Below are 57,671 nucleotides of genomic sequence, written 5' to 3' on the forward strand. Positions count from 1 at the left end.
TTGGTCACGACGTGGTTGTCGCGGACCTTGACCACCAGGGCGTCCAGGAAGACCACGGCGTAGACCGGGTCCAGCGGACGCGTCTGCCAGACCTTCACCTCGTCCATCACCTGGTCGGTGATGCGCGAGACGCTCTCGTGCGAGAGTTCGGTGCCGTACACCTGCTTGAGGTGGTGCAGGATGTCACGCACGCTCATACCGTGCGCATACAGGCTGATGATCATGTCGTCCAGGCCGCCGGCGACCCGGCCCGCCCGCTTGGGCACGATCACCGGCTCGAACGTCCCGGCCCGGTCGCGCGGCACCGACAGACGGACCGGGCCGACCCCGGTCTGCACCGTCTTGCCCCTGCCCCGCCCGTTGCGCGAGTTCCCCGAGTTGTTCCCGACCTGGTCATGCTTGCCATAGCCCAAGTGCGCGGTCAACTCGGCCTCCAGTGCCCGCTCGAGCACGGCCTTGACCAGCTGCCCCAGCATCGAATCCTCACCGGTCAGCCTCAGCTGCCCCGCCTCGTCCTTCGAGCGCTCCAGCAGCACGTCCAGAACCTCATCGCCCAGCAGCTCCCGGACCGACACATCCCGGTTCCCGCCCGGCATCGGCACCATTCCGCCGACACCGGCCCTGGCCTGGGCGACACTCTCATTCCCCTCGATCACGCTCACGGCTTCGAATCCCCCCGAATTCGATGGATGATCTTCCCTGTCGATCATCTACCCACCAAGATCATTTCCACGCTAGGAGAGATACCCCCGGAAGGCACGGCCTGCCGGGACGGCAGGAGAGCCTGTTGTAACCGCGCACTCTGCCGATGGGCGTGCGTTTGTCGGGGTACTGATCGCGGGACTAGCTTGCGTGGATGGTGTGGAAGAGGCCGACCTATCGGCTCGTGGATGGGGAGCGGGTCGAGGGGGCGTGGTGCCACGTCTGGGTCAAGGGCTATTCCGGCTACTACGTGGACGATCTGTTCGCCTACGCTGACGGTTTGCTCAGGTGCGGGGATGCCTTCGAGTTGCGCGGACTCCGGCAACGACTCGAGTCAGGAAAGATCGTTCTCCGTGATCCCGAGCGGCCGGTGCCCGAGCGACCTGCCGCGTCGCCGCGGTGGTCGGCCCGCTATCCGGAGCCGTTGACGAACGAGGGCTTCCTGGGCGAGGTCGCTGACGAGATCGAAGCGTTGAACGGCCGGCCGACGAGCTCGGATCGGTGCTGGGAGGCGATCAGGCGGTACCAGTCCGATCCCGCCGAGGACAATCGGGTGCAGATCCGCGAGGCGTACTTGGCGATCCCGGCGCACCGGCGGGTGTTCGTCCTGGGCGACATGGATCGGCAGGACATCCCGCTGCGGCAGTTGGTCACCGACATCGGCGAACCGGTGGGCGGGGACGGGCCGATCGCTACCGCGGAGATGCACTCGGAGGTTCTGGGGTACTTCAACGCCGGCGATCAAGGCCTGCGGCGTGAGCGTGAGCACCGGAATGTCCTGCATGCCGACGATCGGGTGCAGGCCGGGGCGGCCGCGATCACCCTGCATGAGCGGGTTGATCCGCCCACCGAGCCGCCGGAGCATCTGGACCTGTGGGCGCTCCGCAACGAGTTTCCGGCCCCGTTCACCTACGCCGGCCACACCTACCCCACGGTGATCCACGGGTATTGGTCGAGCGCCGTGGCCGCCCGCTCAGATCACGACCGCATCCGGGACGCAGGCACCGTCCGCGAGGCCCACGAGACCGGCGGCCGGTGCACATTGCGGCCGGACTGGGCAGCGGCTCGGACGGCATTGATGGCTGAGCTGCTGCGCGCCAAGTTCACCCAGCACCCCGAATTGGCTGACATCTTGCTGTCCACTGCCGACGCACGGATCAGCTACACCGGCGTCTCCGAGTCACCGTTCTGGACGGACCGCGGTCCCCGCGGAGGGCGCAACTGGGTCGGTCGGTTGCTCGAACTGGTCCGGGCCGAACTCCTCCAACCATGTGAATAGCCACCATCCGGGAGATCTGACCTCAACGAGCGGCTAGAGCAACCCCCCATCACGGGGTGACGCGCTCATGCCGCCGAGCCGACGCCCACCCCCCACGGCGGGCCAGATTTCGATCTGGACGGAGTCCCTGTCGCTTTCCGGGATGTCCGCTTTGTTGGCCCTGGACAGCACGTGGTGGGCACGAGATGTCGTGGAGGCGTCCCCGAGCCCAGGTCAGAGCCCCGAAGTGGATCAGCGGACGGCTACCGTGCGTGTTCGGTTCGGCCTCTGTGCCGGTCCGCCAGCGAGATCACGTTCGGCGAGACCGAGGGTTTCGCCTGCTCGTCGGCCGCGAAGTCGGGGAACGCGCCGGTCTGTGCGGGCGTCCAGACCATCACCGGGCCCGGCGCTTTTCCGGTCCCCTGCCAGCGCTGGACGCGTTCTGCGGTCCAGACGTACGGCTTGACTAATCTGCTCTTGATCCGGGGCAGTTCCACGTGCTCGATCGGACTGTGTGCGAGGCGCTTGGACTTGACCGCCGAGTTCAGCGCGGACGACAGCACCGTGTGGATCTTCCTGACTCTGGCGGCGAGATGGGTTGCTTCTGCTTGCGGGACGGCTTGCCGCCCGGAGGGAACTTCTTGCGCGGCAGCGCACGGGCGTCCAAGAACCGCTGAAGGAGTTCGCTCGGCTTCTCGGAGGTGGGAAGCGGCTTGTTGATCTGCAGAATGGCGTCGTAGAGGTCACGCGCGTGCTTGTCGCGCAACTCCACGAGCTTGAGGTGTCCGAGCCCCGGCATCAGGTAGAGGCGAACTTCGCGACCCTCTGGGGGGAATGGACCGATGTAGAGCTGTCTTCGGCGTCCGCCCGCTCCTGGGGAGCCTCGTAACGGGCCCACCACGAACCGTGGGAGCAATCACCAATCAAGCAGGGTCCTAGCGGGGCAAGGTGATCGCCAGGCCGGTCGAGATGATGAAGGTCCAGAAGATGAGTTGCAGGGGTATTGGCGGGCCGGAGGGTTCTTCGGGTTGGGCTTCGGTGGGCTGGGGGTCAAGGGGAGTGTCGAGTGGGATATTGCGGTGCCAGAACTGGTTGAGGCGGATCCATTGTTCGTGGTCGTCGATGTCGATGCCGACCCGGACGAGGAGGTCCTGTCTGTACAGGTCGAACGCGACCCGGACCTGGTCCGCGTACAGGCGTGCGGGTGTCAGGGCGCCGCAGTAGGTGAGCCACGCGGTGGCCGCGCCGCCCCAGTAGCAGGTGAGGAACAGCCATGTCGGGCCGTCGGCGCCTACCAGCCACGCGCCCGAGCAGACGGCGAACACGAATGACAGAGCCGAGATCGTCAGGTGGAACTCGACTTCCGCGCGGGCGGCGACGAGTGCGGCGGAGATCTTGGCCGGCAGGAGCGGGAACAGCCGCGGCCAGGTGAGTACGGCGTCGAGGCCGTACCGGTCCTGGGGGTAGCTTTCGGCGGTGCGCAGGATGTTGCCCAGGCGGGTCGGCATGATGTCCGCCGGGTCCGGGGGATAGTCGGAGGCGGCACGGTCGAACCCCAGCCGGCCGGCGCGTCGGTGGTGCCAGCGACGGCCGGGGGACGTCGCTGCGGCGCCGAGGCGTCCTGGCCACTGGCCCTCGTAGCAGCGGACGAGCGAGTGCGAGCGGCCCGAGAACACGGCGGCGAGCACCACGGCGACGATCAAGGCGCCGGTGCAGGCCAGCGCGCGGACGGTGCCGTCCAGCTTGTTCCACGAGCGGAGCACCGCGGCCGGGTCGGCCGACGTCCCGATGACCACCGCGGCGAGCAGGCACAGGGCGATGAGGACGGGGAGCAGGGCGTTGAGCACGAAGCGGCGGTCGAACAGGCCCCCGGTGTCCTTGACCACGCCGGTGAGCACGGTCAGCCGCCCAGGGTGAGGTCGTGCGGCTCGCGGTCCGGGTTGGCGCAGCGCGGTGGCCTGCGGGGATTCCAGTAGTCGAGCGCGTTGCGGTGGCCGCATTCCGCGCAGGTCACGCGCGCTGCGGCAAGCCGGACGCGGCCGGGCAGTTGTGAGTCGGTGGCGGATCCCCACGGGCCCATCGGGTTGTCGGGCAGGGGGTGTTCGCCGGAGGCGAGGTAATCCGCGACTCGCGTCGCCGCCAGGGCACCGATGGGTGCGCCGTCGCGCGTGAGCACCAGCCACGGGATGTCCAACTCCAGGAGCGTGATCTCAGGGGAGTTGGCCAGCTCTGCGAGGGTCAGTTCGGCGTCGACCGCGATCGCCGGGGAGAGCCCCGGCCAGTCCGCCAGGGATGCCGCGTCCACGCCGGCGAGGTGGGCGGCCGTGACGGTGCCGAGCACGTTCCCGTCATCGGCGACGACCACGCCGATTCCGGCCGAAACGGCCTTCGCTTCGGCGGGGGTCAGTTCGGCGGGCAGGACGGTGATGTCGAAGTCGGCGTGTTTGACGACCGGATCCGTGGGTCTCAATGCCAGTCTCCAATCAGCACAAATCCAGCCCAGTAGTACGGATGTGGATAGATTTTCTTAGCGTAGTCGGGTTCGCCGCCCCGCCCTTTCCGCGCGAGTGCGGCCCTGGCATGTGCGGCGCGCAAGTCCTGGTCGTCCTCGTTGCCCGGGACGTCGAGCAGGTCCGCGTAGGCCGCGGCCGCGGCGGTGAAGTCCCGGGCGCGGAACCGGGCGTCGGCCACCTGCCGGGCGTGCACGCCGTGGTCGCCGCCGACGCGGGCGCAGTAGTCGATGATGTCCTGGAGGGTGGCGTCCCGGACCGCGAGCTGGGCCGTGCGCAGTGCCTCGGCCTTGCCCTCTCCCCCGTTCCTCGCCTTGTAGAAGGAGTACATCAGCAACCCGGTGGCCACCTCGTCCACCGCCCACAGGCTGACCAGCACGGCCGAGGCGCCCGCGTAGATCAGCGTTCGGGTCAGGCCGAACAGCTCGTCGCCCGGCCGGCGGTGGGCAGCGCCGCTGTGGCATGCGCTCAGCGTGACGAGGTCCGCGGGCAGTGCCATGCCCAGGATGCGTTCGGCGGTCAGCAGCCCGTCGTCGGCATCGTCCTCCGCGAGCAGGACATGGGAACGCGCGGGCTGTTCGGCATCGAATTCTCCGTGGCAGGCGATGTGGAGCACGGACACGCCGCCCCGCACGGCCTCGACCATCGCGGTGGCCGTCGCGTCCGGCCCCACGAACCCCGTGGCGGGATCCAGCAGTGAGCGGACCAGACTGCTCTGCGCCCGCGAATGCGGCAACGGCCGTTCGGCACGGGAATCGGCCAGAACCACCGACGTGCGCGCGGTGGGCCGCCGCTTCGCCTGGCAGTAGCGCATCACGGTGGCGGCGGGGGTATAGCAGACGGGGTTGCGGCTTATCAGCGGTGCGCCGTCCACCTCGAACGCGTGGAGCGGCACACCATGCAGCAGGTCGTGCGGCACGATCCAGAGGACCTGTCCCGGCTCGCTGTTCCGCAGGAGCGGGTCGACCAGTGGGGCCAGCGCGTCCCAGCCTCGCATGGAGGTGGCGTCGGTCGTGCCGAACCCTCCGTCCAGGGCGCGTGCCAGTTCCGCGCGGGGCATCGGAACCCGCGCGATCGTGGGTTCGGCGGCACCCGAGGCGCCCAGCAGGACGACGACGGCGTCGTCGGTCACGTGGTACTCGGCCAGCAGCGCCTGACCGAGCAGCGGTTCGACGTCGGTGAACGTCAGCGGGTCGCCCCTGCGCATCTGGACGTACTCCGCACCGCGCGTCCCGGTACGGGCGAGTGTGCGCCAGATGTCCGCCAGTTCGCGGCGGGCGGCGCGCAGCTCGGCCAGCGCCCGGATCTGCTCGCCGCGGCTGTTCAGGGACGCTCGCCGGCGCCGCACCTCGGCGAGCTGCGTGCGCTCGCGGTGCACCATTTCCGCCGGGACGCCGTCGGCGCCCAGGTCCGCGGTCTCGGCGAGCTGCTGCAGCAGCAGGCGCGACCGGCCCCGCTCGGCGAGGTCGAACGCGGAAAGGGCGGGCCGCTCGGGCCAGCCCGGGCCGGACCCGGTGGACAGCAGTGCGATCTGCCGGGTGTGCAGGGCTTCGAACCAGCCGTTGACGTGCATGCGCAGCTGCTCGTCGTCGGCCTTCTCGCGGAGGCGCTCCTGCAGTTTCAACGCGCCGTTCAGCGTCTCGAACGCGGCGAGCGGATCGTGCTTCGCCTGCCGCCTGGCCAGCTCCATCAGGACCTGCAAGGCCGTCCGCTCCTGAGAGTCCTCCTCCAGGAGTGCCGCGGCCTCGCTTAGGTCCTGCGCGGCGTCGTCGAGGCGCCCCCGCCGCCAGTGCTGTTCGCCGCGGTCGATCAGCCGTTTGGCGGGGCCGTCGCCGACAGGCCGGTGCAGTGGGATCCCCGGGTTCTCCACCGGTGGCGAGACCGGCGGCGCCTGGCCCGCCAGGGGGCGCCACGGTGGTGCGGGGGCGCGGAGATCGCGGATGAACGGACGGCCGGTGGCGCCTTCTCTCCGGTGGAACTCCGAGAGGTCGGCGTCCGCGGGCAGGTCCGCGCCCGCCCATCGGCGCGCCGGTGCCAGCAGCCCGGCATCGGCGGCGATGCTTCTGCGTTCGGCCTCCGCCTCGGCGCGGCGGTCCAGGCGTTCCGCCAGGAGACGGGCGCGGTACAGCTTGGCGAGTGCGGCGAAGTCGGGCAGGCCAGCACGGGTGAACGCGGTCGCGGCCGCGCGGTAGGCGGCTTCGGCTCCCGTCCAGTCCGCCGCGGCCTCCAGCACCTGCCCCCGGCTGAACCGGCAGTCGGCTCGCGCCCGGGCGACATCGTCCTCGGACACGTACTGCTCGGCGGCGTCGATGAGTTCCTCGGCCGCCTCGAGCCAGGCCCGTCCCTCGTTGACCGCTCGGTCCGCCCACGGTTCCCGAACCTGGTCGTCCATGGTCAACCGGGCGGCGACGCGAAGGGACCGGGGATCCTGGCGGCGTGCCGCGTTCTCCCGGGTCAAGGACGCGACGGCTTGGGCGGCCATGGCGTGCGGCAGCGCCAGGCCGGTCGGCCGGTTCACCTCGTCGTACAGCCAGGCTCCGGCGACGTGGGCATCGTAGGACGTGTTGTCGCGGCGGAAGTTGTGCGCCGAGACCGCCCTGCTCCACCACAGCGGCGAGACATCGCGTCTGATCTGCCAGGTGAATACGGCCAGAACCCACAGCGAGGTCACGATCGAGGACCACACGGCCACGGACGACGGCTGGACGAGGCACACGTAGGCCAGCAGGGGGGCGCCGGCAAGACTGCCCGCCTGGTGGGCCAACGGCCAGACCGCCCTGGCCGGTACAGTCAGGACAAGGGTGGACGCCCCTACGATGAACATCAGCGAGCCGGCGGTCTGGACAAAGCCGAACAGGTCGCCCGGCAGCTTGTCGTGATCGCTTACGAACACGAGCAGCATGGCCATTTGAGCCGTGATGTCGTTGACCAGATACCGGCACCGGTCGTAGCGGCTCATCGCGCGGGTGCGGGCCCGGCCGGCCGCGCACGCCGCCGTGGCGAGGGCGCCCACGAGCACCGCGAGGAGCGGGTTCAGCGAATCGTCGACCGTGGCGATGGCCACCGCAATCCCCAGAGGGAGCCAGACCAACACCTGTGACACCGTGTTGACCAGGTGGACCCACGCTTCCACCGGACGGCCGGGACGGTCCGACAGTCGCGCCCGGAGCCGGCGCTCATAGGAGAGCCGATCCCGGATGCTCAGGCGGGCACCGCTGGTCACGTACAGCCGGACGCCGAAGGCCGAGGCGGCCAGAATCCCCCACGACTCCAGGGCCTCCGTGCCCGGGTTCCTGGCCAATGCGGTGACGGCGTACCCGAGGGCCAGTTCAGGTGTCAGCACCCCGGCCGCGGCGGCGCTGCAGATACGCAGAAGATCGTCCCGCGGGTTGCCGGTTTCGGGAACCAAACCGGTGAAACCGACGGCCACGCCTGCCACCAGCAGCAGTATGTGTCGCACAATGCTCATCATCCCGATGTATCGGCGCCACCACAATCGGACCGATAGATTGCGGTCGTATCGCGTACGATGAACTCCCGGATGTCACGCTCGGGGGCCCATGTGACCATTGAGAACGTTCCGGAGGTATCCGAACCGGCGCAGGTCTTGTTGATCATTACCGGTCTCGTATTCGCATGGCAGCGGTTTCGCGAGGTACGGGCACCGATTCGGCGTGGACAGGTTCTCTGTGGCGTCGACCTGGTTCTGGCGGCCGTTCTCGTCGTGGGGTCCGGGTGGTTCGGTGACCTGGCGGCCTCCCTCGCGCGGGAATCGGTGCTGATCCTCATCGCCGCCGGCCTCATGGCGGGAATTGCGGGGCTGGCCACGACCGGGCTCGCGACCATCGGGATGTGCGTCCTGGGCGGCGGCGGGCAGGAAGTGACCGCCTGGTTCCTCACCCCGCTGCTGATCGGCGCGGCACTGCGCAATGTCCGGCTCAAACCGGAGATGCCGCGCAGGCCGAGTCCGTACCGGCGCCCCTCCCCCTACTTGACGAAACTGCGGAACGGGGAGGACCCACTCTTTCCGGGTGTGCCGGACGTCCTTTGGGGCTTGCTCGCCAGAGTCGCCGGCGGCGTCCCCTTGGTCGTCGTTCTGCTGTCGCCGGAAGACGGCCAGAGCCGGGAGCGGATCGGCGGTGCGATCTTGGTATGGGGCATGCTCTACTGCTACGACCTGGCAAGAAAGCCGTTGCTCATGCCGCATCGGCGGTCGGCGCGGACCGTGGACACCGGAATCTTCCTGGTGCTGCTGGCCGTGGCAGCCGGACCGCTGGGCGAACTGATGGCACGGTGGTGGACGGCGCAGCACGCGTCGATCGAATGGTGGCAGTTGGGCCTGCTGCCCTTCCTGTTGTCCATCGTCTCCCAACTCGTCAACCCGCGCTTCGACGGCCGGCGAGGCTTCCGGTCGCTTCTCCCCTTGTTGCGGGTCTTCTGCTTCACGCCCCAACTCCTGCTCGTATGCACAGTCCTTCCTTTTCTCGTCGGCGGCGTTTTCCATCCGGACGTGCGGCTGGTCGAGGCATCCGCGCCGGTTCTGCTGGTCGGCCTGATCCATGGGATCATCGCCGTGCAGAACTCGGCCATTTCCCTACAGCACGTCGCGGACGTGATGGTGCTGGTGCGCGCTTCGGCCGTGGACCGAAAGCGACTGATCACCGGCTGGATCTGCGACAACTTCCTACGGCGCAGGCGGTGGCGGAGGGCACCGCTCTTCGATTACTCCCTGGTGCGTTTGGCCGGGGTGCTCGCCGAACTCAGCGCCGAATCCTCGGCCGCGACCGCGGGGCTGCGCCTCTACCTGCCTTGGGGCGGCACGGCGCGACTCGACCACACCGCCGCCGATCAGTTGCTCGGCCTCGCGGAACAACTGCTCGACCAGGTGGACGCCTGCTTTCCGCCTGCCGACCACGGGCCGGGCACCCGTCTCCACCATGCGCAGCAGACAGCCCGTGCCGACCTCGCCCTCCACCGCGGTTTCGGGGCCTATCACCTGAACGACCCCGAGGCGGACGTCGCCGCGATGAAGCAGGCCGCCGACCATTACACCGCCATCAACGCCCCGTCCCACGCCGCCACCGTGCTCATCCACACCGCCGACCGGCTGTCCATTCTCGAACAGCACGAGGCAGCGGCCGCCCTGCTCGCCGAAATCCCGGAAGACCTCCTCCCGGTTATTCGCCGCCTCCTTCTCCTCGTCCGGGCCTCCGCGGCCCACCGCGCCCACCGCACCGCCGCCGCCCGCACCCTTCTCAGCACTGCGAGAGCCATCCCGCAGCACACCGGATTCGAGTTCCGCAAGGCGTTTCTCGCCGAAAAGGTCAGCTATCCATCATTCGCCGATGGCGCCCTGGAAACCATGGTCAAGACCGAACTCCACCTCGACCGCGAGTTCGGCGATGCTCACCCAACTCGCCGCTGACCTCACCGCAAGGTTGTCAGCGAACGCCCTCTTCTGCCGAGAAGCGGATGTGTTGAGGTTGGGTGCCGTGGCCAATGTCCACGAATGAGCCTCCGTCGTGGCGTCATCAGTCGATTGATCGGTAGAGTCGCCGGGTGACGACGGGCGCCGGTTCCGAGGCCGACCGTCCGCCGGAGCAGTGGCGGTGGACGTGGGATCATCCGGTCGGTCCCCGCTGGCTGCTCCTTGGCGACGTCGGCTTCGAGAACTCGTATGAGGACGACATTCCGCTGGCGCTGTGCGCGGAAATCGAAGGACCGTTCGTTGACCTGCCGCCCCGACCGCGGGAGCCGTTCACCCTCGTCGGCTGCATCCCGGACGGCGCGCTGGCCGATCTGCTCGACCGGCTGCCGGCCGAGGCACTCGGCACCGAACGAGCCTGGCTCGGTGACATCTCGATAACCGAACATCCACCACCGCCGGGCACTCCGCCGTCCTGGTGGGGCGAGGACCTTGCCGATATCGTCGTCCTCGCACAACGACCAAACCTGACGATGCCCGGAACAATGGATATCGATCTGGACGGGTTCGTCCACATCTACGATCGCACGGACGCTGTGGCACGTCCCGGCGACGTCACCGAATTCGTCCTCCTGGGCCGGGACGAGACACGCTACGGCACATGCGGGGACATCACCGGCGTGTTCCGCGAGCAGGCCGCACCGCCCGTGCCGCAGATCCGGCTCCTCGGCTGCCGACCAGAAGCCCCCTTGCTGACCGCGCTAGACGCGCTCGGACAGTCGACCAAGGCGGGCCTACGTCGACGCCGGATCCGCGCCGAGGTGTACCTGGTCGCCGCCGATGGTTCCGTCGGCCAGGCGATCGGCGCCCTGGTGTCCGGAACGGTCGAGGCAGGCGAGCCGTCCCGGTACGGTGCCGGACTCCTCGACGTGAGCGTCGACAGCGACCCGCAGGAGCCGCTGCCGACCGGGGTTCTCCGCATCCTGGAGCACTGGTATGCCGGACGGCCCGCCGAGAAGAATCTGTGGGCCGGCTATGACCGGGAGTTGCGCCACCACTGGTCCGGGGTGGCGCTCGGTCACCGGTCGAGGACGCCTGACCGGTCGGCCGGCACCACTTACGACCTCGACGGCCGGTTCGTCACCGACATCGAAGGGTTCTACTGCGCAATCGGCGAAGCGATCAACGGCCCAGGCGGATATTTTGGCTGGAACCTCGACGCCCTTGACGACTGTCTCTGCGGGGGGTTCGGGGCGCAAGCACCATTTCGGCTGGTATGGCACGACTCGGCCGTTGCCCGCAGGCACCTCGTCGAAGGCTACGACCGGCCTCGGCTGGGCCCGGCGATCACCCTGGGCTACCTGCTGGGCATGCTCGCGGAACACCATGTCGAGATCGACTTGCGCTGAGTCGCGAGCCGACCGCGCAGTGGGCCGCCCGCCGCGCCGGCCGTCCTCCTGCCGCGCTCTACCGTGATGCCCTGGCATTGAAGCAACCATGGGCCGGGCTCGTGCACTCGTCGCCGGGTTCGGTGAATGCGGAACGCGTCAGGATGTGGACGTGCTTCTGCCCTTCCTGGAGCACCCGAGTCCCCGCGTGCGGGCCCAAGCGGGACGAGCCGTCCGCCGCCTGGACGGCCCCCTCACCCAGATCGCCGGCATGCTCGCCGATTCACCCCCACATATCCGGCTGGGGGCCTACGACCAACTATGCGACAAAGACACCTGGACCCGCGTCCACGTCAATCTCCACCTTTTGGCCGCCCGTGACCCGAAGCTCAGCAACCGAGCATGGGGGCGGATGGGCGGGAGCGGCCCTCCGGCGGGCGGGCGTGCCTCGACGTTGCGCCGCTGTCTGATGGCGGCGTACTGCGTGATGAGTAGATCGAGGCGCTGGGAGATCCGCTCTGGGTGGAGTGGAGATCCGTCTGGGTTCGCGGAAGGTCGGTCGTGGGGGCCGATGGCGAGTGGAGCCGAGGGAGGCCGTCAGGCTCAGAGGGTCGCCGCGTGGTCTGGGACGTGGGTCTGTGCGTCTCGCGGGGGGCGCTCGTAGCCCTTGGAAGGCGGGCGTTCGGGGAGCTGGAGCGGCGGATGCTCCACTTCGTGGTAGGGGATGCTCGACAGCAGATGGGAAATCATGTTGATGCGGGCCCGGCGCTTGTCGTCGCTTTCGACATCGAACCAGGGCGCCTCGGGGATATTGGTGCGGACGAACATCTCGTCCTTGGCGCGCGAGTACTCCTCCCAGCGCGATATCGACTCCAAGTCCATGGCGGACAGTTTCCATCGCCGCATGGGATCGTCGAGCCGTTTGCGGAAGCGGCGTTCCTGCTCGGCGTCGCTGACGGAGAACCAGTATTTGCGCAGCAGGACGCCGTCCTCGACGAGCATGCGCTCGAAGGTCGGGCACTGGTGCAGGAAGCGCCGGTACTCCTGGTCGGTGCAGAAGCCCATGACCCGTTCGACGCCCGCGCGGTTGTACCAGGAGCGGTCGAACAGGACGATCTCGCCGGCCGCGGGCAGGTGTTCGACGTACCGCTGGAAGTACCACTGGGTTCGCTGCCGCTCGGTCGGCTTCGGGAGCGCGACGATGCGAGCGACGCGGGGATTGAGGTACTCGGTGACGCGTTTGATGGTGCCGCCCTTGCCGGAGGCATCACGTCCTTCGAACACCACGGCCATGCGCACCCCCTCGGCGCGTACCCAGTCCTGCATGACCATCAACTGCTCTTGGAGCCGGAGAAGTTCACGCTCGTAGATCCGCCGGGGCAATCGCCGGGATGAGCCCATACCCGCCTCCATATGTCGAACATGCGCGCCTCCGCCTCAGTCTGGCGGATGCGCCACAGCGTCCTGTGCGGGGCCTGGGCCGGGGTCTTCGCGCTCGGCGTCGAGGGGCCGGTGTCCGAGGCCGGGTGTGCGGTCACAGAAAGGTGATCTCGGCCTTTAGGTCCAGGTACTCGCCGTACTGCCCGGCGGCCTGGTCCAGGGCCTCGATTTCTGCAGGTGCAAGGGTCCGGTAAGGCCACAGATCGAAGCGCACACGGTCGCGGCCGATGGTGCGCCGCATGGAGGCGAGCAGCTGCCCCTCGACCAGGGCCATGCCGATCGCGGACTCTCGGGTGCGCGGCACGAGTCCGGCGGCGTCCAGCACCCAGCGGGAGTCCTGGTAGCCGCGGTAGGACTCGTCGAGGACCTGCAGAAGGTGTGCCGCGGGGTCCTGCCGCCGGTCGGGGGCTTCTCCGGGGGCGTGCCAGAAGGTGCGACCGTCGTGCTCGAACGAGTCGAGCCGGTCGCGCACGTGCCGCAGGCCGGCGCGGACGTCGGTGAGGGTGAGCGTCGCCCAGTAGGCGAGGTCCCGTTCAGTGGCCGGGCCATGCCCGGTGAAGTAGCGCAGCGCGAGTTCGGCCAGGGCCTCGTCCCGGGAGAGCCGCCGCGGTGCGGGCACGCGCTCGGCCATCAGCGCGTAGGTGTGTTCGCCGTCGACAACTCGGCCGCTGCAGATCAGGCGGTCCAGTTCGGCGTGGGCCAGCAGGATCATCAGCATGTGCCCGCTGCCCTGGACTCCGCGCTCGCGCGACTCCTCTGCCAGCTGGGTGCGGGTGAGGTGTCCCCGGCTCGCCAGTGCGTCCATGACGGCGGCGGTGGCCCGTTCGATGGCGCGTTCGTCGAGGCCGTGGGTGTCGCGCAGTTGCTGGCCAGTGATCCGCCGTACACGGGGGCCGGTCAGATCGAGCAGCCAGCCGATGTCCTCGGCCCGCACGAAGTGCCACGTCGGGCGCAGGACGTGGGTGCGCACGACGGCGCCGTCGTCGCAGAGGGACGCCAAGTCGGCTTGGTTGGGTTTCTGCGTGCGCGAGGCCACCGCCCAAGCCGACTGACTCGGGTTCTCCGCCTGGACGGCCAGCAGTGTGCCGACCGCCTCGTCCGCCGACCCGGCGTGGGGCCGGACCAAGCGCTGACTGCGCAACCTCCATCGAGCGATGTCGACGTCCCGCACCACGCCCCCACTCTCCGATCCGAGCCGTCACCAGGCTAACCAAGTACCTCGACGACGACATACTCGATTTGGCCCGGAAGTACGGCGCCGTGCCGGGGCGCGGCGAGGTACCTCGGGTACTGTCGCCGGAACGCGTACATGGACGGCCTGGTCGTGGGCCTGTCGGCGCTGGAGGCCGAGCCGCGCAGCTACCACCCGACGATCGCCGGGCAGCACGCCCTGGCCCAGTTGTTCATCACCCAGATCGAGAAGGGCCCGGGCCGCACGCTGTCCTGGCGGCCTGCGCGGCGAAGGCGTCCTCGACGTCGTCCGGCGTGATCTCGGGGCCGGGGAGATCGGCCGGGCCGTCGCCGGCCAGGGCGCCGAGGAAGATCGCGATCTGCCGGTCGGCCGGCAGCCGCCAGTCCGGGCCGTACGGCGGGGACTGCGTGATGAGGGTCGTGAAGACGATGACGTCGGTGGCGTTGACGCCCGCCCGGATGGTGCCGTCGGAACGGCCCCGGGCGAGGAACGCGTCCAGCATGCGGTTGATCGTCCGGCGGGCCCGCACGGCTTCCGCGGTCATCAGCGGCGGCGCCCCGCGCAGCGGCAGGACCAGATGGTCGCGGACCTCCAGGCAGCGCGTGAGGTACTCGCCGATCGCCCGGCGTCCCGGGCACTCCAGCTCCTCGATCTCCTCCAGGACGCGGATGAGCAGGTCGTAGGCGCGGTGCTCCAGCGCGTGCATGAGGGCCTGCCGGTCGGGGTACTTGCGGTACAGGGTGCCGACGCCCACGCCCGCCTCGGCTGCGATGGCGGCCAGCGGGACGTTGCGCCCCTCCCTGAGCATGGCGGAGACGGCCGCCGCGAGAAGCCTCTCCCGGTTGGCCTCGGCGTCCCGCCGGGGACGGCGCGGGCGGGACGCCGGCGAGCCGCCCGTACGTTCGTTCGTGCCGGTCACGTGTGCCTTCCGGATGCCGGTGGGAGGTCCGGCTCCAACCGTAGACCGGACACGCGGGAATGCGAGCCGACCTCCCCGGGTTAAACGGACGAAATGTTCCGCTAAATGCGAGGAGGTCGCGTGATGAGCATCCCGTACCTGGCTCAGGCCGACCAGCAGCAGAAGCTCGAATGGCTGGACGGCAGCACCTTCTCCGTGCTGCTGGACTCCGCGGCGACCGGCGGGCAGCTCACCGTCGGCCGGTTCGACGTCCGCGAGGGCGAGGCGCCGCCGTTCCACATGCACACCCGCGAGGACGAGATCTTCATGCTGATCGAGGGCACCGCCCTGCTGTGGGTCGGCGACGAGGAGATGGAGCTGTCCGAGGGCGGCATCGTCTACCTGCCCCGGAACATCCCGCACGGGTACCGCATCACCTCCGCCACCGCCGACCTGCTCATGATCGCTACACCGGGCGGTATCGAGGGCATGTTCCGGCAGGCCGGCCGCGACCGTGCCACCCCCAGACCGTCCGATTTCGAGATCTCCAAGGAGGCGCTCGCCGCCGCGGCCGACGCCTACGGCCAGGTCATCGTCGGCCCACCGCGCTGAACCGGGCCTGGGCGGCCCGCCGGGCCACCCGGCGTTGCGGCTCTTACTGCGGGGTGTCGCCTTGGTGCTGGTTCAGTGAGCCGGAGATCTCTGAGTCGGAGACGAGTTGTTCGCCTGGGCCGGGCATGTTTTGCAGCGCGTCGCCGCCTACCTTCGTCCCCTCGACGCGCTGAGTGCCGCGGGCCTCCGATGGCTGACGGTCGGACCAGGTCACCCATGCCTGCAGAGCCCCGCCGAGGACGAGGAGGACGGCGGTCGCCGCCCACAGGGCCGCGGTCCAGTCCTGGATGAGCAGACCCGTCGCGACGTTCACCGCGCCGGCGATCACGAACGTGCCGCCCGCTGCGACCGCACGCTTGACTCCCTTGCCCATGGTGCTCCCTCGAGCTCAATCGAAATGTGATCTGATACCGAAGAGCTGGTCGGCGTACAGCGCGGGGTCCAGCCATTCTATATGCGCGACGCAAGGTGCATGGTCTATTCGCTTGAACGTGATGGTAAGTCTGTTCAGGTCATCTGGGAGGTGCCACCCCAGGGTGCTGAATGACGTACCGTTGCCCGTATTCAGGACGTGGGTACGCGGCGTTCTGGACGCGTTCACGGTTATCGACATGGTGATCGAGGCAGCTTCGCAGTCCTTGACCTTGATCGTCCCGTCGAGTCTGCGGTAGGGCCATCCCAAGCGATGCGGCGGGACCGAGAAGGTGCTCGTCGCCGCGCTGCCCGGCGGCATGGTCCAGCCCCAGGCCGGCACCGTGACGACATCCGAGTCGACTCCGCCATAGACCTGCAAATCCACGTTGTAACGCGTCGGCGCCTTTCCGGTCTCATACTCCAATGGGCCGCCCTTGAAGGTGATGCCCAATACCAGGGCCGTGATGAAGATGGCGGTCAGATGTGCCACCAACCTGATCACGGGCACGTAGAGTTGCGCCTTGACGATCTGCAGGCGTGATGTTTCGGGCTTGACGACCTCGTGTGGATGGTCTTGCAGCAGCAGAGAGTTGCCCGCTCTCAGCCGCTCCTGAAGCCGAGCGTGACGGAACTCGTAGAAGACTCCGGGCTTTCGCAGTACGCCACGGCTGTGGGCGTCCTCGATGAAGTTCAGGAGGCGAAACGGCAGCAAACCCCGCATGGCGAGCCAGAGGCGGGCCGCCATGTATCGGCCCCAGGCCGTGCTGATGAGCGTCGCCACCGCGGCGAAACTCCCGTAGGCCAAGGCGTAGGTCATCGTGGTGGCGGAGTCGGCGCCGACCACGCCTCCGATCCAGGCGCTCAGCCCGACGAACCCCGCGATCCCGGCCACCGCAGCGACGAAGACGGCGAGCATCCGGTAGCGGCGGAGGTGGGAACGGGGGTCGGCGGTCTCCCGTTCCGTGATGACGATCTCCTTGCCCTCTCGTAGGGCACGGGAGGTCAGGGCCACCGAGGCCAGGACGAAGAGGGTCCCGCCGATGGCCGCCGTGGTGTTCCACATCAGATGGAGGATCCAGCCGGTTCCCAAGCCGAAGATCAGCCCGGCCGCGAGGTCCGCCATGGGCGAATGGAAATGCCACCAGTGAACTTCGCGCGGGCCGCGCGCCAGCGTGCCGAGCCAGCGCTTCGCCTGGTACTCGCTGTAGGGCAGGCCGAGGTGACGGGCGTACGTGGCGGGGAGGTAGGCGTCCAGGAGGTGTTCCTCGACGCTCTTGACGTCGGTGTGCGCGAGGAGTTCGTCCGGGTGCGTCGTGGGCCGCTTGTAGGCGGTCCGGGCGAGGAACAGCATCAGCGGTGTGGACAGCGCGTGGGCGACTGGGCCGTCGGGGTCGTCGCGGAGGCGCTGGAACAGCGGGCGCCACCGTGTGTCATCGGTGAACGCGCTGCTCAGATAGCTGATCGCGTCCTCGACCTGGACGGAGTCGATCTCGACGACGGCCGCCCTGGCGAGTGGGGCGCCGGACGCCTCCACCGCGGCCACATACTCCTCACGGCGGCACGTCACGACGAAAGGCGCTCTGTCGTCGAAGGCCGCGCCGATGCCGTCGATCACCTCCCCCAGGGAGCCCGCACGCACCTCGTCCAGACCGTCCAGGACGGGGACGATCCGCCGTTGCCTGATCAGCCGCAGGGCCGTCTCCCGGCCTTGCGCGCGGGACTCGCCGATGTCCGGGTGGTCTTGCTGGATGCGCGCGGCCATCCATGTCATTAAGGGGATGTCCGGATGCCAAGAGGCGAGCGACAGGAACACCGGAACGGGGCCGTCCGCCTCCTGCGCCGGTTTCGGCAGCAGTTCCCGGGTCAGCAGCAGGGCTTGGACCGTTTTGCCCGCGCCCTGCTCACCGATGATCGCCAGCTGGCGGTGGGGCAGATCGCGGAAGATGCCGGCGATGCCCGCCGAATCGGCCTCCAGATCCAGCAGCGCGGATCCCCGGGCCTGAACGGGCCGCTCGGTCGAACGAATACGCACCACGAGCGGTGAGGACGTCCATAACGAGCGCTGCCCGGTCTCCTGGAGGACGCGTGCGTCCACGGACGCGGCGAGGCGGCGGGCGGCATGGTCCAGCGGTGTCCCGCCCGCGATGTAAATCTCCTGGTGCTGGTACAGCGGCCCGCGGATCTCCGAGTGCTCGACTCGCTGGCTCATGGCCGCCGCATCGAGCGGATCCTTCTCCCCTCGCCTACCAGTCCACCCTCTCCACGCCATCGCACCGTCCCGATTCGCTGTCGCGCAGACGCTCTTGCCGGTCAGCCGACGACGAATTGCGGGAGTTCCATCGGGCTGCCGCCATCAGGTGAGTACATTAGCCGCTCCACTAACACGAGACTTCGCCTCAAGAGCCCTGAGTAACGCCATCCGGTGGAGAGCGGGCCGTAGCGGCAAAGGAACTGGCCGTTGTCGATGGCCAGTTCCTCTGCCGCCGCGTCGTCTGGCGAGCGTGTGAGCGCGTGGACGTCCCGGTCCGGGCAGCCCGGTTGGTCAGGCTTTGGTGGGTTCCTTGGCGGGTGTGGGGGTGGCGGTCTGCGGCTGGGAGTCGGGGCGGCCCGGCAGCAGGAGGCAGAGCGGAATGGCCGCGGCGGTGAATGCGGCGGCCCACCAGAAGGCCTCGCCGAACCCCGAGGCCAGGGCGGCGGGGGTGTGGGCGTCGGCCGAGGCGCGCTGGAGGATCATGACGAGGACCGCGACGCCCAGGGAGGCGCCGACCTGCTGGGCGACTCGGCTGATGCCGGAGGCGGCCGCGATCTCCTGGCGCTCCAGCCCGACGAAGGCGGCGCCCATGATCGCGATCATGGCCCCGCCCAGCCCGAGGCCGCGCGCGAACAGCACGGCCATGAGCGTGATGTTGCTGGTGGACGCGGTGACGAAGCCGAAGGGGACGGTGGCGGCGAGGGTGAGGGCGAAGGCCGCGATGGCGACGGGACGCGAGCCGAAGCGGTCCATGTACCGGCCGGCCAGGGCGCGGGAGAGGAGGGCGCCCACGCCCGTCGGGATGAGCAGCAGTGCGGCGCCCAGCGCGGATTCGCCGCGGACCTGCTGCCAGTACAGCGGCAGCAGGAGCATGGTCCCGTACAGGGCCGCGCCGGTCAGGAACACCAGGGCCGTGGACGAGGCCAGGGCGCGGTGGCGGAACAGCCGGATGTCGAGCAGGGCGTCCGGTCCGCGCCGCAGCGCCCACCAGACGTAGCCGACGAGCAGGGCCAGGCCGGCGGCCAGGGGCAGCGCCACCTTGAGGCCGGCGAGGCCGTCGCCGTCGGATCCGGTGAGCTGCGTCAGTCCGTAGATGACGGCGGCGATGCCGGGGGACAGCAGCAGCATGCCCACGGCGTCCAGGCGGGTGCGGGTGCCGGGGCCGGGCCTGTCCTCGGGGAGGTTGCGCCAGGCGAGGTAGCCGCCGATGAGGCAGAAGGGCACGTTGAACAGGAAGATCCAGCGCCAGTCGCCCACGTGCAGGATGACTCCGCCGATGACCGGGCCGATGATGGGGCCGAGGGCGGTGGGCACGGTGATCAGGGACATGGCCCCGCCGATGTTGCGGCCCTTGGCCGCCTGCATGACCAGCGTGAACATCAGCACCATCAGGGTGCCGCCGCCGATGCCCTGGACCACCCGGAAGACGATCAGGCTCTCGACGTTCCACGCCGCGGCGCACAGCATCGACCCGAGGAAGAACAGGCCCAGGCCGGTGATCCACAGGCGTTTGCCGCCCAGGACCGACTGGGCCCATCCGACCGCCGGCATCGTGGCGGACAGGGCCAGCAGGTAGGCGGTGGTCACCCACTGGGTGGTGGCGAGCGAGGTGTGCAGCTTCCCGGCGAGGCCGTCGATGGCGACGCTCATGATCGTGGTGTCGAAGATGACGGCGAGCGCGCCGACGATCAGCGTGAAGGTCAGGCGGCGCAGGGCCGGGTCGATGCGGCCCTCGCTGACCGGCGGGGGTGCGGGCGGCTTGGTGTCTTCGGCGTTCACGGACGCTCCTTAAGATATACGATTCTATCTTACGGAGCCCACACTAGACCGCTAAAGTTAGATAGGCAAGTCTATCTAAAACATATGGAGGGGTTTCGATGGCCGAGCGACGCCGCGGCGCGGCACTGGAGAAGGCACTACTCGACGCGGCCTGGGCAGAGCTCACCGAGCACGGCTACGCCAGGTTCACCATGGACGCCGTGGTCAAGCGCGCGGGCACCAGCCCCCCGGTGCTCTACCGCCGCTGGCCCGACCGCGACGAACTGGTCCGGGCGACCATCGCCCACACACTGCGGGCGAACGTCATCGACGTTCCCGACACCGGAAGCCTGCGGGAGGACGTCCTAAGCCTCATGCGGGAGATCAGCGCCACCCGCCTCCAGCTCGTCACCGTCATGAGCGTGAACCTGTCCAGCTACTACGAGGAGACCGGAACCAACCCCGGCGACCTGTTCGACCCCGCCACGACGGGGCGCAAGGAAGCTCTCGACGTCCTCTTCGACCGCGCCGTCGATCGCGGTGAGATCGACCCGGAACGCCTCACCGAACGCATCAAGTCGCTCCCCTTCGACCTGCTGCGCCACGAGTTCCTCACGACGTTCGCCCCCGTGCCCGACGACGTCCTCGAAGAGATCGTCGACACGATCTTCCTCCCCCTGGTGCGCTGACCGCAGCAGCACCAGGCCGAAGGCGGTCACATGTCGAGCCCGCCCCGGCTGACGAGCTGGCTCGTGATGACGTTGCGCTGGATCTCGTTGGTGCCCTCGCCGACGATCATCAGCGGTGCGTCGCGGAAGTACCGCTCGACGTCGAACTCGGTGGAGTAGCCGTATCCGCCGTGGATGCGGACGGCGTTCATGGCGATCTCCATGGCCGTCTCGGAGGCGAACAGCTTGGCCATGCCCGCCTCCATGTCCACGCGCCGGCCCGCTTCGCTCTCGCGGGCGGCGTAGAGGGTGAGCTGGCGCGCGGCCGTCAGTGCGGTGGCCATGTCGGCGAGGTAGGTGCCGATCGCCTGGTGCCGCCAGATCGGCTTGCCGAACGACTCGCGCTCCTGGGCGTAGGCGAGCGAGTCCTCGAACGCCGCCCGGCCCACGCCGAGCGCGCGTGCCGCGACCTGGAGCCTGCCCGTTTCCAGCCCCTTCATCATCTGGGCGAACCCCTTGCCCTCGACCCCGCCGAGCACGGCATCGGCCGGCGCCCGGTAGTCGTCGAAGGCCAGTTCGCAGCTCTCCACGCCCTTGTAACCGAGCTTGGGCAGGTCGCGGGAGACCGTGAGGCCGGGCCCGTGCTCGACGAGCAGGATCGAGATGCCCTTGTGCGCGGGGACGGTGTCGGGGTCCGTCTTGCACAGCAGGGCGATCAGCTGGGAGCGCCGGGCGTTGCTGATCCAGGTCTTCGCCCCGTTGACGAGGTAGCCGTCGGCGCCTCCCCGGGCCTGGGTGCGCATGGCCTGCAGGTCGGAGCCGCCCCCGGGTTCGGTCAGTGCCATCGTGGCCCGGACCTCACCGGTGGCCATTCTCGGCAGGTACCGGTTCTTCTGCTCCTCGGTACCGAATTCCAGCAGCAGCTTGGCGACCACGGTGTGACCGCCCATCGCACCGGCCAGGCTCATCCAGCCCCGGGCGAGTTCCTCGGTGACCAGCACGTAGCAGGGGACGGAGACGGCATTGCCGCCGTATTCCTCGGGAATCGCCAGGCCGTAGATTCCGAGCCGCTTCATCTGCTCGATCAGCGCCTCGGGGTAGGCGTTGGCGTGCTCCAGGTCCCGAACGGACGGCTTGATCTCGTTGTCCACGAAGTCCCGTACGGTCTCGACGACGAATCGCTCGTCGGCAGACAGGACGTCCAGGGTGCTCACCGTGTGTTCCTCCTTGTTTCGTCAGATCACGCCGTCGGCGCGCAGGCCGTTGATCTCTGAGGCGGTGCGGCCCAGGTCGGCGAGGATCCGCTCGGTGTGCTCGCCGGCGGCCGGCACCGGGTCCATGCGCGGGGTGACCCCGGCCAGGTCCGCCGGGGGTTGGAGACTCCGCACGACACCGCCGGGGACGCCCACGTCGTGCCAGCGTCCGCGCTCGGCGAGCACGGGGTGGGCGACGAACTCGTGGACGTCGTTCACCCCGGCGTTGGCGATTCCCGCGTCGTCCAGCGATGCCATGACCTCGTCGGCGCTGTCTCGCCGGAAGCGCTCCACGATGATCGCGTTGAGTTCCTCCCGGTGGGCGACCCGTGCGGGTCCGGTCGCGAACCGCGGGTCGTGGACCAGTTCCGGACGGTCGAGGAACCGCTCGCACAGCGCGGCCCACTCCCGTTCGTTCTGGACGGAGAACAGCACCTGTGCCCCGTCCGCCGCGGTATAGGCGCCGTACGGCGCGATGGTGGCGTGCTGCGTGCCGATTCGCGGCGGGGGCGTCCCCCCGTACCGCGTGTAGTAGGCGGGTTGACTCATCCACTCGCCCAGGGCCTCGAACAGCGAGACCTCCACGGCGCGCGCCGAACCGGTCGTCGCCCGGGTGTAGAGCGCGGCGAGGATCCCGGAGTAGGCGTACATGCCCGCGGCGATGTCGGCGACCGACACACCGACGCGCGCGGTCGCCTCGGCGGTGCCGGTGAGCGAGACCAGGCCGGTCTGGCACTGCACGAGCAGGTCGTACGCCTTCCGGTCCGCCCACGGCCCGGACGTGCCGTAGCCGGAGATGGTGCACGGGATCAGCGACTCGTGCCGGGCGGTCAGGGACGCGGTGTCCAGCCCCAGCCGGGCGGCGGCCCCCGGCGCCAGGTTCTGCACGAACACATCGGCGCCGCCGAGCAGATCCTCCAGAACCTCGCGGCCGCGCGGGGACTTCACGTCCAGGGTCAGCGACTCCTTGGACCGGTTGAGCCAGACGAAGTAGCTGGACTGCCCATGCACCGCCGTGTCGTACCGGCGCGCGAAGTCCCCGCCCCCGGGCCGCTCGACCTTGATCACGCGCGCACCGAGGTCCGCGAGCTGGCGCGTGGCGAACGGCGCCGCCACGGCCTGCTCCATGCTCACCACGGTGATGTCGGAAAGCGGACGTTCGGTCATGCGGCGACCTCCAGATGCCCGGCCGGGAACGTGCGGTGCGGGGGAACGTGCGGTGCGGTGTAGCGAGGACGGGGTCCCCGCCGGGGTCCCCGCCCTTGCCATCATCGATGGTCATGCCTTGGCTAGTAAAATACTGATTCCTGATGCCTCCATGCGCAGTGCAGATGGTGCGGGAGGAACCACGGAAGGAACCAGTGGACGTCAAGCAGCTCAAGGCGCTCGTGACCGTGGCCGAAGCGGGCAGCGTGACCCGGGCCGCGGAGCTGCTGCACCTGGTGCAGCCCGCCGTCACGCGGCAGATCCGCACCCTGGAACGGGAACTGGGTGTCGCGTTGTTCGAGCGGACCCGGCAGGGCATGCGGCTCACGGACGCCGGCGCCATCCTCCTCGAACGCGCCAGGCGCGCGCTCAACGAGCTGGAGCGGGCCCGCGCGGAGATCCAGCCGGTACCCGGCGTGGTCACCGGCATCGTGAGCGTCGGGCTCCTCGACAGCGCCTGCGATCTGCTGGCCGAGCCGCTCGTGTCCGCCGTCGCCCGGGACCATCCGGGCATCGAACTGCGCGTCCTCACCGCCTACTCCGGGCATCTGCAGCAATGGCTGGACGACGGCGATCTCGACGTGACCCTGCTCTACGACCTCGCCGGAACTCCGTCGTTGAACGTCGAGCCGCTGGTGCGCGAGAAACTCTGGGCGGTCGCGCCGCCGTCGGCGGGGCTCCGGGCGGCCGAACCGGTCCCCTTCGAGCGGGTCGCCGCTCATCCGCTGGTGCTGCCCGCGGCCGGACACGGGCTGCGGGCGCTGATCGACACGGCCGCCGCACGAGCCGGGACGGCGATGAACATCGCCGTCCAGACCAACTCCATGCGGATCCAGAAGCAGCTCGTCCGGGCCGGCCACGGCTGGACCATCCTGCCCGGTGTCGGCATCGCCGAGGACGTCGCCGACAGTGCCCTGAGCGCGGCACCGCTGTGCGAACCCACGGTGTGGCGCTCCCTCGTGCTCGGCACGCCCCGGTCGGGACGGAAGGCGCCCGCCGCCGACGCCGTGGTCGCCGAACTGACCCGCCAGGTTCATTCGGCCCTGCGTTCGGGACGGTGGCCTTCGGCGCAGCCGCACGACGACGGGCCCTAGACAGCGGGCCCAGATGGCGGCCCTCAGACCGCGGCGTACGCAGCGCGCACCTGGTCCATGCCGGCGCCGCCCCCCAGGAGAAGGGTGAGCAGCACCCGTGCCTTCAGGCCGTCGAGGAATCCGGCCGGGACGAGACCGCGAGCGATGAGGTCGCGTTCAGACCCGGGGAAGCCGTACGTCGACCGGAGCATGTCGCCACCGCCGGTCCGTGAGGCGAGCACGACCGGTACGGTCGCGGCCAGCCGCTCCAGAGCGGAGACGGTACGCGCGGAGACGTGGCCGCCGCCGAAGGACTCGATGACGAGCCCGGCGTAGCCGAGGGCGCCGACCTGCTCGATGAGGCGTTCGTCGTCGCCGAGGCACATGGTCAGCAGGGCCACCGGCGGGACGGGTCCGGTGGGGGCGGGGACAGCGGGCAGCGGCGTGGTCTGCAGCACGATCCTGGGCCGGCCCTCGGCCAGCCAGCCGATCGGTCCGGCCGACGTCGAGCGGAAGGCCGCGGGGTTGGCGGTGTGGGCCTTGCCGACGAACCGCGCCGCGTGCACCTCGTCGTTGAGCACCACCAGGCAGCCGAGGCCCCGGGCCTGCGGCGACGCGGCGACCTGGACCGCGGCGCGCAGGTTCGCCGGTCCGTCCGCGCCCGCCAGGGTCGGGTTGCGCATCGCCCCGGTCACGACGACCGGGTTCGGCGCGTCGGTCAGCAGGTCGAGGATGAACGAGGTCTCCTCGATGGTGTCGGTGCCCTGGACGACCACGGCGCCCGCCGCCCCGGCCTCGAACCGTGCGTTGATCTCCGCCGCGAGGGCGATGATGTCGTCGAAGGTGAGGTCGCCGGACGCGGTCTGCCGGAAGGCCACCGCCTCCGGTTCGGCGAAGTCGCGCAGGCCGGGGACGCCGGCGAGCAGTTCCTCGGCGGTGAGTCGTGGCGTGACCCCGCCGCCGTCCGTCCCCGGTGCGTTCGTCGACGCGATCGTGCCGCCGAGGGAGAACACCGTCACCCGCGGGGTCACCACTGCGACGTGGCCGGCAGATCGCTGACGAACTGGTCGAGCGCGGCCTCCATCGTCCATTCCATCCCGCGCCGCAGCACCTGCTGCGCGGCGATGGCATCGCGCCGTTCCACGGCGGCGTGCACCTCCTCCATCGAAGCGGCCGCCCGGTCGATCCGCTCGCCGTCGGCCAGCAGGAGCCGGCTGTACCTGGCCGACCGCACGTACATCGTGTCCAGGTTGTTCAGCATCTGCGGCCGGTCGGCGAGCGAGTAGAGGTAGCGGCGGTAGTTCCAGCTGTGCCCGACGTACTCGGGCCATTCGGCCTGGCTGTGCGCGGCATGCTGGATCTTCTCCAGCGCGCCGCGCAGATGCTCGATGTCGCCGTCCGTCACCTGCTCGACCGCCCTGCGCGTGAGCCACCACTCAAGGCTCACCCTGATCGTCCAGACCTCCTCGAACTCCTCGAGGGACATCGGCGCCACCCGCATGCCGGTGTGCGGGCGGTTGACCACGAGTCCCGCCGCGGCCAGCTCGATCAGCGCCACCCGTACCGGGGTGATGCTGACCCCGAAGTGCGCGGCCAGTTGGCGCAGCGGAAGATGCGCGCCGGGAGCGAGGTCGCCCTCGGCTATCAACCTGCGCAGTTCCTGCGCGATGCGCTGTTCCACCGTGTCGGTGACCTGGGGCGGGCCCGCGGCGGCACTGGGCAGGTCCAGCCTGATCGCCCGCGACGACCGGGCGGACGGCGACGCCTTGTCCCGCGATGACGGATCGCTGGTCATTCTCTCCTCCTGAGGGGCGTACGGCTGTCGCGGATCATGGCAGATGGCCGGGCCGTAGAGGAGGCAAAGCGAACCGCTTGATGAGTTCGGCGGCGCGTTCCGGCTGCTCCAGCACCAGGTAGTGACCGCAGTTCTCCAGGACGTGCAGTTCCGCGTCCGGGATGGTCTTTACGGCCGTGTCGAAGCCGACGCCGCTCGCCGCCGGGACGGGCGGTGTCATCTGGTCCTCGTCGCCGCCCAGCAGCAGGGTGCGGGGCAGCCGGGGCAGCAGGCCCGACAGGTCCATCGCCTCCAGGCTCTCCGTGCCCGCGACGAACGACTCCGGTTCGTTGGCGCTCATCGCGGTGCGCAGCCGGTTCAGGATCTCCAGGGCGTCCGGACGGTCGTAGAAGCCGCGGGAGAACCCGGCCGCGGCCGTGAGGTCGGCCGCCTGCACCATCCCGCTGTCCGTCGCGCCGCGCTTCCAGGTGTGCCGCATGTGCCGGGCCGCGTTGTCGTAGCGGAACAGGCAGCAGGACAGGACGAGGCCCTGCAGCGCCTCGGGCCGGTCGCCGGCGAGCGTGGTGGCGACCAAGGCCCCCATCGACGTGCCGTGCACGTAGGTGGGGCCGCCGATCAGGCGCTCGATGAACTCGGCGACGTGGCCCGCCCACTCGGCCACCCCCAGCGGCCCCGTCGCGGTGCTCTGCCCGTAGCCGGGCAGGTCCAGGTCGATCACGTCGAAGGAGTCGGTGAGATGCGGTGTCAGCATCGCGAAGTTCCGGTAGCCGAATCCGCTGCCGTGGATGTTCACGATCGTCGGGCCGGTGCCCTGCCGCTGGTACCAGACCACGGACCCGTCGCTCAGTTCGAGGGTTCCCATGCTTGCCTCCCGTGCTCGTCGTGTCGATGGCCGCGGGCCGGTTCCCGGCGTCATTCGCCGCCGCCCCGGCGCAGCCGGTCCAGCGTCTCCGCGAAGGCATCGCGCAGGGGGGTCAGGCGGTAGTCGTCCCCGGCGAGCCCGCCGAAGGCGCTCACGCTGAACCGGTGCGGGAAGCCCAGGCGGCCGGGTTCGGTGCGGACGGACACGCCGGGACGCAGTTCCCGGACGAGGTCCACGGCGTCCCGCATGCTCGCCACCGTGCCGGGCAGGTTGTAGATGCCCTGGTCGGTCTCATCGCGGCCGTTGACCAGGGTGAAGGCCCGCGCGACGTCCCGGACGTACTGCCAGGAGAACACGTCGTCCCCGTACGGCACCACGGAGTCCTCGCCGCGGGCGGGCCGGTCGAACAGGTGCTCGGTGAACAGCCCCTCGCCGCGTTCCTTGCCCTGCCCGAACACCAGGCCGATCCGCAGTCCGACGGTGTTGAGGCCGTACCGCTCGCGGTAGGCGAGCGAGACGCCCTCGGCGTAGGACTTGGTGATGCCGTAGACGTTGTCGGGGCAGTGCCGGCTGGCCTCGGTGAACTCCTCGGCGCCGCCGTCGGCGCGCGTCTGGTGGCCGAACACCGCCATCGAACTCGCCCAGGTGAGGTGGGCGCCGTCGCGGACGAGGGCGACCTCCATCAGGTTCTGGGTCCCGATGGCGTTCACTTCCAGCGCGTGGTACGGATCATGCTGCGACGCCGGGACCAGCAGCGAGGCCAGGTGGATGATCCGGTCGACCCGGTGCCGGTGCGCGATGCGCATCAACTGCCGCAGGTCCCGGACGTCCCCCTGGACGGCGGTCAGCCGGGGGGACGCCGGCAGCCCGGTGGCGGGAGCGTGGTCGAGAGCGACGACGTCGGCGCCGGCCGCGAGCAGGTCGCGCACCACGTACCTGCCGACGAAACCGGACGCGCCCGTGACGAGTGTCGTCATCGGTCGGACTCTCCCTTCCGTGCGGATGCGGGTGCTGGCACAGACCCGCGGTCTGCACTCATGTCTTCTCCTGTGTCCTCGAGATCGCTTGGTTGACTGCTCGTGCGGTCGCCGCTCCCCGTCACGGCCCCCCGAGCGTCCGTGCCGAGAACCGGCCGCCGTACCTCCGCAGCAGGCCGACGAACACGCGGTCGGCGCACAGCCCCAGGGCACCGAGGACGATCAGCGCGGCGAAGACGCCGCGGACATCGGTGTTGGCGGTCCCCTGGGTGATCAGCACACCGAGCCCGGACGAGGCGCCGAGCATCTCGGCGGTGACCACCGTCATGAAGGCGTTGCCCAGCGCGATGCGCACACCGGAGAAGATGTAGGGGAGGCTGGCGGGCAGCCGCACGCCGAAGAACAGCCGGACCGGGCTCGCCCCGTACGTGCGCGCCATCCGGACCATGTTCCGCGGTACGGCCTTCACCCCGGCGGCCGTGTTCACCGCGACGACGAACACCGAGGTGTAGACGATCAGCGCGATCTTGGACGTCTCGCCGGATCCCAGCCACAGCAGTGCCGGGGCGAACCAGGCCAGCGGCGGAATGAAGCGGAACACGTTGATGAACGGCTCGAACAGCGCCTCCAGCACCCGGCTGGACCCCGACAGCAGGCCCAGCAGGACGCCGGCCGCGGAACCGATGAGCAGGCCGGTCAGCACGCGCGCGACACTGGCGGCCGACGCGGCCGGGATGTCCCCGCCGGTCAGGCCGTCGATCAGGGCGTTGCCCGTGTCCACCGGCCCGGGGAACAGCAGCGGCTTGCCGTAGGCGCGGGAGAACGCCTCCCAGCCGATGATGATCAGGCAGATGCCGGCCACGGCCACCGGCGCCCTGCGCAGCGTCGCCCGCCGCGCGGCGCCGCGCCGCCCCCGGTCCGCCGCGACCGCGTCGGCGCGGGCTCGTGTCGTCGTGCTCATGGGTTCACCTGCCCGGCGTAGAAGCGGGCGAGGCCACGGTGGGCCGCGACGCTGAAGACCTTGTCGCACAGCAGCCCGGCGGCGCCGAGCAGCAGGATCCCGGCGAACATCGTCGGGGTGTCGAAGAAGATGCGCGAGTCGTAGATCAGGAAGCCGATGCCGTCCCGGCCCGCGACCATCTCCGCCGCGACGACGCTCATGAACGAGTAGCCCAGGGACAGGCGCATGCCGGTGACGATGTACGGCACGGCGGACGGCACGATGATCGTCCGGTAGATGCGCAACCGGGAGGCGCCGAACGTGCGCGCCATGCGCACCTTGTTGACCGGCACCTCGGACAGGCCCGCCAGGGTGTTGATGATCACGGGGAAGACCGTCGCGTAGACCACGATGAACCGCAGCGACCCTTCGCCCACACCCAGCCAGATGGTGGCGGGGACGATCCAGGCCACCGGCGTCACCGACCGGAGGAAATGGACGATCGGCTCCAGGGTCATCGCGATGCTCCGGACGCCGCCGATCAGGCTGCCGACCGCGACCCCCAGCACGCTGCCCATCGCGAACCCGATGATCACCCGCCGCAGCGTGATGACCAGTTCGGTGCGCTGCTCCGGATCGGTGAGCACGTCCCCCAGCGCCGACAGGGCGGTCAGCGGGGTGGGGAAGACCAGCAGGTTGTCCTTCCACAGCGCCGCGCCATGCCAGGCGAGCACGGCCATCAGCACGGCGAGGACGTTCAGCGCGGGCCGCTGCCAGCGCCAGTGCCCGGGACTCGACGCGGCCCGGTTCAACTGGACTCCCCGGCGGGGGCCGATGGACGGGACTTCGCGGCGGTGACGGCCCCCTCGACCTTCCCGTACAGGTCCGCGAACTCGGCGGTGCCGCGTGCGCGCGGCCGCGGCAGCGGGTTGTCCATCACCGTCTGCAGCCGCGCGCCCGGCCCGGAGGTCATCACGCCGATCCGGTCGCCGAGGATGAGCGCCTCGGAGATGTCGTGGGTGATGAACAGCACGGTCCGCTGCGACTGCTCCCACAGCCCGGCCAGCGCGTCCTGCAGGTTGGTCCGGGTCTGCGCGTCCAGCGCGCCGAACGGCTCGTCCATCAGCAGGACGGGCGCGTCGACCACCAGGGCGCGCGCGATCTGGACGCGCTGCTTCATCCCGCCCGACAGTTCGTGCGGGAACTTGCCCTGCTGCCCGTCCAGTTCGACCGTCTCGAGTGCGCGCCGCACGCGCTGGGTCCGCTCGGCGGCGGGCACGCGCAGGGCCCGCAGCCCGAACTCCACGTTGTGCCGGACGTTGAGCCAGCCCAGCAGGGAGTCGTCGCCCTGGAAGATGACCGCGCGGTCGGGTCCGGGGCCGGTGATCGGCTTGCCGTCCATGCTGATCGCGCCCGTGGTCGGACGCTCGAAGCCGGCGACCTGGTTGAGGATCGTGGTCTTGCCGCAGCCGCTCGGGCCGAGCAGGACGAAGAACTCCCCGCGCCGCAGCGTCAGGCTGACGTCCCGCAGGATCGGCTGGGGACTGCCGGGATAGGCGAAGGAGACGTCGTCGATGACGACGAACGCCTCATCGGACGAACGCGTCTGCGAGTCCGTGATCGGTTGAGTCATGCGCGACTTCTCCCGTCGGATGTGTCGTATGGGGTGGTCGGGGTGCCCGCGCTCATGGGCTCAGCGCGGTGATCAGTCGTTCCCCGGTGAGGGCGACGTGCGATTCCGGGTCGGGCACGGTGGTGCTCAGGACGGCACCGTCGATCCCGCTCTGCCGCTGGAACTCGCGGAGGCGCTCGGCGACGGCGCCGGCGGTGCCGACCGCCGCGAAGCGCTCGAGCAGGTACGCCTCCTCCTCCGGGTGGTCGTCCAGCAGCCGCCCGTTGCCGCCGGCCGCCTTGGCGTGCGCGGCGAAGTCGTAGCGGGCGAAGGCCTGCTCCAGCCCCGGGCGCAGCCGGGCCGGCACGTCCCGGGCCGCCATGTCGGTGCCGATGGCGTGCCGGGCCACCGCCAGGACCGAGGCGCGCACGGCCTCCCGCGCCGCCGGGACCTGGTCCTCCCGTTCCACCAGGTGGCCGATCAGGAAGACCCGTGCGCCGGCCGGCCCGCCGCCGGCCGCCTCGACCAGGCGCCGTGTCCACGGGGCGGACAGGCCGCCGCCCAGGACCAGGCCGTCGATGCCGGGCCCCAGCATCGACGCCGCCTTCGGGCCGCTCGCCGCCAGCTCCAGCGTCACCCCGTCCGGGGCCGCGCCGCGGATCGTCTCCAGCGCGCGGCGCACCTGCGCCGCCGGAGCCGGCCGCAGCCCGACACTGTGCACCGCGGAGTCGCCGGTGCCCATGGCGACCGCCAGCCGGCTCGCGGGGTACAGCGTCGCGAGCGCGGCGATGTCCGCCGCGTGCACGGACGGATGGCGGGTGACGGGGTTGGTGACGAACGGGCCGACCTTGATCCGCGACGTCCGGGAGAGGATCAGCTGCACGACGGGGTACATGGCGCCGAACAGGTGCGACGAGTCGGCGACGCCGAACCGGCTGATGCCGGTGCTCTCGGCGATCCGGGCCAGGCGCAGTGCCCGGGACGGCGAGGCCGGCAGGTGTGAGATCCCGATGTCCACGGGTCGTACCTCCACGTGGCTGAGCGTTGTCCGCACGGGCGGGTGGGTCGGTGCCCGCCCGCCCGTGCGGCCGTTACTTGCCGGATTCCTGGACCCAGGTCGGCTCGACGAGGCTCTTGGCGTCCACGCGGGCCTTGATGTTCCCGCGCTCCAGCTGGTAGTCGGCGATCTGCTGGATCTGATCGATGCTGTTGGGGTCGAAGGCGAGGCTGAAGTCGATCTGGGCGAGGATCTCCCGGACCTCTCCCTCGTCCGACATCCCGGTCAGATCCATGGCGAACTTGACGACCTCCGCCTCGTTGCTCTTCATGTAGGCGGCCGTCTCGGTCAGCCCGCGCAGGACGCGCAGGGCGGTGTCCTTGTCCTGGTAGACCTTCGGACCCGCCGCCACGTATCCGTAGAACGGGAGCAGGCCGTCGTCGCCGCCCCACCAGCTCACCTTGGCGCCCTTGACGCTGGCCACGGCCTTCGCGACATTGGGCTCGAAGTGGATGATGGCGTTGGCCTCGCCCTGGGCGAAGGCGGGGACGAGCTGCGCGAACTTCGCGTCCAGGATCTTGATCTTGGACTTGTCCAGCTTGTGGTGGGCCACGAACTTGTCGAACCAGTAGTTCGCGGTGGAGTTGGACTGGATGCCGACGGTCTTGCCCTCGAGGTCGGACGGCTTCGCGACGCTGCCGTCGGTGACGAAGCCCCACCACTTGGCCGAGGTCGCGTTGTGCCCGATGACCTTCACCCGCGCCTTCTGCGCCGCCAGGCTGACCACCGGGAACCCCGCCACCGTGGTGAAGTCGGCCTGCCCGGTCGCCACGGCCTCGGTGCCCTCGACACCGGTCGGGTACTTCTGGAGCTTGGCGTCCAGCCCCTGCTTCTTCAGGAAGCCCTTCTCCACCGCGAAGTACAGCGGCATCCCGAAGAAGTCCGGCTGGGTCGCGACGGTGATCTTCGCCGGCTTGCCCTCCCCTTCCGAGTCGCCTCCGCCGCAACCGGCGAGGACGAGTGACGCACCGATCAGCACCGAGCCGAGAACACGTGCCCGAATCCTCATGAACCCCTCGCTTTCCGCGGCGCGACGCCGACCCGTGGCGGGGTCCGCGCGAGCTCACGCATCTGACTGCCACTGGAGCCCACGGTCGCGTGGTAGTGGCGCCGCTCACGTCCGGCAGATGTTGTCACATACAACATCTGGCGTCAACGCCAGGCCAAGCGCTGTTCAAGGCCCGCGTGAAAGCGATCCGGAGGGCGCGCGAAGTAGGAGTGACGACCATTCACCCGGAGGTGCCCATGCCGGACACAGCGGAAGGGGCGGCAGCGTGACCGCCCCACCCGACACGGCCCCGACGGACGCGGAACTGCTCGCCGCGTCCGTCCGCGACGGCGACCGCTTCACCGCCGTCTACGACCGGCACTACGCCGATATCCACCGCTACGTCGCCGGACGCCTCGGCCCGCAGGCGGCCGACGACGTCGTGGCCGAGACGTTCCTCACCGCGTTCCGCAGCCGCGCCGCCTTCGACCCGTCCCGCGGGTCCGTCCGGCCCTGGCTGTTCGGCATCGCGACCAACCTCATCGCCCGGCACCGCCGCGCCGAGACCCGCCGCTACCAGGTGCTCGCGCAGGTCGGCGCGGACCCCGACCCCGGCGGCCACGACGACCGGGTCGCGGCCTCGGTGTCCGCCGAACGGCTCCAGCCGGCGCTGGCCCGCGCGCTCGCCGCACTGTCCCGCAAGGACCGCGACGTCGTGCTGCTCAAGGCCCTCGCCCAGCTCACGCACGAGGAAATCGCCGACGTCCTCGGCATCCCCTACGGCACCGTCGGCTCCCGCCTGAACCGGGCGCGCAAGAGGCTGCGCGCCGTGCTTCCCGCCCCCACGGAAGGACTGTGACCATGGACGAATTCCAGATGATCGCCACGATGCTGGACGAGCCGCCCACGCCGGAGACCGAGACCGCCGTCCGCCACCGCGTCCTCAACGGGATGCGCGAGCCGCAGCCGCCCGCGCGTCGCGCCTGGCGCCGTCCCGTCCTGTGGAGCGGCTTCGGCCTGGCCGCCACCGCCGCCGCCGTCACGGGGGCGGTCGTCCTGTCGTCCGGGACGACCCCGCGCGCACCCGATCCCGGCCACGGGCCGGCCGTCGCACAGCCGATGTCGGCGAAGACCGTGCTGCTCACCGCCGCCGAGCACGCCGAGGCCGCACCCTCGACCGGCAAGTACTGGCACGTCCTGAGGGTGCAGTCGAACGCCTTCTACAGCGAGCGGGGAGACTACTGGATGCTCGGACGGCAGCTGATCGGGCAGTGGAGCCGCCCGGACGGCCGGTCCTGGACGGGGTACCGGGGGCTCGGCGCCGTGCCCATGTCCGCCAAGGACGCACCCGCCTTCCGCCGGGACGGTTCGCCCGACCCGAACCCGATCTCCCCCATCCTCGACAAGGACACCGGGACGAAGACCTTCCTGGTCTGCGACAGGGACATGACGTTCAAGCAGGTCCAGGCGCTGCCGGACGACCCTGGGAAGCTGCGGAGCGCGCTGAAGCGGGCGATCCCGCGCGACCACCCCACCGCGGGCCGGACCGCCGACGAGGTCGTGAAGAACTGCGCAACCGACCTGCTCAGCTCCGTCCCCGCACCCCCGAAGGTGCGCGCCGCCACCTACCGGATGCTCGCCGCCATGCCCGGGGTCACCGCCATGGGCGAGGTCACCGACGAGCGCGGACGCAAGGGGGTCGGCCTGCACGTGCGGGTCCTGCGCGAAGTGGCCGACACCCTGATCATCGACCCGGACTCCTCACTCGTGCTGAGCACGTCGCGCACCACACCCAACGTCCCCGGCAAGGTCGACAAGGTGCTGTACCTGGAGGCCGGCTGGACCGACAGCGCCCCAAAGATCCCCACCCTCCCCTAACTGACGGGATCTGCCGAAGCCCAACTCGGCCCGGTGGCGAAACCAGGGTGCCTGGACGGCCGCACAATCGCGACCGTCCAGGCACCGTGCCGGGTCGTGCCTCAGACGGCGGTGGTGTCACCGACCGGCTCGACGACGGGGTCGGGGACGAGGGCGGCGTCCGTGCGGGGCGGCAGCAGGACGGCGGTGACCAGGCTCGCGGCCAGGGCCACGGCCGCCGCGGCGAGCATGCCGGCGCGGTAGCCGTCGGTGAGCGCCACGGCCGCGACGCGTTCGCCGTCGGCCAGGGCTCCGGTGGTGCGGGCGGTGGAGAGCGCGACGACGGCGGCCAGGCCGATCGATCCGCCGACCTGCTGCGCGGTGTTGAACAGGCCGGAGGCAAGGCCGGCCTGTCCGGGGCGGGCGGCGGACGTCGCGCCGACCGTGGTGGTGACGAACGCCAGTCCAGCGCCGACTCCGATCACCAGCGTCGGGCCGAGGACGTCGGTGAGGAAGCCGCCGTCGGCGGACATGCGGGAGAACCAGGCCAGTCCGGCGGCGGTGACGGCCAGTCCCGCCGCCATCGTCATGCGCAGCCCCCACCGGGCGATGAGCGTGCCCGCCGCGCCCGCGGTGACGGCGATCGCGAGCGCCAGCGGCAGTTGCGCCATACCGGCCCGGACGGGGCCGAAGCCGAGGACCTGCTGCATGTAGAAGGTCAGGTAGAAGAACAGCGGCGCCATCGCCATCAGGGTGAGGAGCGCGACCAGGTCGGAGCCGCGCAGAACCGGCTGCCGGAAGATCTTCAAAGGGACCAGCGGGTGCGCGGCACGTGCCTCGATGAGGAAGAACAGTCCGATCAGCGCCACGGCCAGTGCGCCGAGGCCGAGCGTGCGCGCCGAGGCCCATCCGGCGCCGTCGGCCTCGACCAGGGTGTAGACGAGGAGTGCCAGCCCGCCGGTGGCGGTCAGCGCGCCGGGCAGGTCGAACCCGCGGGCGCTCCGGTCGGACGCCTCCGGCAGCAGCCGCGGTGCCAGCGCGATCGCGGCCAACCCGATCGGGACGTTCACCCACAGGGTGGCCTGCCAGCCCAGCCACTCGGTCAGCATCCCGCCCAGGATCGACCCGGCCGCACCGCCCGCACCGGCCACCGCACCGAACACCCCCATCGCCTTGTTGCGTTCGGGTCCTGCCGGGAAGACCGTCATGACCAGCGACAACGCCGCGGGGGACACCAGGGCCGCGCCGATGCCCTGGGCGGCCCGGGCGGCCACCAGCAGTCCGGCACTCGTCGCCAGGCCGCCGGCCAGGGACGCGGCCGCGAACAGCGCCATGCCGAGCATGAACATGCGGCGGCGACCGACCAGGTCGGCGGCGCGGCCGCCGAGCAGCAGGAGCCCGCCGAAGGCCAGGGTGTAGGCGTTGGCGACCCAGGACAGGTCGTCGGGGGCGAACGTCAGGTCGGCGCCGATCGACGGCAGCGCCACTCCGACGATCGATGCGTCCAGCACCAGGACGAACTGGGTGGCGGCGAGCAGCGCGAGCGCGAGCCCCCGCCTGGAGGCATACGTCATGATCACTTCTTTCGCTGAAGGTCCCGCCGGGACCGGGGTCATGTCGGCGCGGCATGGTCACGCGCACCGATCCCGGGAGAGGGCTGCAAGAGGGAAGGCCGACGGCGCAGTGCGCGCGCCGTCGGCGGCGGCACCGCACTCGGGGACGAGTTGCTGCGGGTCGCCGAACCGGGAGGCGGGGATGTCGTTCGGGGTCGCGTTCACGGGACGTCCATTCAGCGAGGCGGGCTGCTCATGCCGGCCTGATCGGCTCGTTCACCGCACTGACGACCCCGTATCGGCGGAGGTGACCGGTTGCGCCGGATTCTTCAGAGACTTCCTGGACGTCCCGGGCCGGCAGTGGAGGCGAGGTCGAGCCCGGCCAGCCGCGCGGGGTCGGCCAAGATGTCGACCGCGGCGATCCTGCCGTCGGCGACGGTGAAGCTCATGACCGAGATCGGCGTCCCGTCGATGGTGTTGACCAGTCCGGCCAAGCCGTTGATCAGGGCGGGACGCGTGGTGGCAGTGGTCGCCATGCGCTGGAAGGTGGCGGCCTGCCCGGCCACCGCCGCAGCGCCGCGGATGACCCGCAGGCCCCCGGCGAGCACACCGCCGTCCGCGCGCAGCACCACGTCCGGGTCCAGCAGGCTGAGCAGCGCGTCGAAGTCGCCGCCGCGCGCGGCGGTCAGGAAGGCGTCCACCACCCGGCGCTGGCCGACCGGATCCGGGTCCGGCGGCGGCGCCGCGCCGCGAACCCTCTGGCGGGCCCTGCTGGCGAGCTTCTTGGCCGTGGCCGGCGTCCGGTCGACGATCGGCGCGATCTCCTCGAACGGCAATCCGAACATGTCGTGCAGCACGAACGCCAACCGCTCCGCCGGAGTGAGCGACTCCAGCACCACCAGCAGCGCCAACCCGACCGAATCGGCCATCAGCGCCTGCTGTTCGGGATCGCTTCCGTCCTCGCGTCCGACCACCGGGTCGGGCAGCCGCGCCTCCAGCGGCTCCTCCCCGCGTCGCTTGCGCGCTCGCAGGACGTCCAGGCATACCCGGCCGACCACCGTGGTCAGCCAACCGCCGAGATTGTCGATCTGACGTTCGTCGGATCGGGCCAGCCGCAGCCACGCCTCCTGGATCGCGTCATCGGCCTCGGACAGCGATCCGAGCATCCGGTACGCGACCGCCTTCAGATGAGGACGGTGCTCCTCGAACCGGACGGCGAGGAACTCAGACGGATTCACGGTCACACACCCCTTCCACAGATGTCATCGCCGCCATGACGTACCAACCTCCACGAAGGTGACCGCAGTTCCTCCCCCTCCACGCCCGCACCCGGCGCACCCACCGTCGGCGTCCTGGAAGATGGCTTCCATGGAACCGGTCGCTGGATGCCTTGCCTGTGACCTTCTTGCTGGGATTCGTTCCCTTCCAGGCGGTCGTCTTGCGGAGGCATCGGGATGGGTCGTTGAGCACTCGGTAGGCCCGCTCGGCCTGGGGACGTTGGTGGTCAAGCCAGTACGGCACGTCGTCCATGGCCCGGTTCGGCGCGTACGGGCCCGCTTTGCAGATGGCGATGTTCCGCGAAGGGGCGGTGCCGGACGAGCGCGAGGTAGAAGCGCTGTGCGAGCAACTCCGAGCAGTCCTGCCCAGCTAGGGCGGACGGTGCGAACGGCCATCGTTGTGGCTCTGATTGGTGAGGCCAAGGTGACGGGAGTGCCCATTTCCCCGTCAGGTCATGCTCAGTGACTCTTTGAGTACGAAGAGTAATCGAACTCGGCGGCCCCTGCACCTGAAGGCCCGGGGTGATGAGCGGAGGAGGCGGAGTGCATCTAACCCCGCATGAACAGGAACGGCTGATGATCCATGTGGCCGCCGATGTGGCGAGCAGGCGGCAGGAACGGGGGCTGCGGCTGAACTATCCCGAGGCCGTCGCGCTGCTGACCGCGCACGTGCTCGAAGGCGCCAGGGACGGCAGGACCGTCCGGGAGCTGATGTCCTCCGGGCGCGGGGTGCTGACCCGGCAGGACGTGATGCACGGCGTCCCGGAGATGATCGAGATGGTCCAGGTGGAGGCGACCTTCCCTGACGGCACCAAGCTGGTGACCATCAGCGACCCCATCCCGGCCAGGGACGACGTCGACGGCCCCGGGAAGATCGAGCATCCCGGCACGGCCGACCCGATCGAGGTGAACACGGGCCTCCCGATCACCAGGGTCCAGGTCCAGAACGCCGGTGACCGCGCCGTGCAGGTCGGCTCCCACTACCACTTCTACGAGGTCAATCCCGATCTGAAGATCAGGGCGGTACCGGTCGGGGATCCGGACGCGGAACCCGATCGCGGATGCGCCCGGGGGATGCGGTTGAACATTCCCGCGGGCAATTCCCGACGGTTCGAGCCCGGCTGCCGGGTCGAGGTGGACTTGGTGCCCATCCAGGGAAAGCGGATCGTGCTGGGGTTGCGCGGAGAGATCAGAGGCGAACTCGACCCGCGGCAGAACGCGGAGACGGACGGGGCGGAGAGCCGATGACGGAGCACCAGCAGACCGAGTCGCAGGGGTGCCGTCCCCGGCTGGAGCGTGCCGAGTACGCCGACCTGTACGGGCCGACCCGGGGCGACCGGATCCGGCTCGCCGACACCGACCTGCGGGTTGAGATCACGCAGGACTGGGCGGGCGGCCCGGGTCACAGCGGCGACGAGATGGTGTTCGGCGGCGGCAAGATGATCCGCGAGTCGATGGGCCAGTCCGCCGTTCCGCGCCTGCTGGCCGCCGCACCGGGCGAGCGCGCGCCGGACGAGCGCGCGCCGGACGAGCGCGCGCCGGGAGCTCCCGACACCGTGATCACCGGGGTGGTCGTCCTGGACCACTGGGGCATCGTCAAGGCCGACGTCGCGCTGAGGAACGGCCGCATCCTGGCGCTGGGCAAGGCGTACAACCCGGAGACCATGACCCCGCGCTTCGGCGAGCGGCCCGAGCCCGCCGACGGTGCGCCCGACTTTCCCGCGCCCGCGGCCGCCGAACCGGGGATCGTCCGCCCGAGCCCCACCGACATCGTGGTCGGCCCGGAAACCGAGATCATCTCCGGCAACGGCAAGATCCTCACGGCCGGGGGCGTCGACACCCACGTCCACTTCATCTGCCCCGAGGAGATCGACGAGGCGCTGGCGGCAGGGGTCACGACGCTGATCGGCGGGGGGACGGGCCCGGCCGAGGGCAGCAAGGCCACCACCGTCACGCCGGGGTCGTGGCACATCGCCGCGATGTTCGAGGCGCTGGACGGTTCGGCGGTCAATGTCGGACTGCTCGGCAAGGGCGCCACGACCTCGCGCGTCTCCATGGAGGACCAGCTGGCCGCCGGGGTGATGGGCTTCAAGATCCACGAGGACTGGGGCGCCACGCCCGAGGTCCTGCGCGTCTGTCTGGAGGTGTGCCAGGCGTCCGGCGTCCAGCTCGCCCTGCACGCCGACACCCTGAACGAGGCCGGTTCCCTGGCCAGCACCCTGGAGGCCATCGGCGACCGGTGCATCCACGCCTTCCATGTGGAGGGCGCTGGCGGCGGCCACGCCCCCGACATGATCGAGATGGCGGGCCACGACCGGGTGCTGCCCGCCTCCACCAACCCGACCCGCCCGCTGACGGTCAACACCGTCACCGAGCACATCGACATGGTGATGGTCGCGCACCACCTCAACCCGAAGGTCAAGGAGGATCTGGCCTTCGCCGACTCGCGGATCCGGCCGTCCACGATGGCGGCCGAGGACCTGCTGCACGACCTCGGCGCCATCTCGATCATGTCGTCGGACGCCCAGGCGATGGGCCGGATCGGCGAGATGATCACGCGGACCTGGCAGACCGCGCACGCGATGAAGGTGCAGCGCGGCGACCTCGGCGGCACCGAGGCCGCCGACAACCTGCGCGCCCGCAGGTACGTGGCCAAGTACACGATCAACCCCGCCGTCGCGCACGGCATCGACTACCTGGTCGGGTCGGTCCAGCCCGGCAAGCTCGCGGACCTGGTGCTGTGGGAGCCGAAGTTCTTCGGCGTCAAGCCCGACGCCGTGCTCAAGGGCGGGCAGATCGCCTATGCCCAGGTCGGCGACGCCAACGCCTCCATCCCGACCCCCCAGCCGCTCCTGCCGCGCCGGATGTTCGGCAGCCTCGGGCACGCCCCGGGCCACAACTCGGTGAACTTCGTGTCCGAGAAGTTCACCGCCGACGTCCCCGGCCTGCGGAAGAGGTTCGTGCGCATCGCCGGGACGCGGCACCTGACCAAGGCCCACATGCGCGAGAACGACGCCAAGCCCGTCATCGACGTCAAGCCCGACAGCTTCGAGGTGATCGTCAAGGGCAGCGGGGGCGCCGGCGAACAGGACGACCGGACCAGCGACGTGACAGTGACGGTCGAAACCCGGGCGACGGCCGAGAAGAACGCGCCGACCGACGCGCAGACGCCAGCCGACGCGCAGACGCCGACCCGAACCGAGGTGTCGGTCAAGGAGGAGGACGTCGTGTTGGACTACCGCACCGAGCTGCCCATGGCCCAGCGGTACTTCCTGTTCTGATGGCGTCGCCCACCCGCGCCGGCCTCACCGGCGACGTGCCCGGACGCGGCACGGGTCCCGTGGCCCTGCTGCTGCTCAGCGACGGGCGGTTCCCCTCCGGGGGGCACGCCCACTCCGGTGGGGCGGAGGCCGCCATCGCGGCCGGCCGCGTCCACGATCCGGCGACGCTGGAGCAGTTCTGCCGCGGCCGTCTGCACACCACCGGCCTGGTCGCCGCGGGTCTGGCGGCCGCGGCGGCCGGCGGCTGCGACCCGCTGCCGCTGGACGCCGCCGCCGACGCGCGCACGCCCAGCCCGGCCCTGCGCCGGGTGGCGCGCAGGCTCGGACGGCAGCTGATGCGCGCCGCCCGCGTCGCGTGGCCCGATCCCCGGCTCCACGCCCTCGCCGCGGCCCGCCCCGAGGGCGTGCACCAGCCGATCGTGCTGGGCCTGGTCGCGCGGGCGGCCGGGCTCGCCCCGCCCGAGGCCGCCCAGGCCGCCGCGTACGACACCGTCTGCGGCCCGGTCACCGCGGCGATCCGGCTGATCGGCCTGGACCCCTTCCAGGCCACCGGCGTCCTGGCCCGCCTCACCGGCGCCATCGAGGACGTCGCCGACCAAGCCGCCGGGCACGCGGCCCGGGTGCCGGCCGAAGGCACCGACGCGATACCCGCGGCATCGGCGCCCCTGCTGGACATCACCGCCGAACAGCACGCGGCCTGGCCGGTACGCCTGTTCGCCAGCTGACCACCCGGACACCTCTTCCCGACCAGCGACTTCGGAGCAGCCATGCATATCCACCACGCGCGAACCGACCCTTCGTCCCTGTCCGCGGACGTCCTTCCGGGCGGTGCCGACTCCGGAAACGGTTCGCGGGCACTGCGCATCGGGCTGGGCGGCCCCGTCGGCTCGGGCAAGACCGCGACGGTCGCCGCTGTGTGCAGGCACCTGCGCGACACCTTCTCCATCGCGGTGGTGACCAACGACATCTACACCCGCGAAGACGCACAGGCCCTGCTGCGCCAGGCGGTACTGCCGCCCGAGCGCATCACCGCCGTCGAGACCGGCGCCTGCCCGCACACCGCCATCCGCGACGACATCTCCGCCAACCTGGAAGCCGTCGACGACCTGCAGGACCGCATCGGCGCCCTGGACCTCATCCTCATCGAATCCGGCGGCGACAACCTCACCGCCACCTTCTCCCGCGGACTGGTCGACCACCAGATCTTCGTCATCGACGTTGCCGGAGGCGACGACATCCCCCGCAAAGGCGGCCCCGGCATCACCGCATCCGATCTCCTGGTCATCAACAAGACCGACCTGGCCCCCCATGTCGGCGCCGACCTGCACGCCATGGAACGCGACGCCAAGGCCGCCCGCGCCTCCCTGCCCGTCCTGCTCACCAGCGTGACCGGCGCGGACGGCGGCAGGGCCATCGCCGACTGGGTCACCGGCCGCCTCGCCGGACGCGGCACGGTCCGCGCATGACGGCCACAGCCTCCATGCCCGCCGCCCACGACACTCCGGCGCCGTCCCTGTCCGGCCGACCACTCGTCCATGGACTCCACGCCATCGCCCGCATCACGGCCCGCGCCGAGAGCAGGACCACCGGCCTCCCGGTCCTCGACGGCGACGGCCCCTTCGACCTCCGGCGACTCCGCTCGGACGGCGGCCAGGCACGCGTCTGCGTTCTCAACGCGATGAGCACCCCGCACAACGGCGATCGGCTGCGCATCGAAGTGACCGTCGAACCAGGCGCCGACCTGCATGTCACGTCCGCCACCGCATCAATAGCGCTGCCCGGCCCCGCACCCGGATACGCCACCTACGACGTGACACTGCGCGTGGACGACAACGCGCGCCTGCACTGGCTTCCCGAACCCACCATCTCCGCCGCCCGCAGCGACCTGCGCCAGCTCATCCGGGTCGAACTGGCCCCCACCGCCCGAATCCTGCTCGGCGAACAGCAGATCCTCGGCCGCGCCGGCGAACCCCCAGGGCGACTGAGCAGCCGCCTGATCGTCCGCCGAGCGGGAGAAACGCTCCTCGACCAGCACACCGCCTACGGCCCGGGTACACCCGCCTGGGACGGCCCGGCCGTCCTGGGCGGCAACCGCGCCATCGGCCAACTCCTCCACATCGGTCCCGATCTCGACAGGAACCCTCCCACCCGCATCCTCCGGGACCTTCCACCAGGCGCGCACGGCGTCATCACCCCCATCGCCGACCACGCCACACTCCTCACCGCCCTCGCCCCCGATACCACCGGCCTGACGCCGTCCTTCACCGCCGCACTCCCGGCCCGCAACTGAGCAGAAGAACCAGCGCATGTAGGCACAAACGGCTTACTCACACCACCTTGGTGATCCGGCACTCATGTCCACAGGTCAAAATCCCAAGGTGGACAAAAGCGTCTCCACCGAGCGCGACCAGGGCAGTTCTACGGCGAGGTCGGCCCGCAGTTTCTCGGCCTCTTCGAAATGACGTTCCCGGCCCAGTAGCACTCGTTCGATCGCGTTGGCCCAGCTGGCCTTGTCCTCCTCGTCCCGTCCCGACATCGGCACGACCCAGCTGGCGGCGCGCTCCTGGCCCAGCCGCTCTCTCAGTAGTTCGGCGAGGCCGCTGTTCTCACTGAGCAGCACCGGTGTGCCCGCCACTATCGCTTCAAGGCCCACCAGGCCGAACCCTTCGTCCCGCGACGGCATGATGACCACGCTGGACCGATAGAGATCGTCGCTGAGGCGCTCCGCGTCAGTGGTGTAGAGGCGGGGCGTGATGGTCAACCGCGGGTTGTCCGCCCAGTTCCGCATCTGCTCCCGCTGCGCGGTGGCATCGTGCGCCGGAACCCCGCGGACCACGAGTTCGATCCGGTCCAGGCGTTGCCGGTCACGCCGCTCGGCCACGAGGCCGCATGCCTTGGCGGCCAGGTCGAGGCCCTTGAGCCGGTACTCCTCGGCCCGCCCGATGAGCAGGATGCTCAGCGGAACGCCACCGGGCAGTTTCCGGCGGCGCGGGTCGGCGACGTCGAACCCGGGATCGAACCGGAGCGGTTCGCGATCGTCCGGCCTCGACAGGTAGCCCTGAAAACGGCCCTGGAGGCGCGGCCCGACGGCCACCAGCCGATCGGCTTGGCGGCCCAGGAAGACCTCGGTGCGGGTGCGGGCCTCCGCACTGTCGGCCGCGTCGTCCTTCAGCTTGTGCCATTCGATCTCATCGGGCGCCATGTGCACGAAATGCAGCCGCGTCGCGCCCTCGAAGTTGTCCTGCGCCTGGACGAGCGCGGCCGCGCCGGTGATCCGCGCGTGCCCGATCACCAGGTTGGGACGTACTCGGCCCGGCAGGTCGGGACGCAGGAAGAGACCCATCTCCTCGGGGGTTCCGGCGAGCCGGTCGCGTGCCAGCAGGACGACTCCGTCGGCCTCGGCCTCGTCCTTCTCGTCCTGCGTGGCGTCGATGACCATGCAGAAGACCTGTGCGCCGCGAGCGGCGAGCGCTCGGCACAGCTGCCGGTTGAAGGTGCTGAGTCCGCCGTGGGCCGACCCCCATTCGGTGGCGACGACGAGCACCCGGCAGCCGTCGTCCGGGGCAGGGCTGTCGGCCGCGGGGGCGCTCCGTTGCTCCGCCAGGGACCGTGCGAACGCCGCGGAGAAGAGCCGGTGATCGGATCCGTTCCGGACGACGATCCCAGTGCGTACGAGTTCCTGCAGTTCGGGCGTCTCGTCGACGGTGGCTCCACCCGCGATGGCGCGCAGCAGGTCGCCGCCGCCCCCTCTCGCGTCCCGGTCGATCGCCCCGGTGAGCCGTGCGAAGTAGGCGCGCAGGTCCACCGCACCCGCGGAGTAGGCGGCCCCGACATCGACCTTGCCGGTCCGTCGGTAGTGCTGGACGATCTGGTCGCACAGCGACTCCAGCAGAAGGGGATGGCCTCCGGTGAGGTCGAGGATCTCGGCGGCATCCGCGGAAAGGTCCAGTCCGGACTCCGATGCGCGCTCCAGCATCCGCGCCGTCTCGGACAACTCGAACAGGCCGACATCGCACCGCCGCCCGATGACGCCCTGCAGGCGGGAGCCGCCGGCCGCGTCGATCTCGATCTCCTGGACGGGACGCCGGGAGATCGTCACCAGGCCGACCGGGTAGCGGGCCTCGCTCGCCAGTGCGCGCAGCAGTTGGTAGCCCGACAACTCGGCCAGCACCAGCGGCGCACGGTCGAACTGGTCGAGGACGAGCAGGACGTACCGGCCCGCGTCGCCGACCGCTTCGAAGAACACCGAAACCGCTTCGTCGAGGTCGGCCCAGTCGGTGGTGCGGCGCGCGGCCGCCGCAAGGTCCGCGAGGCCGGGGACGTCCGGCAGGCATCGGGCGACCCGTCGGGTCAGCGTGCCGAACAGGTCGAACACCGAGGTCATGCGGCCCACGTCGAGCCGGGTGACCACGAGGTCCGTCCGGTCCATTCCGGCCAGGCTGTGCTCGACGAGACTGGTCTTGCCGACACCGCGCTGGCCGAAGACGCTGAGGTTGCCGGGCCGGCCGGGGTCCCGCCAGAGCTGGCCGATGCCCTCCTGCAACGCGGGCCGCTCGATATACCGGTCGCCGGTGGCAGGTCGCCCGGCGTCCCGGAACGGATTCGGCGCGGTCACGCTCTTCCCTCCGTGAAGTAGCGCTCCAGCCAGGACCGGTAGAGGCCGACGGCGATCCGGTATCTCCGGGTGTCCCGCCGCAGCACCTCACGGGCGACCAGGTCGTCGAGCAGTTCCGGCGACACGGCACCGCCGTGGCAGTACTCGATCTCCCGCAACGTGGTCGGCCCGTCGCTGGACGCCCGCGCCACCGACACCAGGGTCTGGCGGATCGCCGCCGTGTCCGGCTCGGAGCCGGCGTCCGCATGGTCCTCGACGCCGACGGCGGACTCCAGGTTGTCGAAGTCTCCCGCGTTCATCGTCTCCACCAGGTGGCCCGCGACCTCGGCCACGTCCGCCTCCGTGACGGTGGCGGCGTTCTCCTTGTTCATGTACTCGACCAGCTCGTAGCAGAATTTCTGCAGGTAGTAGGGGTTGCCGCCGGTCAGGTCGATGATCTGCTCCACGGCGGTGGGCAGGTGGCGGACTGGTGTACCGGGCGCACCCTGGACCGGCTCCCGTACCAGGGCACGGGCGCCCGCCTCGTTCAGGTAAGTGACTCTTTCGATGCCGAACACGCCGAAGGCGTTGGGATCAGCTTCGATGACCCGTTTCAACTGCGGTTGCCCGACCAGTACCAGATGGAACAGCCGGGCCTCGATGATCGCCTTGATCGACTGCATGAAGGACCGGGAGACCAGCCCCGTGCGGATCCAGTGGTCCACGTACTGGAACTCGTCGAAGAACACCACCCAGGGCGGGAGATCGGGACGGTCGGCGCGACAGGCATGGAGCAGCTCCACGAAGTCGCCCACGGGATCGAGACTTCCGGCAAGCCCTCCCCTGGTGAGACCGGACCGGAGCAGCGGCGTGCCCCCGACCAGGGTCTTGTTCACCCCCGTCAGGATCCGCCACAGCAGCGCGGCGAGTTGCTGCCTGTCGGCGTCCGTGCCCGAGCGGGTCAGCCCGCCGAGGCTGCCCGCGTTGATGACGGCGAACCCGTCCTCGCGGGCGAGCAGCCGCATGAGCTGCAAGGCGATGGAGGACTTGCCGGTGCGCTTCTGCCCGTAGATCGCGATGCCGGCGCCGGGTTCACCCGCCGTGCACAGTCGCTGCCTGATCCGTCCGATCAATTCTTCCCGGCCGAAGAACATCGCCGGGTCGGCGATCGGACGGCCGAGCGCCCCCTCGGAGAAGGGATTTGGCTGGACGGGCGTGTAGCCGCGCTCGACGGACACCGCCAGCCGCTCCGCCAACTGGGCGTCGTCCTCGGCATACCGGGGGCGATGATGCAGGACGACGTCGAATTCGATCTCAGTGACGTCCTGTGCGTCCTCACCCAGCCGGAAGGGCACGAACACGGTGGCGGACGCACCACCGGGCACCGGCGCCGGCAGGTCGATCCGCTCCCGAACCGGCGGGCACCGGCCCGGGTCCGCACTGACCGCGAGCCAGGCCGTCTCGAGGGGCGCGGCACCGTCGGCGTTGCGCACCCGCACCTGCGCGGTCACCAGGGGACCGCACACCCGGGCCGCCGGCAGCGCCGCCGCGATGCCCGGGCTCGGCGGATTCTCGGCGACGAGGCGCCGGCGGGCCTCGTCGGCCAGCACCCCGATGCGAGCAGCGGCCGGTTCGACGACCTCCACCGTCAGGGACGTCGGGGCGGCATGTATGCCCTCCCTGATCACTCCGGCGAGGTGGGCGGCCTTGCGCAGGCACCGGTCCCGGTCATCGAACTGCCGGTCCGCCATCGCCATGTGCAGCGCCTTCAGCGCATCGGCCAGAGCGCCGAGTTCCATGGACGCCGGTGCCGCGTCCAGCTGGTCGGCAACACGGTCGGCGGCCTCGCGCAGCGTCCAGCCGCGCAGGTCCAGTTCGGCGACCGACCGCAACCGGTAGGCGAGCTTGCGCCGGTCGCGCCGCCATATCTCGACCCCACCGCCCCAGCTCCCGGCACTGGCCGCGCGCAGCTCGGTGTTGGCGCGTGCGGACAGGCCGCCGTCCCGGCGCACCGCCTCCACGAGGAGGGCCCCGGCGGTCTCGCTGTAGGCGAGCAGCGGCACGATCAGGTCCATGGCGACCGACTCGCCCTCCCGGTCATGGCGCCGCAGCGCCGCCCGGAAGTCCGTGCCGGGCGGCGCGTCCAAGTAGACCGACACGGCCCGCCCCAGCAGCGTGTCATCGCGAGACGCGTCCCCCAACGCCGAGACGGCGGCCAGGCAGAGGTCTCGCGCCGACTCCCGGCTCTCACCCCGGACGGCGAGCGCCAACGCCGTCAGGCCCCTGGCCCGGAAGCGGGCGGCGTCGCGGGTGAGCCCCGCCTCATCCCCCAGTACGGCGGCGGACAAGAGCGAACCGTGGTCGACACCGTTCTCGTCATCTGTGAAGGAGGCCGTGAAGTTCGAGAAGTCCTCCACATCGATCGGTCGCTCGTCTTGGCCGGCTTGCTCGATGAGCTCGGCGGCGGCGACGGCGTACTGCCGCTCGACGTAGTCGGCCAGCGGGCCGGCGCCGAACGCGCGCCAGCTGTCGTCCTCGCCCATCCCGAACCGTTCGACGGCCTCCCGGAGCTCCGGGGCCACCTGAGGCGTTACCGCGAGGCAGTTCCGCGCCAGCTCGAGAGCCTGCGTGGTGGCAGAGTCGAGGCACGCCCGTATGACCAGACTGGCGTCGGACTTCGCCGCCCAGAACACGATGGTCTGCCACCAGCCGGGGTCCTCGATCCGGCCGGCGAGCATCCGTACCGACTTCTGCTCGGTGAGCTGCTGGGCGGCCAGGTACTCCTGGACGGGCCGATGGACGAAGGCGTAGTTTCCGTCTCCCAGTTCGACGAGCAAACCGTTTTCGGTCATCGATGTGAAGAATTCCCGAACACCAGCCCGTCCGCGAACGATACGTCCAGCCTGGTCGTACACATCGCCCTCATCGAAGCGGGGACGGCCGTCCTCCAACTGGAAAAGGGCCAGCCGCCGGGCGATGCGAAGCTGCTGTTCGCTGCTGAGTCCGCTGGGGTCGGCGGTGTGCTTGCCCTCCTGGCGTCGCCGGAACAGCAGTTCGAGCAGTTCCTCGTACACCTCGACAATGCCGCGCGGGTCCGCGCCCGCCCTGAGGTGCGCTCCGGCGATCAGGTTCAGCATGACGGGACTGGTAAGGCCCGCGAGGGCAGGGGTGCGCTCGATCCAAGCCAGCAGATCGGCGGCCTGCCGCGTGGCGTAGTCCGTCCCTTGGCTGTAGTGAGGCTCGTACTCGGCGACACTCCGGTACCAGCGCCGTATGTACTCGGCCCGCTGCTCAACATCGAACTCGCCGACGGTCAGGACCCTTGTGGCGGGCAGTGTGCCGGTGTAACGGGAAGAGCGCGAGGCGATGACCCACGATGCCCGGGGATAACGATCGATTTGCCGGCGCAGCCAGCCTACGACGATGGAGCGCTCATCGACACTGCCTATCTCGTCAAGGCCGTCGAGTAAGACCAGGCACCGGCCGTCGAGCAGGGCGCGCATCCGGTCCGGGCCGACCGTAGCGCCGGGTCGCGTCCGCACGGCCAGATCCGCGAGATCGTCCAGGTCGAGGAGCGTGTGCACGTGCTCGCGCAGGTACAGCAGTACCGGCAGCGGACGCGACCCCTGCTCCAGGAACCGGTCTGCGGCCTCGAGAACCATCTGGCGCAACAGCGTCGTCTTTCCCGCTCCCGGTGCGCCGAGGATAACGAAGACCTGCTTGCTCGACTGTCCGAGCGCGTCCTGCAGGTCGGTCGCATACATGGGTGGCCGGCCGACTGCCCCTGGCCCAACGTCAAATATCGGTGGGACGTACGGGTGACGGGGGTACGGACTTGGAGGGGATGAGCCGCTGTATCGATGTGTCTCGTAATCCAGCTCGTAGAGGACACCCGCCGTGAGCACCTCGGCGTACTGCTCGCCGTCGCGGCGAAGACGCCGACGCGGCAATCTGCGCGCCCAGAGCGCCAGGATCATCGAGATCGCCGCGAGTCCCACAAGGCCGGCGTACAGCACCCGAAGTTGGAGATCCGTCATGGCGTACCCCGTCCGTGCCGATCCCGTTCCATCCATCAGAACGGACAGAACACACGTTGTGGCGGAGAGTGCTCCAGTTGTTATGAAGTCGTTCGATCCTGCCGGACCACACTCCAGCGTCGGCTACGCCGGGCCGTCGTCATCCGCCTCGACGGCGAAGGTCGCCAGCCGGGCGGGCAGCGGCAGGTCGTACTTCCCGGCGAGGAAGAGCGTCTGAGCGTAGAGACGGGCCTGCTTCGCAACATCTCCCATGACCCAGGCGTTGGTTCCCGCCGACGTCACGATCGAGACGACGGGGATCCCCTTCGCCACTTTGCCGACGGGAATGTGGGAACTGCCGTTCCACTGCTTCATCAGCTTCTCAAGAGCCGCGAGAAGCTTGTGATCGTCGCGGAGTTTCTGGCTCCACCTCGTGCGCCCCTTGGTAGCCGCCGCGGCGAGATTCGCACTGCGGGCTGTGGACGCCTTGGGAATCTGCTCGCTGAAGGACCGAGCCACCATCCGCCCCACGACGTGCTGGAGTTCCGGGTCGGTCGCATCGAACCCGTACGCGTAGCAGACGCGGGTTGCGATCGAGGTCGTCAGCACCTGCATGACGGCGATGTCCGCAGTGATCGCGGCCGCCCCGCCCGCGACCGGAACAAGGGCGAGGGCACCGAGCGCGGCCCCTTCGGCCGCGCCAAGGGAACGCCATTTGAGGACCAGGTTCCGGACGACCTCGTCGAGGTCGGCGAGATCCAGTCGACGAAGGTCTTCCAATGAGGACACATCGCGATTACGGCTCCGATGGAAGTCGATGACCTTCTGCGGATCCGTGAGTTCCACCGCCCAGTCGTTGGCCAGATCGACCAGTCGAATCGCGCCCTCTACGACGGGAGCGAGCACGGCGTCGGCCGCGCGCTCGCCGACGGCTTTGACGGACTCGGGGGTGGCCTCCTTGACCGCGGTCCCCGCGCGGCCCAGAACAACTTTCGTCTTCGACCCGGCGGCTTCGACGGCGGCTCGGGCCTTCGCCGGCATCAGCTTCCGCCGGTCTGCCTTGCGCTGCCAGTGAGTCTCAAGGGCCGTCCATGTGCGCACTTCGTACGGGGACATTCCCGGGGCCGCCGACGCCGTTGCCGAGTCGTCGTCCGAGTCGGGCGCCCGATCGTCCCCGCCGGGGGAGTCCGTGGCATCGCTGCGGCCGTTCATCTCAGGCTCGAAGGACTCAAGAGATTCCGAAGAATCCTGCATGCGTTTCTCCTTGCGGGGGGTATGGAACGGCCGGGTAGGGGCGGCGTTCCGGGGTGGAAGACTACGGCTGGCTGGGCAGGCGGTGGATGTGGCAGCGGCCTTCGGGGAGTTGTTTGGTGGCGCTGCGGAGCACGTGTTCGTGGTGGGTGAAGACGATGACCTGGAATCGGTCGGCCAGGCTGTCGAGGACGTGGAGGGCCGCTTCCGTGCGCTGTTCGTCGAATGTCATGAAGATGTCGTCGACGGCGATCGGAAGGGCGTTGCCGGCTGCGGCGTGGCGTTCGAGCGTGGCCAGGCGCAGCGCCAGGTAGAGCTGGTCGCGGGTGCCTTCGCTCAGGGCGGTGGGCGGCAGCGGCGGTCCCGAGGACGGCCTGGCGCGGATGCTCGGGGGCTCCTCCTCGGACATCTCGAGACCGGTGTAGGAGCCGCCCGTCAGCTGGGCGAACATTGCGGAGGCCAGCGCGAGCACGGGTTCCTGGTCGTTGGTCCGGTACTCCTCCATGCAGGCATGGATGGCGATCTTCGCGGCTTCCAGGCGCAGGTACTCCTCGGCGCTCTCGGCCAGTTCGGCGCAGATCTGGGCGATGTCGGACTCGGCGCGGGCAGCGTCGCCGCCCCCGTTGAGACCCTCCAGTACCCGGCGTCGCTCCAGGCGCTTTTCGAGCCAGTCGGCTTTGGCCGTCTCCAGTTCCTCGATTTCGCGGTCGAGTTCGGCCAGTTCGTCGGCGAGTTCCTCCGCTGACGTCTCCTCCGCCTGCTCGCGGAGCACGACCAGTTCCTGCCCTGCGGGAAGGGTCTGCCGGACGTTCGCGAGAGCCGTGGACTTCTCCCGCAAGGCGCCGGCGCGCTGCGCGGCGGCCTCCAGTTCGGCGATCGAAGTCAGACCGAGGCGTGCGGAGAAGTCCTGCAAGCGCCCTTCCAGCCCGCTCAGTTCGGCCTCCGCCTCGCCTACCCGCTCGGCGAGGTCGGCCTTTTGTGCGAGCAGGTTCTTACGTTGCTGCGCGCCGTCCCGCTGCCTCTGCAGGTCGTGTTCCAGCGTTTCGATGGCCTGCTGCCAGCCGGTGGCGGACGCCGGTACGTTCCGGCCGCAGGCGGTGAGCGTGGCCTTCACCAGGTCCCCGAACTCGGAGATCCGCTGCTCGCCCTGGTGGAGTTTCTGCTCCATCGCGTCCGCCGCATCGACCTCCGCAGCGACGTTGAAGAGGGTTTCCAGGTCGGTGAGAGCGGTGTCGAAGTCGCGGTCGGCGGCGAGGCCCGCGTCGTTCAGGAACTGCTGCCATTGCCCATCGTGGACGGCCAGGGCCTTCTCGGCGTCGGCCTTCGCGGATTCCGCTTCGCCAAGGTCGGTTTCCGCGCCGGCCAGCTCCCGCAGTACGGCTGCCCTTTCCTGGACGGTCTGCTCATGTTCGTGCAGGCGTCCACGTGCCGTCTCCACCATCTCCGCGAACATCGCGGAGGCGCGGCCCGTACTGGCGACGGCGGGTGAGTCCTCACCAAGGCGCAGCAGGTACTGGAGCCTGGCGGTGTGGGCGTTGAGGCGTTCGCACTGGCCTTCCAGCTCGATGCGGGCGTCCTGGAGTTCCCGCGCGTCGGTCTGGAGTCGGCCGAAGTCGTCCAAGACCTTTGACGCCTGCCCGAGGTCGGGCGCCGGGGCGGGGTATCCCTCCCACAGCGATTCCCAGTGCCTCTGCTCCAGCGCCTGCTCGGCGAGCAGTTCGTCCACGGCCGCCTGATGGTCGGGGACGGCGGCTTCCAGATCGGCGATCTCGCGCGTGAGGTCGGCCCGCTTGTTGACGCTCTCCGCATGCCGCAGCATCTGGTCGGCGGTGTCGTCTGCCCGCCGGACGGCCTCGCGCAGCGCGTCCATGGCGCCCGGATCGTCGGGGAGTCCCGCGAGCAGCCCGTCCCGCTCGGCGCGCCGCGCCCGCAGCTCGTCGTGTGTCGGCGGCGCGTCGTCGGTCGCCAGGCGCTGGAGGGCGCGACGGCATTTCACCAATTGCCGCTGCGCGCCGTCGAGTTCCCCGTCGCGGTCGCGGAGGCGCTCCTCAAGGTCCCGGAAGGCCCGCACGGCTCCGGTGACCTGCTCCTGGTCGGGCAGCCGGAGATCGAGGACGCCGTCGGGCGGCAGCTCGGGCAGTTCGAGCCGGTTCCGTGCCTGGCGGAATCGGCGGTCCCGCTTCTTCTCGTCGGCCTCGGTGTCGGCCAGCTTCTCCGGCAGGCCGGCGGGGATGGACGCGTACGCGTTCCGCAACTGCGAAACGTCCTCGCCTGCCGGGAGGGCGCTGAGCTCCTTGCCGAGTCGTTCGTGCTTGTCCCGGCATCGCTTCACCGCGTCCCGCGCGTGGTCGAGGTTCTCGCGGAGCGTCCGGCCGTGGTCCCGGAGCTCCTGTCCCTCCCCGCGCAGGGTTTCCGGGATCCGGTAGAGCTCTTCGTCGGCGAGGGTCGCCTGCGCGTGGACGGTACGCAGCCGCGATTCGGCCTGGACGCGCTTGCCGGCGACCTCGTCGGACGCCGCACTCTGCCGGTCCCTCTCGTCAAGAATCGCCGTGACGTCCTTGGCGAGCTGTCCGATCGCGCCGGCATGCGGGAGGAGGGAATCGTCCTGGCCGGTCTCGGAAAGTTGCCGCTCGGTTCGCTCGAGGTGTCCGGCGTCCGTCGCACGCACCGCGATGTGCTCGCTTCGCCGCTTGAGCAGCTCGGGCAGGTCCGTGCGGATGTCGTCGGGGGCCACCGGCCCTTGGCCGCTGATCTCCTCGACCTGCTGTTCCAGATCGCGGCACTGGGCCAGCGCGGGCAGGTTCTCCCGGAGCCGGTGCTTGGCTTCCCGCTGCCGTCGCGCGGCCCGCAGTTCGGCCTCGGTCTCGGCGAGGCGCCGCTCCGCCTCTTCGGCGGACTGTTCCGCGTCCCGGTACTGGCCGGGGAGGAGTGTCGCGTCGCGTGACCGCTGCCGGACGTCCTTCAGCCGGTCCAGCGAAACATTGATCGCCGGCTTCTTCCCGGTCGGCAGGAACAGCTCGCGCTGACGGGACCCGATCTTGTCGAGGACGGCCTTGAGGCGCATGCCCGACCGCGCGGCGGCGAGCAGCTGGGCCATGTCGCCCGCGCCGGAGGCGAGCAGTTCCCCGCCCTTGCGGAGTTCGTCGCTGTTGAGAGCGAACTCGGTGATGAACGTCTTGCGGTCGATGCCGCCGAGGAAGGGGGCGAGTGCCTCGTCGCCGAGCGGGTCCCCGTCGCCGTCCACGAGGTCGTCCTTGCGCTTCTTCCGGCGGACGATCTCCAGGGCCACCCCGTCGGCCGCCGAGAGCCGGGCGCCCAGCCGCGTCCGGTTGCCGTGCCGGAAGGCGTACCGGGAGTTGTGGTCGATGCCGTACAGCAGCTGGTCGAGGGCGCTCAGCGCCGTGGACTTGCCGGCTTCGTTGGGGCCGTGGACCAGGTGGACGCCGGCCCGGCCCAGTCCGTCCAGGGTGTAGTCGCCGAAGGCGCCGTAGGCGATGAGGTCGAGGCGTTCGATGCGCATTCCGGTCACCGCGCTTCCTGCAGCAGGGACTCCACGAGCTGGTAGGCGTCGTCGGCCAGGCTCTTGAGCCACGCCGGGTCGGTCGGGGCGATGCCCTCCGGCCCCTTGGTCTCGGCGGGGATCCGTCCGATGAGCGGGTGGCTCACGAGCTTGGCCATGAGGCCGTCCGGGTCGGTGCCGAGTACGGTGAGTGTGCGGTGGAGGTCGGTCAGGATGCCGGAGGCGCCCGCGCCGGGTTCGCCGCCGTCCTCGCTGGACGTCCGGACCTTGACCTTCTCCAGCCACAGGTTCGGGTGGTGCCCGGCCGCCGCTCGCAGTTCGTTGAGGATCCGCTCTCGGTCCCGCCACAGTGCGGCGTGCGCGGACGTCGCGCCGGTGAGGGTGACGCGGACGGCGGTCAGCCGCTCCTCCGGGATCTGCTGGAAGCGCTGCGCGACGAGGCTGCGCACCTGGTCGATGTCGTCGCGGCCCGTGACGTCGACGTCGAGGTGTTCCCAGCGGGCGGTGTCCAGGTCGTGGTGCTCGACCGATTCGACCCGGAGTTCGCCGTCCACCGTCACGACGATGCAGCCCTTCGGACCCGTCTCGCGGGCGTGCCGTCCCTGGATGTTGCCGGGGTAGACGATCCACGGCTCGTCCCGGACGATCTGCTGCTTGTGGACGTGGCCGAGCGCCCAGTAGTCGTAGTCCCGGGCTTCGAGGTCCGCGACGGTGCAGGGCGCGTACAGCTTGTGCTCGCTGTGGCCGCCTTCGAGGCCCGTGTGCAGCAGGCCGACGTTGAACAGGCCGCCGTCTCGCGCCGGATATCCGGCGGCGAGGTTGTCGGTGAGGTCCCATTCGGCGAACCCCTGGCCGTGGACGGCGAGCCCGGCCTTCTCGTCCCGGACGGTCTCGGGCCGGTTCGTCGCGAAGACGTGCACGTTGTCGGGAAGCCTGAGTGAGCGCATCGTGCGGTTCTGTGCGTCGTGGTTCCCCGACACCATGTACACGGGGATGCCGGCGCGCCCGAGGCGCGCCATCTGCCCGCTGAAGTAAAGCCCGGTCTGGTAGTCCTTCCAGTCGCCGTCGTAGACGTCACCGGCCAGGAGGACGGCGTCCACGGGCAGGTCGATCGCGAGCCGGACGAGGTTCTCCAGAGCTCGTCGAGTGGCCAGGCGCAGGTCTTCTTCGGGTGCGCCCTCGTAGGCCGAGAGGCCCCGTAACGGGCTGTCGATGTGAAGATCGGCGGCGTGCAGGATCTTCATGGTCTCCTCGTTCGCGTTGCAGCCGGTGCGCAGCGTCCAGTGGTCCTGTGGCGAGGGGACTGGAGGAACGCTAGCCCGCTGTTGTGGTCTATCTGCTGAAAGTGGCGAAACAGCTGTTCTGTGGCGGCAGGTGCCGTATATGCAGCGGTTCTCAGCCCGCCTGCCGCCCCTTTCCTGTTCAGGAGCGACCTGTTCAGGAGGCGACCTGGGCGCGGGCGGCCTCGTCGAACAGGGGGTTGGTCATCGCGACGGTCTTGGGCCGGAACGTGCCCTCCGCGCACACCATGCCCGTCGCCTTCTCGCCCGGGGCGAGCTCCGTGGTGGCGATCTGCCCCTCGTAGTCGCCGAGGGCGGTGCTGCTGTCGTGCTTGGTGCTGCCGGTGTCGGTGATCGAGAAGTAGAGCGGGTTGACCTCGAGCTGCTTCTTGGTCTGGTTGGTGACGGTGACCTTGACGCAGGACAGGGCGCCGCCGTCGCTCAGGACGCTTTTCTTCGCGCGCGCCCGCTTGGCGGTGAGCTTGATCGGGAACGTCTTCTTGCTCTTGGCCGCGCCGCCGCCCTTCTCCGCGGACTTGCCCGGGTCGGCGGACTGGACGGCGACCGGGTCCGTCTCCAGCTCGCAGCCGGCGGTGAGGACGGCGACCGCGGCGAGGCCGATGACGATCTTGCGCATGGCGTGCTCCTTGATGCTGTTCGGACGCGTCCTCCACGGACGCGCCACCAGATGGGGGTGCTGGGTCGTTGGGGTGCCGGGTCAGGCTTCGGCGGCCGCGAGCAGTTCGCGGAACTCCTCGTGGTCGATCACGGTGATGTCGTGACCGGCGTCGCGGAGCTTCTGCGCCTTGAGGTGCTTGCCGGTCTTGGTCGCCCCGGGGGCGAGCTGGTGGGGCTGGACGCCGCCGAGCACGAGCAGGTCGAGGGACCTGGTGACGTCGCCGGCCGTCCAGGCGCCGAGGGCGGCGATCCGCTCGGCGGCCTCCACCCTCGTCATGCCGGGCAGTGATCCGGTGAAGCAGACGGTGAGCCCGTAGAAGGGGTTGTCCGGGTCGGCGTCGGGGTCGGCGTCCGGGGACGGCGCGCGCGGTGCGCCTCCCCGGTAGGCGCACCCCTGGCGGACGCCGCCCTGGAAGGAGCCCATCCGGACCTTGTGGACGGCGAGGAGGTGGTCGAGCGAGTCCGTCCCCTGCCGTCGCAGCGCGGCGAGCATCACCTCGGCCGCGGCTCGCGCGTCGTCGCCGGCGTCGTGGTGGCGGGCCAGTTCGATGCCCAGGGCGCCGGCGAGCACGGGGAGCTTGTACGACAGCAGGCCGTTCCAGACGCGCCTGGCGACGACGAGCGTGCAGGCGAACCGGAGGTCGGGGACGGCCTGGCCGCTCGCCCGGCACGCGTCGGCGAGCACTCCGATGTCGAAGGCCGCGTTGTGCGCCACGAGCGGGGTGCCGCCGGCGAACTGGACGATGCGCTCCAGTGTCTCCGGCCAGCCGGGGGCGTCCCTGACGTGGTCCGCCGTGATGCCGTGGATGCGGATGTTGAAGGCGTCGAAGTGGTCGTGCCCGTCAGGGGGCTTGATGAACGACGACCACTCTTCGACGATCTGCCGTCCCTTCACCTTGACGAGCCCTACCGAGCACGGGCTTCCCCGCAGGGAGTTCGCCGTCTCGAAGTCGATCGCAACCCAGCCGGTCATCCGTCGCTCCTCGCGCCGTGGCGTGCCACTGAAAGCATCATCATGAGAGCATGACATGAAAGCACTGTCAAACGCTTTCGCATCATTGGATGATGTACAGTGGCGATGCTCCCGAAAGCTGATGAGGATGAACCGATGGCATCGCAGAGCGAACATCTGACCGCCGCCGAGATCTCTCGGCTCGCCGGCGTGACGCGGGCGACCGTGAGCAACTGGCGCCGGCGGCACCCCGACTTTCCGCAGGCCAGCGGCGGGACGGAGTCCAGCCCGAGCTACGACCGGCGGCAGATCGAGGCATGGCTCGACGCGCGGGGCCGCCTCCCCGCGCGCTCGCCCAGCGACGACCTGCGCGCCCACCTGCGCGGCCGCACGCCGCGCGAAGCCGAGGCCGTCGCACTGTTCACCGCGCACCTGGCCGGACTGGACGCCGGGAAGCGCGCCGCGATCGCAGCGCTGAACGACGACGAGCTGACCGCACTGCACGCGGAAGCGACCTCGTCGGCCGGTGCCACCGAGGCAGACCAGGCCGGCGTCCCCGCGACGCTCCTCCGAGCGGCGGCGCAGGTCACGCACCAGGCGGGCCCACTCGCCGTCTTCGACGTCCTCGACGAACACTCCGAGTCGCCGATCGGCATCCGCGGGACGCATCCGACACCGGACGTGCTCGCCGGCCTGATGGCCGCGCTGGCGACGACCGGGGGGCCGCGCGTCCGCAGCGTCCTCGACCCTGCCTGCGGGAGCGGACGCCTGCTCGCCGCGGTCGCCGCAACCCTGGACCCCGGCGCGGACGTGCACGGCCAGGAGTACCGGCCCGTCACCGCGTCCCAGGCCAGGGCGCGGCTCGCCGAAACGGCACCCCAAGCCTCAGTGGACGTGCGGACCGGCGACAGCCTCCGCGACGACGCCTTCCCCGGCCTGCACGCGGACGCCGTGGTGTGCAACCCGCCCTACGGCGACCGCGACTGGGGGCACGACGACCTGGCGTTCGACACGCGCTGGGCCTACGGCGTGCCGCCGCGCTCGGAACCGGAACTCGCCTGGATCCAGCACGCCCTGGCGCACCTCGCCGAGGGCGGCCACGCCGTGCTCCTGCTGCCACCGGCGACCGCGTC

Annotated in this window: 47 protein-coding genes (1 of these 47 running past the window's edge); 14 read left to right on the forward strand and 33 right to left on the reverse strand. The window is 70.2% G+C overall.

Features of this window, described 5'->3' with window-relative positions:
* On the reverse strand, positions 1-662 hold a 662-nt coding region (locus tag ABZ806_RS23965; protein ID WP_500219660.1), incomplete at its 3' end, for an IS256 family transposase.
* A gap of 194 nt (positions 663-856) precedes the next feature.
* Here ABZ806_RS23965 and ABZ806_RS23970 point away from each other — a divergent pair.
* Complete coding sequence (locus ABZ806_RS23970; RefSeq protein ID WP_500219596.1) at positions 857-1,981, forward strand: NADAR family protein; 1,125 nt, start codon at positions 857-859, stop codon at positions 1,979-1,981.
* A gap of 242 nt (positions 1,982-2,223) precedes the next feature.
* Here ABZ806_RS23970 and ABZ806_RS23975 read toward each other — a convergent pair whose 3' ends face one another.
* The 5 genes from ABZ806_RS23975 to ABZ806_RS23995 form a co-directional block, all read right to left on the reverse strand.
* Complete coding sequence (locus ABZ806_RS23975) at positions 2,224-2,523, reverse strand: hypothetical protein (protein ID WP_500219597.1); 300 nt, start codon at positions 2,521-2,523, stop codon at positions 2,224-2,226.
* Positions 2,505-2,759, reverse strand: coding sequence for a hypothetical protein (locus ABZ806_RS23980; RefSeq protein WP_500219598.1), 255 nt, complete (start codon positions 2,757-2,759; stop codon positions 2,505-2,507). The genes ABZ806_RS23975 and ABZ806_RS23980 overlap by 19 nt, the downstream gene beginning before the upstream one ends.
* Positions 2,760-2,895: 136 nt before the next feature.
* Positions 2,896-3,858, reverse strand: coding sequence for a hypothetical protein (locus ABZ806_RS23985; protein WP_500219599.1), 963 nt, complete (start codon positions 3,856-3,858; stop codon positions 2,896-2,898).
* A gap of 2 nt (positions 3,859-3,860) precedes the next feature.
* On the reverse strand, positions 3,861-4,430 hold the full coding sequence (locus ABZ806_RS23990; RefSeq protein ID WP_500219600.1) for a hypothetical protein: 570 nt from the start codon (positions 4,428-4,430) through the stop codon (positions 3,861-3,863).
* Entirely contained in the window at positions 4,427-7,930 is a 3,504-nt protein-coding gene (locus ABZ806_RS23995) for a CHAT domain-containing protein (RefSeq protein WP_500219601.1), read from the reverse strand. The genes ABZ806_RS23990 and ABZ806_RS23995 overlap by 4 nt, the downstream gene beginning before the upstream one ends.
* A 102-nt stretch (positions 7,931-8,032) precedes the next feature.
* Here ABZ806_RS23995 and ABZ806_RS24000 point away from each other — a divergent pair, with 102 nt between their 5' ends.
* Both ABZ806_RS24000 and ABZ806_RS24005 read left to right on the forward strand, forming a co-directional pair.
* The gene (locus ABZ806_RS24000) at positions 8,033-9,895 is read left to right on the forward strand and encodes a hypothetical protein (RefSeq protein WP_500219602.1); all 1,863 of its coding nucleotides are present in this window, start codon (positions 8,033-8,035) and stop codon (positions 9,893-9,895) included.
* A 134-nt stretch (positions 9,896-10,029) separates the two neighbouring features.
* Positions 10,030-11,304 (forward strand): barstar family protein, encoded by a 1,275-nt coding sequence (locus ABZ806_RS24005; RefSeq protein ID WP_500219603.1) that lies wholly within the window; start codon positions 10,030-10,032, stop codon positions 11,302-11,304.
* A gap of 582 nt (positions 11,305-11,886) precedes the next feature.
* Here the strand turns inward: ABZ806_RS24005 and ppk2 are convergent.
* From ppk2 to ABZ806_RS24020, 3 genes are all read right to left on the reverse strand, one after another.
* Positions 11,887-12,684 carry a polyphosphate kinase 2 gene (gene ppk2, locus ABZ806_RS24010; RefSeq protein WP_500219605.1) on the reverse strand — a complete coding sequence of 266 codons (798 nt, stop codon included), beginning with the start codon at positions 12,682-12,684 and terminating at the stop codon, positions 11,887-11,889.
* 133 nt (positions 12,685-12,817) lie between these two features.
* Positions 12,818-13,849, reverse strand: a complete 1,032-nt coding sequence (locus ABZ806_RS24015) for a winged helix DNA-binding domain-containing protein (RefSeq protein ID WP_500219606.1) — start codon at positions 13,847-13,849, stop codon at positions 12,818-12,820.
* 280 nt (positions 13,850-14,129) lie between these two features.
* Entirely contained in the window at positions 14,130-14,834 is a 705-nt protein-coding gene (locus ABZ806_RS24020) for a TetR/AcrR family transcriptional regulator (protein ID WP_500219607.1), read from the reverse strand.
* 123 nt (positions 14,835-14,957) lie between these two features.
* Between ABZ806_RS24020 and ABZ806_RS24025 the strand changes: the two genes are divergently transcribed.
* Positions 14,958-15,425 carry a cupin domain-containing protein gene (locus tag ABZ806_RS24025; protein WP_500219608.1) on the forward strand — a complete coding sequence of 156 codons (468 nt, stop codon included), beginning with the start codon at positions 14,958-14,960 and terminating at the stop codon, positions 15,423-15,425.
* A 43-nt stretch (positions 15,426-15,468) separates the two neighbouring features.
* Here the strand turns inward: ABZ806_RS24025 and ABZ806_RS24030 are convergent, their stop codons facing one another.
* The 3 genes from ABZ806_RS24030 to ABZ806_RS24040 all read right to left on the reverse strand — a co-directional run bounded on the left by ABZ806_RS24030 (position 15,469) and on the right by ABZ806_RS24040 (position 19,869).
* On the reverse strand, positions 15,469-15,798 hold the full coding sequence (locus ABZ806_RS24030; RefSeq protein WP_500219609.1) for a hypothetical protein: 330 nt from the start codon (positions 15,796-15,798) through the stop codon (positions 15,469-15,471).
* Positions 15,799-15,813: 15 nt separating this feature from the next.
* Positions 15,814-18,048, reverse strand: a complete 2,235-nt coding sequence (locus ABZ806_RS24035; protein ID WP_500219610.1) for an NACHT domain-containing protein — start codon at positions 18,046-18,048, stop codon at positions 15,814-15,816.
* 333 nt (positions 18,049-18,381) lie between these two features.
* Positions 18,382-19,869 (reverse strand): MDR family MFS transporter, encoded by a 1,488-nt coding sequence (locus ABZ806_RS24040; RefSeq protein WP_500219611.1) that lies wholly within the window; start codon positions 19,867-19,869, stop codon positions 18,382-18,384.
* A gap of 98 nt (positions 19,870-19,967) precedes the next feature.
* Here ABZ806_RS24040 and ABZ806_RS24045 point away from each other — a divergent pair, with 98 nt between their 5' ends.
* The gene (locus ABZ806_RS24045; RefSeq protein WP_500219612.1) at positions 19,968-20,537 is read left to right on the forward strand and encodes a TetR/AcrR family transcriptional regulator; all 570 of its coding nucleotides are present in this window, start codon (positions 19,968-19,970) and stop codon (positions 20,535-20,537) included.
* Between the two features lie 26 nt (positions 20,538-20,563).
* On the opposite strand, the gene ABZ806_RS24050 is transcribed toward ABZ806_RS24045, so the two are convergent.
* The gene (locus ABZ806_RS24050) at positions 20,564-21,730 is read right to left on the reverse strand and encodes an acyl-CoA dehydrogenase family protein (RefSeq protein ID WP_500219613.1); all 1,167 of its coding nucleotides are present in this window, start codon (positions 21,728-21,730) and stop codon (positions 20,564-20,566) included.
* Between the two features lie 21 nt (positions 21,731-21,751).
* Entirely contained in the window at positions 21,752-22,936 is a 1,185-nt protein-coding gene (locus ABZ806_RS24055) for a CaiB/BaiF CoA transferase family protein (protein ID WP_500219614.1), read from the reverse strand.
* Between the two features lie 194 nt (positions 22,937-23,130).
* Here ABZ806_RS24055 and ABZ806_RS24060 point away from each other — a divergent pair, with 194 nt between their 5' ends.
* Positions 23,131-24,069 carry a LysR family transcriptional regulator gene (locus ABZ806_RS24060; RefSeq protein ID WP_500219615.1) on the forward strand — a complete coding sequence of 313 codons (939 nt, stop codon included), beginning with the start codon at positions 23,131-23,133 and terminating at the stop codon, positions 24,067-24,069.
* 23 nt (positions 24,070-24,092) lie between these two features.
* Here the strand turns inward: ABZ806_RS24060 and ABZ806_RS24065 are convergent, their stop codons facing one another.
* The 9 genes from ABZ806_RS24065 to ABZ806_RS24105 all read right to left on the reverse strand — a co-directional run bounded on the left by ABZ806_RS24065 (position 24,093) and on the right by ABZ806_RS24105 (position 32,300).
* Positions 24,093-25,079, reverse strand: a complete 987-nt coding sequence (locus ABZ806_RS24065) for an asparaginase (protein ID WP_500219616.1) — start codon at positions 25,077-25,079, stop codon at positions 24,093-24,095.
* Positions 25,076-25,843 carry a GntR family transcriptional regulator gene (locus ABZ806_RS24070; protein ID WP_500219617.1) on the reverse strand — a complete coding sequence of 256 codons (768 nt, stop codon included), beginning with the start codon at positions 25,841-25,843 and terminating at the stop codon, positions 25,076-25,078. Before ABZ806_RS24070 ends, ABZ806_RS24065 begins: the two co-directional genes overlap by 4 nt.
* A 34-nt stretch (positions 25,844-25,877) precedes the next feature.
* Positions 25,878-26,705 (reverse strand): alpha/beta fold hydrolase, encoded by an 828-nt coding sequence (locus tag ABZ806_RS24075; RefSeq protein ID WP_500219618.1) that lies wholly within the window; start codon positions 26,703-26,705, stop codon positions 25,878-25,880.
* A 50-nt stretch (positions 26,706-26,755) separates the two neighbouring features.
* Positions 26,756-27,682, reverse strand: coding sequence for an NAD-dependent epimerase/dehydratase family protein (locus ABZ806_RS24080; protein ID WP_500219619.1), 927 nt, complete (start codon positions 27,680-27,682; stop codon positions 26,756-26,758).
* A gap of 121 nt (positions 27,683-27,803) precedes the next feature.
* Positions 27,804-28,643, reverse strand: coding sequence for an ABC transporter permease (locus tag ABZ806_RS24085; RefSeq protein ID WP_500219620.1), 840 nt, complete (start codon positions 28,641-28,643; stop codon positions 27,804-27,806).
* A complete protein-coding gene (locus tag ABZ806_RS24090; protein WP_500219621.1) occupies positions 28,640-29,434 on the reverse strand; it encodes an ABC transporter permease in 795 nt (264 codons plus the stop codon). Before ABZ806_RS24090 ends, ABZ806_RS24085 begins: the two co-directional genes overlap by 4 nt.
* The gene (locus ABZ806_RS24095) at positions 29,431-30,255 is read right to left on the reverse strand and encodes an ABC transporter ATP-binding protein (RefSeq protein ID WP_500219622.1); all 825 of its coding nucleotides are present in this window, start codon (positions 30,253-30,255) and stop codon (positions 29,431-29,433) included. The genes ABZ806_RS24090 and ABZ806_RS24095 overlap by 4 nt, the downstream gene beginning before the upstream one ends.
* Before the next feature lie 52 nt (positions 30,256-30,307).
* Positions 30,308-31,267, reverse strand: coding sequence for an LLM class flavin-dependent oxidoreductase (locus ABZ806_RS24100; RefSeq protein WP_500219623.1), 960 nt, complete (start codon positions 31,265-31,267; stop codon positions 30,308-30,310).
* A gap of 58 nt (positions 31,268-31,325) precedes the next feature.
* Positions 31,326-32,300 carry an ABC transporter substrate-binding protein gene (locus tag ABZ806_RS24105; RefSeq protein ID WP_500219624.1) on the reverse strand — a complete coding sequence of 325 codons (975 nt, stop codon included), beginning with the start codon at positions 32,298-32,300 and terminating at the stop codon, positions 31,326-31,328.
* 265 nt (positions 32,301-32,565) lie between these two features.
* On the opposite strand from ABZ806_RS24105, the gene ABZ806_RS24110 reads away from it, so the two are divergent.
* Positions 32,566-33,138 carry an RNA polymerase sigma factor gene (locus ABZ806_RS24110; RefSeq protein ID WP_500219625.1) on the forward strand — a complete coding sequence of 191 codons (573 nt, stop codon included), beginning with the start codon at positions 32,566-32,568 and terminating at the stop codon, positions 33,136-33,138.
* Between the two features lie 2 nt (positions 33,139-33,140).
* Entirely contained in the window at positions 33,141-34,157 is a 1,017-nt protein-coding gene (locus ABZ806_RS24115; protein WP_500219626.1) for a CU044_5270 family protein, read from the forward strand.
* Positions 34,158-34,258: 101 nt separating this feature from the next.
* Here the strand turns inward: ABZ806_RS24115 and ABZ806_RS24120 are convergent, their stop codons facing one another.
* From ABZ806_RS24120 to sigJ, 3 genes are all read right to left on the reverse strand, one after another.
* Positions 34,259-35,710 (reverse strand): MFS transporter, encoded by a 1,452-nt coding sequence (locus ABZ806_RS24120; RefSeq protein ID WP_500219628.1) that lies wholly within the window; start codon positions 35,708-35,710, stop codon positions 34,259-34,261.
* 57 nt (positions 35,711-35,767) lie between these two features.
* Positions 35,768-35,914: a hypothetical protein gene (locus ABZ806_RS24125; protein ID WP_500219629.1), complete on the reverse strand. Its 147-nt coding sequence runs from the start codon at positions 35,912-35,914 to the stop codon at positions 35,768-35,770.
* 104 nt (positions 35,915-36,018) lie between these two features.
* Positions 36,019-36,927 (reverse strand): RNA polymerase sigma factor SigJ, encoded by a 909-nt coding sequence (gene sigJ / locus ABZ806_RS24130; RefSeq protein ID WP_500219630.1) that lies wholly within the window; start codon positions 36,925-36,927, stop codon positions 36,019-36,021.
* Positions 36,928-37,491: 564 nt separating this feature from the next.
* Here sigJ and ABZ806_RS24135 point away from each other — a divergent pair.
* The 5 genes from ABZ806_RS24135 to ABZ806_RS24155 are packed head-to-tail and all read left to right on the forward strand — an operon-like array spanning position 37,492 to position 42,537.
* On the forward strand, positions 37,492-38,214 hold the full coding sequence (locus tag ABZ806_RS24135; protein ID WP_500219631.1) for an urease subunit gamma: 723 nt from the start codon (positions 37,492-37,494) through the stop codon (positions 38,212-38,214).
* The gene (locus ABZ806_RS24140) at positions 38,211-40,247 is read left to right on the forward strand and encodes an urease subunit alpha (protein WP_500219632.1); all 2,037 of its coding nucleotides are present in this window, start codon (positions 38,211-38,213) and stop codon (positions 40,245-40,247) included. The genes ABZ806_RS24135 and ABZ806_RS24140 overlap by 4 nt, the downstream gene beginning before the upstream one ends.
* The gene (locus tag ABZ806_RS24145) at positions 40,247-40,972 is read left to right on the forward strand and encodes an urease accessory protein UreF (protein WP_500219633.1); all 726 of its coding nucleotides are present in this window, start codon (positions 40,247-40,249) and stop codon (positions 40,970-40,972) included. The genes ABZ806_RS24140 and ABZ806_RS24145 overlap by 1 nt, the downstream gene beginning before the upstream one ends.
* A 42-nt stretch (positions 40,973-41,014) precedes the next feature.
* Positions 41,015-41,713: an urease accessory protein UreG gene (gene ureG / locus ABZ806_RS24150; RefSeq protein WP_500219634.1), complete on the forward strand. Its 699-nt coding sequence runs from the start codon at positions 41,015-41,017 to the stop codon at positions 41,711-41,713.
* Complete coding sequence (locus ABZ806_RS24155; protein ID WP_500219635.1) at positions 41,710-42,537, forward strand: urease accessory protein UreD; 828 nt, start codon at positions 41,710-41,712, stop codon at positions 42,535-42,537. The genes ureG and ABZ806_RS24155 overlap by 4 nt, the downstream gene beginning before the upstream one ends.
* Positions 42,538-42,612: 75 nt before the next feature.
* On the opposite strand, the gene ABZ806_RS24160 is transcribed toward ABZ806_RS24155, so the two are convergent.
* From ABZ806_RS24160 to ABZ806_RS24190, 7 genes are all read right to left on the reverse strand, one after another.
* A complete protein-coding gene (locus ABZ806_RS24160; RefSeq protein ID WP_500219636.1) occupies positions 42,613-44,862 on the reverse strand; it encodes a glycosyltransferase in 2,250 nt (749 codons plus the stop codon).
* A complete protein-coding gene (locus ABZ806_RS24165) occupies positions 44,859-48,857 on the reverse strand; it encodes an NACHT domain-containing protein (RefSeq protein WP_500219637.1) in 3,999 nt (1,332 codons plus the stop codon). The genes ABZ806_RS24160 and ABZ806_RS24165 overlap by 4 nt, the downstream gene beginning before the upstream one ends.
* A 144-nt stretch (positions 48,858-49,001) precedes the next feature.
* Positions 49,002-50,111 (reverse strand): EcsC family protein, encoded by a 1,110-nt coding sequence (locus ABZ806_RS24170; RefSeq protein ID WP_500219638.1) that lies wholly within the window; start codon positions 50,109-50,111, stop codon positions 49,002-49,004.
* A 61-nt stretch (positions 50,112-50,172) separates the two neighbouring features.
* Entirely contained in the window at positions 50,173-53,628 is a 3,456-nt protein-coding gene (locus ABZ806_RS24175; RefSeq protein ID WP_500219661.1) for an ATP-binding protein, read from the reverse strand.
* A 5-nt stretch (positions 53,629-53,633) separates the two neighbouring features.
* Entirely contained in the window at positions 53,634-54,872 is a 1,239-nt protein-coding gene (locus tag ABZ806_RS24180) for a metallophosphoesterase family protein (RefSeq protein ID WP_500219639.1), read from the reverse strand.
* 193 nt (positions 54,873-55,065) lie between these two features.
* Positions 55,066-55,545 (reverse strand): DUF4352 domain-containing protein, encoded by a 480-nt coding sequence (locus tag ABZ806_RS24185; protein ID WP_500219640.1) that lies wholly within the window; start codon positions 55,543-55,545, stop codon positions 55,066-55,068.
* A gap of 81 nt (positions 55,546-55,626) precedes the next feature.
* Positions 55,627-56,559, reverse strand: a complete 933-nt coding sequence (locus ABZ806_RS24190) for an exonuclease domain-containing protein (protein WP_500219641.1) — start codon at positions 56,557-56,559, stop codon at positions 55,627-55,629.
* A 135-nt stretch (positions 56,560-56,694) separates the two neighbouring features.
* On the opposite strand from ABZ806_RS24190, the gene ABZ806_RS24195 reads away from it, so the two are divergent.
* Positions 56,695-57,671, forward strand: partial view of an N-6 DNA methylase gene (locus ABZ806_RS24195; RefSeq protein WP_500219643.1) — the start only. It continues 1,087 nt past the right edge of the window; 977 of the gene's 2,064 nt are visible here — the first part of the coding sequence; its start codon is at positions 56,695-56,697; its stop codon lies off the right edge, out of view.

The organism is Spirillospora sp. NPDC047418, from assembly GCF_040643275.1.
In the GTDB taxonomy this organism is placed as follows: Bacteria; Actinomycetota; Actinomycetes; order Streptosporangiales; family Streptosporangiaceae; genus Spirillospora.

Coding starts and splice junctions, on each gene's coding strand:
- ABZ806_RS24070 (WP_500219617.1), bottom strand. CDS start 25,843: ATGACCAGCGATCCGTCATCGCGGGACAAGGCGTCGCCGTCCGCCCGG.
- ABZ806_RS24080 (WP_500219619.1), bottom strand. CDS start 27,682: ATGACGACACTCGTCACGGGCGCGTCCGGTTTCGTCGGCAGGTACGTG.
- ABZ806_RS24155 (WP_500219635.1), top strand. CDS start 41,710: ATGACGGCCACAGCCTCCATGCCCGCCGCCCACGACACTCCGGCGCCG.
- ABZ806_RS24120 (WP_500219628.1), bottom strand. CDS start 35,710: ATGACGTATGCCTCCAGGCGGGGGCTCGCGCTCGCGCTGCTCGCCGCC.
- ABZ806_RS24185 (WP_500219640.1), bottom strand. CDS start 55,545: ATGCGCAAGATCGTCATCGGCCTCGCCGCGGTCGCCGTCCTCACCGCC.
- ABZ806_RS24175 (WP_500219661.1), bottom strand. CDS start 53,628: ATGCGCATCGAACGCCTCGACCTCATCGCCTACGGCGCCTTCGGCGAC.
- ABZ806_RS24180 (WP_500219639.1), bottom strand. CDS start 54,872: ATGAAGATCCTGCACGCCGCCGATCTTCACATCGACAGCCCGTTACGG.
- ABZ806_RS24145 (WP_500219633.1), top strand. CDS start 40,247: ATGGCGTCGCCCACCCGCGCCGGCCTCACCGGCGACGTGCCCGGACGC.
- ABZ806_RS24190 (WP_500219641.1), bottom strand. CDS start 56,559: ATGACCGGCTGGGTTGCGATCGACTTCGAGACGGCGAACTCCCTGCGG.
- ABZ806_RS24035 (WP_500219610.1), bottom strand. CDS start 18,048: ATGAGCCAGCGAGTCGAGCACTCGGAGATCCGCGGGCCGCTGTACCAG.
- ABZ806_RS23970 (WP_500219596.1), top strand. CDS start 857: ATGGTGTGGAAGAGGCCGACCTATCGGCTCGTGGATGGGGAGCGGGTC.
- ABZ806_RS24030 (WP_500219609.1), bottom strand. CDS start 15,798: ATGGGCAAGGGAGTCAAGCGTGCGGTCGCAGCGGGCGGCACGTTCGTG.
- ABZ806_RS24135 (WP_500219631.1), top strand. CDS start 37,492: ATGAGCGGAGGAGGCGGAGTGCATCTAACCCCGCATGAACAGGAACGG.
- ABZ806_RS24055 (WP_500219614.1), bottom strand. CDS start 22,936: ATGACCGAACGTCCGCTTTCCGACATCACCGTGGTGAGCATGGAGCAG.
- ABZ806_RS24115 (WP_500219626.1), top strand. CDS start 33,141: ATGGACGAATTCCAGATGATCGCCACGATGCTGGACGAGCCGCCCACG.
- ABZ806_RS24025 (WP_500219608.1), top strand. CDS start 14,958: ATGAGCATCCCGTACCTGGCTCAGGCCGACCAGCAGCAGAAGCTCGAA.
- ABZ806_RS24085 (WP_500219620.1), bottom strand. CDS start 28,643: ATGAGCACGACGACACGAGCCCGCGCCGACGCGGTCGCGGCGGACCGG.
- ABZ806_RS24095 (WP_500219622.1), bottom strand. CDS start 30,255: ATGACTCAACCGATCACGGACTCGCAGACGCGTTCGTCCGATGAGGCG.
- ABZ806_RS24045 (WP_500219612.1), top strand. CDS start 19,968: ATGGCCGAGCGACGCCGCGGCGCGGCACTGGAGAAGGCACTACTCGAC.
- ABZ806_RS24105 (WP_500219624.1), bottom strand. CDS start 32,300: ATGAGGATTCGGGCACGTGTTCTCGGCTCGGTGCTGATCGGTGCGTCA.
- ABZ806_RS24170 (WP_500219638.1), bottom strand. CDS start 50,111: ATGCAGGATTCTTCGGAATCTCTTGAGTCCTTCGAGCCTGAGATGAAC.
- ABZ806_RS23980 (WP_500219598.1), bottom strand. CDS start 2,759: ATGCCGGGGCTCGGACACCTCAAGCTCGTGGAGTTGCGCGACAAGCAC.
- ureG (WP_500219634.1), top strand. CDS start 41,015: ATGCATATCCACCACGCGCGAACCGACCCTTCGTCCCTGTCCGCGGAC.
- ABZ806_RS24140 (WP_500219632.1), top strand. CDS start 38,211: ATGACGGAGCACCAGCAGACCGAGTCGCAGGGGTGCCGTCCCCGGCTG.
- ppk2 (WP_500219605.1), bottom strand. CDS start 12,684: ATGGGCTCATCCCGGCGATTGCCCCGGCGGATCTACGAGCGTGAACTT.
- ABZ806_RS24075 (WP_500219618.1), bottom strand. CDS start 26,705: ATGGGAACCCTCGAACTGAGCGACGGGTCCGTGGTCTGGTACCAGCGG.